The organism is Mesorhizobium sp. M8A.F.Ca.ET.207.01.1.1 (assembly GCF_004794715.1).
Classification (GTDB): Bacteria; Pseudomonadota; Alphaproteobacteria; order Rhizobiales; family Rhizobiaceae; genus Mesorhizobium.
Map to the genome: position 1 here is coordinate 1 of NZ_SRUS01000001.1, position 57,671 is coordinate 57,671.

Annotated in this window: 45 protein-coding genes and 1 tRNA gene (1 of these 46 running past the window's edge); 26 read left to right on the plus strand and 20 right to left on the minus strand. The window is 61.8% G+C overall.

Annotated elements, in window-relative coordinates; all coding sequences use genetic code 11:
* From EN850_RS00005 to EN850_RS00015, 3 genes are all read left to right on the plus strand, one after another.
* The coding region (locus EN850_RS00005; RefSeq protein WP_136090334.1) for an adenylyl-sulfate kinase at positions 1-194 on the plus strand (194 nt) is incomplete at its 5' end.
* Complete coding sequence (cysQ, locus tag EN850_RS00010) at positions 178-1,005, plus strand: 3'(2'),5'-bisphosphate nucleotidase CysQ (protein ID WP_246689116.1); 828 nt, start codon at positions 178-180, stop codon at positions 1,003-1,005. The genes EN850_RS00005 and cysQ, both read left to right, overlap by 17 nt.
* A gap of 59 nt (positions 1,006-1,064) precedes the next feature.
* Positions 1,065-2,327 (plus strand): O-antigen ligase family protein, encoded by a 1,263-nt coding sequence (locus EN850_RS00015; protein WP_136090336.1) that lies wholly within the window; start codon positions 1,065-1,067, stop codon positions 2,325-2,327.
* Positions 2,328-2,384: 57 nt separating this feature from the next.
* On the opposite strand, the gene EN850_RS00020 is transcribed toward EN850_RS00015, so the two are convergent.
* From EN850_RS00020 to EN850_RS00035, 4 genes are all read right to left on the minus strand, one after another.
* On the minus strand, positions 2,385-3,527 hold the full coding sequence (locus EN850_RS00020) for a DegT/DnrJ/EryC1/StrS aminotransferase family protein (RefSeq protein WP_136090337.1): 1,143 nt from the start codon (positions 3,525-3,527) through the stop codon (positions 2,385-2,387).
* 229 nt (positions 3,528-3,756) lie between these two features.
* Positions 3,757-4,680, minus strand: coding sequence for a carbohydrate kinase (locus EN850_RS00025; RefSeq protein WP_136090338.1), 924 nt, complete (start codon positions 4,678-4,680; stop codon positions 3,757-3,759).
* Positions 4,677-5,123, minus strand: a complete 447-nt coding sequence (locus EN850_RS00030) for an RbsD/FucU domain-containing protein (protein ID WP_135884235.1) — start codon at positions 5,121-5,123, stop codon at positions 4,677-4,679. Before EN850_RS00030 ends, EN850_RS00025 begins: the two co-directional genes overlap by 4 nt.
* A complete protein-coding gene (locus tag EN850_RS00035) occupies positions 5,124-6,350 on the minus strand; it encodes an ROK family transcriptional regulator (RefSeq protein ID WP_135884237.1) in 1,227 nt (408 codons plus the stop codon).
* 230 nt (positions 6,351-6,580) lie between these two features.
* Here EN850_RS00035 and EN850_RS00040 point away from each other — a divergent pair, with 230 nt between their 5' ends.
* From EN850_RS00040 to EN850_RS00085, 10 genes are all read left to right on the plus strand, one after another.
* Positions 6,581-7,597 carry a sugar ABC transporter substrate-binding protein gene (locus tag EN850_RS00040; RefSeq protein ID WP_189524605.1) on the plus strand — a complete coding sequence of 339 codons (1,017 nt, stop codon included), beginning with the start codon at positions 6,581-6,583 and terminating at the stop codon, positions 7,595-7,597.
* Positions 7,598-7,756: 159 nt separating this feature from the next.
* Positions 7,757-8,818, plus strand: coding sequence for an ABC transporter permease (locus EN850_RS00045; RefSeq protein WP_127276095.1), 1,062 nt, complete (start codon positions 7,757-7,759; stop codon positions 8,816-8,818).
* On the plus strand, positions 8,815-9,597 hold the full coding sequence (locus EN850_RS00050; protein WP_127276094.1) for an ATP-binding cassette domain-containing protein: 783 nt from the start codon (positions 8,815-8,817) through the stop codon (positions 9,595-9,597). The genes EN850_RS00045 and EN850_RS00050 overlap by 4 nt, the downstream gene beginning before the upstream one ends.
* 134 nt (positions 9,598-9,731) lie before the next feature.
* Positions 9,732-12,194 carry a glycogen/starch/alpha-glucan phosphorylase gene (locus EN850_RS00055; protein ID WP_127871304.1) on the plus strand — a complete coding sequence of 821 codons (2,463 nt, stop codon included), beginning with the start codon at positions 9,732-9,734 and terminating at the stop codon, positions 12,192-12,194.
* 71 nt (positions 12,195-12,265) lie between these two features.
* Positions 12,266-14,479, plus strand: coding sequence for a 1,4-alpha-glucan branching protein GlgB (gene glgB, locus EN850_RS00060; protein WP_136090339.1), 2,214 nt, complete (start codon positions 12,266-12,268; stop codon positions 14,477-14,479).
* Between the two features lie 51 nt (positions 14,480-14,530).
* Positions 14,531-15,796 carry a glucose-1-phosphate adenylyltransferase gene (glgC, locus tag EN850_RS00065; RefSeq protein WP_127871306.1) on the plus strand — a complete coding sequence of 422 codons (1,266 nt, stop codon included), beginning with the start codon at positions 14,531-14,533 and terminating at the stop codon, positions 15,794-15,796.
* A 21-nt stretch (positions 15,797-15,817) separates the two neighbouring features.
* Complete coding sequence (gene glgA, locus EN850_RS00070; protein WP_136090340.1) at positions 15,818-17,263, plus strand: glycogen synthase GlgA; 1,446 nt, start codon at positions 15,818-15,820, stop codon at positions 17,261-17,263.
* 3 nt (positions 17,264-17,266) lie between these two features.
* Entirely contained in the window at positions 17,267-18,895 is a 1,629-nt protein-coding gene (locus tag EN850_RS00075; protein ID WP_136090341.1) for an alpha-D-glucose phosphate-specific phosphoglucomutase, read from the plus strand.
* A 196-nt stretch (positions 18,896-19,091) separates the two neighbouring features.
* Positions 19,092-21,089: a glycogen debranching protein GlgX gene (glgX, locus tag EN850_RS00080; RefSeq protein ID WP_136090342.1), complete on the plus strand. Its 1,998-nt coding sequence runs from the start codon at positions 19,092-19,094 to the stop codon at positions 21,087-21,089.
* Positions 21,089-22,723 carry an alpha-glucosidase family protein gene (locus EN850_RS00085; protein WP_136090343.1) on the plus strand — a complete coding sequence of 545 codons (1,635 nt, stop codon included), beginning with the start codon at positions 21,089-21,091 and terminating at the stop codon, positions 22,721-22,723. Before glgX ends, EN850_RS00085 begins: the two co-directional genes overlap by 1 nt.
* A gap of 28 nt (positions 22,724-22,751) precedes the next feature.
* On the opposite strand, the gene EN850_RS00090 is transcribed toward EN850_RS00085, so the two are convergent.
* Positions 22,752-24,521 (minus strand): TadG family pilus assembly protein, encoded by a 1,770-nt coding sequence (locus EN850_RS00090; RefSeq protein ID WP_136090344.1) that lies wholly within the window; start codon positions 24,519-24,521, stop codon positions 22,752-22,754.
* Positions 24,522-24,968, minus strand: a complete 447-nt coding sequence (locus EN850_RS00095; protein WP_189343786.1) for a TadE/TadG family type IV pilus assembly protein — start codon at positions 24,966-24,968, stop codon at positions 24,522-24,524.
* Positions 24,969-25,251: 283 nt separating this feature from the next.
* Here EN850_RS00095 and EN850_RS00100 point away from each other — a divergent pair, with 283 nt between their 5' ends.
* The 4 genes from EN850_RS00100 to EN850_RS00115 all read left to right on the plus strand — a co-directional run bounded on the left by EN850_RS00100 (position 25,252) and on the right by EN850_RS00115 (position 30,715).
* Positions 25,252-26,844 (plus strand): peptide ABC transporter substrate-binding protein, encoded by a 1,593-nt coding sequence (locus EN850_RS00100; RefSeq protein ID WP_135883429.1) that lies wholly within the window; start codon positions 25,252-25,254, stop codon positions 26,842-26,844.
* A gap of 164 nt (positions 26,845-27,008) precedes the next feature.
* Positions 27,009-27,932: an ABC transporter permease subunit gene (locus tag EN850_RS00105; protein ID WP_127279557.1), complete on the plus strand. Its 924-nt coding sequence runs from the start codon at positions 27,009-27,011 to the stop codon at positions 27,930-27,932.
* Positions 27,925-29,046, plus strand: coding sequence for an ABC transporter permease subunit (locus EN850_RS00110; protein ID WP_127279556.1), 1,122 nt, complete (start codon positions 27,925-27,927; stop codon positions 29,044-29,046). The genes EN850_RS00105 and EN850_RS00110 overlap by 8 nt, the downstream gene beginning before the upstream one ends.
* A gap of 49 nt (positions 29,047-29,095) precedes the next feature.
* Positions 29,096-30,715, plus strand: a complete 1,620-nt coding sequence (locus tag EN850_RS00115) for an ABC transporter ATP-binding protein (protein WP_127871312.1) — start codon at positions 29,096-29,098, stop codon at positions 30,713-30,715.
* A 28-nt stretch (positions 30,716-30,743) separates the two neighbouring features.
* On the opposite strand, the gene EN850_RS00120 is transcribed toward EN850_RS00115, so the two are convergent.
* The 6 genes from EN850_RS00120 to EN850_RS00145 all read right to left on the minus strand — a co-directional run bounded on the left by EN850_RS00120 (position 30,744) and on the right by EN850_RS00145 (position 35,944).
* Entirely contained in the window at positions 30,744-31,088 is a 345-nt protein-coding gene (locus EN850_RS00120; RefSeq protein WP_136090345.1) for a hypothetical protein, read from the minus strand.
* 137 nt (positions 31,089-31,225) lie between these two features.
* On the minus strand, positions 31,226-31,675 hold the full coding sequence (locus tag EN850_RS00125; protein WP_246689117.1) for a hypothetical protein: 450 nt from the start codon (positions 31,673-31,675) through the stop codon (positions 31,226-31,228).
* Positions 31,672-31,902: a hypothetical protein gene (locus EN850_RS00130; RefSeq protein WP_245520717.1), complete on the minus strand. Its 231-nt coding sequence runs from the start codon at positions 31,900-31,902 to the stop codon at positions 31,672-31,674. The genes EN850_RS00125 and EN850_RS00130 overlap by 4 nt, the downstream gene beginning before the upstream one ends.
* Before the next feature lie 569 nt (positions 31,903-32,471).
* Complete coding sequence (locus tag EN850_RS00135; RefSeq protein WP_135922040.1) at positions 32,472-32,762, minus strand: hypothetical protein; 291 nt, start codon at positions 32,760-32,762, stop codon at positions 32,472-32,474.
* Between the two features lie 760 nt (positions 32,763-33,522).
* Complete coding sequence (locus EN850_RS00140) at positions 33,523-34,860, minus strand: site-specific integrase (RefSeq protein ID WP_136090346.1); 1,338 nt, start codon at positions 34,858-34,860, stop codon at positions 33,523-33,525.
* 766 nt (positions 34,861-35,626) lie between these two features.
* Positions 35,627-35,944 carry a hypothetical protein gene (locus EN850_RS00145; RefSeq protein WP_136090347.1) on the minus strand — a complete coding sequence of 106 codons (318 nt, stop codon included), beginning with the start codon at positions 35,942-35,944 and terminating at the stop codon, positions 35,627-35,629.
* 250 nt (positions 35,945-36,194) lie between these two features.
* Here EN850_RS00145 and EN850_RS00150 point away from each other — a divergent pair, with 250 nt between their 5' ends.
* The 3 genes from EN850_RS00150 to brxL all read left to right on the plus strand — a co-directional run bounded on the left by EN850_RS00150 (position 36,195) and on the right by brxL (position 40,911).
* Complete coding sequence (locus EN850_RS00150) at positions 36,195-36,629, plus strand: hypothetical protein (RefSeq protein WP_210237981.1); 435 nt, start codon at positions 36,195-36,197, stop codon at positions 36,627-36,629.
* Positions 36,630-36,793: 164 nt separating this feature from the next.
* Entirely contained in the window at positions 36,794-38,812 is a 2,019-nt protein-coding gene (locus EN850_RS00155) for a PglZ domain-containing protein (RefSeq protein ID WP_210237982.1), read from the plus strand.
* Positions 38,809-40,911 carry a BREX system Lon protease-like protein BrxL gene (brxL, locus tag EN850_RS00160; RefSeq protein ID WP_136090349.1) on the plus strand — a complete coding sequence of 701 codons (2,103 nt, stop codon included), beginning with the start codon at positions 38,809-38,811 and terminating at the stop codon, positions 40,909-40,911. The genes EN850_RS00155 and brxL overlap by 4 nt, the downstream gene beginning before the upstream one ends.
* Here the strand turns inward: brxL and EN850_RS00165 are convergent.
* A complete protein-coding gene (locus EN850_RS00165; RefSeq protein WP_136090350.1) occupies positions 40,867-42,534 on the minus strand; it encodes a hypothetical protein in 1,668 nt (555 codons plus the stop codon). The two genes, brxL and EN850_RS00165, sit on opposite strands and share 45 nt — an antisense overlap.
* Complete coding sequence (locus tag EN850_RS00170; RefSeq protein ID WP_136090351.1) at positions 42,524-44,077, minus strand: hypothetical protein; 1,554 nt, start codon at positions 44,075-44,077, stop codon at positions 42,524-42,526. The genes EN850_RS00165 and EN850_RS00170 overlap by 11 nt, the downstream gene beginning before the upstream one ends.
* 485 nt (positions 44,078-44,562) lie before the next feature.
* Here EN850_RS00170 and EN850_RS00175 point away from each other — a divergent pair, with 485 nt between their 5' ends.
* The 3 genes from EN850_RS00175 to EN850_RS00185 are packed head-to-tail and all read left to right on the plus strand — an operon-like array spanning position 44,563 to position 46,590.
* Entirely contained in the window at positions 44,563-45,132 is a 570-nt protein-coding gene (locus EN850_RS00175) for a hypothetical protein (RefSeq protein WP_136090716.1), read from the plus strand.
* Positions 45,129-45,833, plus strand: coding sequence for a hypothetical protein (locus tag EN850_RS00180; protein WP_136090352.1), 705 nt, complete (start codon positions 45,129-45,131; stop codon positions 45,831-45,833). The genes EN850_RS00175 and EN850_RS00180 overlap by 4 nt, the downstream gene beginning before the upstream one ends.
* Position 45,834: 1 nt before the next feature.
* The gene (locus EN850_RS00185; RefSeq protein ID WP_136090353.1) at positions 45,835-46,590 is read left to right on the plus strand and encodes a protein phosphatase 2C domain-containing protein; all 756 of its coding nucleotides are present in this window, start codon (positions 45,835-45,837) and stop codon (positions 46,588-46,590) included.
* Positions 46,591-46,689: 99 nt separating this feature from the next.
* Here the strand turns inward: EN850_RS00185 and EN850_RS00190 are convergent.
* A tRNA-Pro gene (locus EN850_RS00190) sits at positions 46,690-46,766 on the minus strand.
* A gap of 199 nt (positions 46,767-46,965) precedes the next feature.
* Between EN850_RS00190 and EN850_RS00195 the strand changes: the two genes are divergently transcribed.
* Entirely contained in the window at positions 46,966-48,486 is a 1,521-nt protein-coding gene (locus EN850_RS00195; RefSeq protein WP_127871314.1) for a phosphomannomutase/phosphoglucomutase, read from the plus strand.
* 1 nt (position 48,487) lies between these two features.
* Here the strand turns inward: EN850_RS00195 and EN850_RS00200 are convergent, their stop codons facing one another.
* Positions 48,488-49,381 (minus strand): NmrA/HSCARG family protein, encoded by an 894-nt coding sequence (locus tag EN850_RS00200; protein WP_136090354.1) that lies wholly within the window; start codon positions 49,379-49,381, stop codon positions 48,488-48,490.
* 113 nt (positions 49,382-49,494) lie between these two features.
* Between EN850_RS00200 and EN850_RS00205 the strand changes: the two genes are divergently transcribed.
* The gene (locus EN850_RS00205; RefSeq protein WP_136090355.1) at positions 49,495-50,394 is read left to right on the plus strand and encodes a LysR family transcriptional regulator; all 900 of its coding nucleotides are present in this window, start codon (positions 49,495-49,497) and stop codon (positions 50,392-50,394) included.
* Positions 50,395-50,445: 51 nt separating this feature from the next.
* Complete coding sequence (locus EN850_RS00210; protein WP_136090356.1) at positions 50,446-52,680, plus strand: mannose-1-phosphate guanylyltransferase/mannose-6-phosphate isomerase; 2,235 nt, start codon at positions 50,446-50,448, stop codon at positions 52,678-52,680.
* A 6-nt stretch (positions 52,681-52,686) separates the two neighbouring features.
* On the opposite strand, the gene betB is transcribed toward EN850_RS00210, so the two are convergent.
* The 4 genes from betB to betC form a co-directional block, all read right to left on the minus strand.
* The gene (gene betB / locus EN850_RS00215) at positions 52,687-54,150 is read right to left on the minus strand and encodes a betaine-aldehyde dehydrogenase (protein ID WP_136090357.1); all 1,464 of its coding nucleotides are present in this window, start codon (positions 54,148-54,150) and stop codon (positions 52,687-52,689) included.
* Positions 54,151-54,227: 77 nt separating this feature from the next.
* Positions 54,228-55,880 carry a choline dehydrogenase gene (betA, locus tag EN850_RS00220; RefSeq protein ID WP_135863648.1) on the minus strand — a complete coding sequence of 551 codons (1,653 nt, stop codon included), beginning with the start codon at positions 55,878-55,880 and terminating at the stop codon, positions 54,228-54,230.
* Positions 55,873-56,877, minus strand: a complete 1,005-nt coding sequence (locus EN850_RS00225; RefSeq protein ID WP_189590921.1) for a threonine/serine dehydratase — start codon at positions 56,875-56,877, stop codon at positions 55,873-55,875. Before EN850_RS00225 ends, betA begins: the two co-directional genes overlap by 8 nt.
* Positions 56,874-57,671 carry the 3' portion of a choline-sulfatase gene (gene betC / locus EN850_RS00230; protein WP_127277706.1) on the minus strand. It continues 732 nt past the right edge of the window, so the window shows 798 of its 1,530 coding nt (coding positions 733-1,530); its start codon lies off the right edge, out of view; its stop codon occupies positions 56,874-56,876. The genes EN850_RS00225 and betC overlap by 4 nt, the downstream gene beginning before the upstream one ends.

Genomic DNA, 57,671 nt, shown 5'->3' on the forward strand with positions numbered 1-57,671 from the left:
TCTACGCCCGCGCGCTGAATGGCGAGATCAAGAATTTCACCGGTGTCGATTCTCCTTACGAAGCACCGGAGAAACCGGAGATCCATCTCAAGACGCTCGGCAAGTCGGCCGAAGAGATGGTAGATACACTGGAACACTGGCTGGACGAGCGTGACATTGCCGAAGAGCAATATGACAATGGCGGCGGCATCTGACGACAGGCCGATACTCGAAATCTTCGAGCGGCTGGCGCTGGCGGCCGGGCGCGAGGTCATGCGCGTGTTCCATGCCGGCTGCGCGGTCGACCGCAAATCGGACTCCTCGCCGGTGACCGAGGCGGACCGCGAGAGCGAGAAGATCATTCTTGCCGGCCTGCGCGCGGAATTCCCCGACATTCCCTGCGTGGCCGAGGAAGAAGCGGCTGCCGGTGTCATGCCGGGCGAACTTGGCGAGGCTTTCTTCCTTGTTGATCCGCTTGACGGCACCAAGGAATTCGTCAACCGGCGCACCGACTTCACCGTCAATATCGCGCTTGTCCGCCATGGCGTGCCGGAAGTTGGGGTCGTCTTCGCCCCTTGCGGTGGCCGCTTCTTTTCCGGTCTGCCGGGCAGGGCGGAAGTCCTCGACATCGACGGCGATTACCAGATTATCGCCCGTCGGCCGATTTCGGTGAGAACGGCCGCGTCGCCGCTGGCAGTGGTCGCCAGCCGCTCGCACAACACGCCGGAAACCGAAGCCTATATTCGCGACCTTGGCGCCGCCGAGATCGTCTCGGTCGGTTCGTCGCTGAAATTCTGCCTCCTCGCCAATGGCGAGGCGGATGTCTATCCGCGCTTCGGTCGCACCATGGAATGGGACACCGCGGCGGGTGACGCGGTGCTGCGCGCCGCCGGCGGCACGACGCGCACGCTGGACGGCAAGCCCTTGGCCTATGGCAAGCGCAACCAGGCCGATGACGAGGACTTTGCCAATCCGCATTTCATTGCCAGCGGCAGCGCTGCAACCGGAAGGCGCATCGAACGTTGAGGTGGAAACCTCCCGTAGATGGCCTATCCTGTATGGACGTTCCCTGAGTCGGTAGTTGAATGTCCTTTTTTCAGAAATGCCATGCCGTCACTTTGGGCGGATTTCCGGTATGGACCAGCAGTCGAGATGAACTAGGCCTCAGGATGTTGCTGGGCCTCTACGCCCTCTCTCCCGCCCTTTTCGTCTTCGTCGAAATGTCTCCCACGGCCCTGGCATTTGTCGCGGCACTCATGGGTGCTCTTACCCTTTTGACCAAGGGGGCACGCTTTGGCAGGGCAACGATAGGCCTGGCCGTCACTCTGGCTCTCTTGTCCGGCTTTGTCCTGTCGAGCGCCCTGTGGTCGGTCGACGCGAGCCGCTCTCTCATGGCGGCGAAGGACGTGTTTGGCTACTCGGTCGCCGCTATCTTGCTGTTTGAGTGCATTCTGGCGCTTCCGGACGCTCAACGCGATCGGCTGGCACGGGTCTCGTTATTCGGCATGTTGATTGGCCTGGTGTCGGTGATGGGTTGGGAACTGTATTTTGCGTTTTTGACCAAAGATCCAAGATTTGTGGAAAATGTTTTCACCCTCCACAAGATCACGGTCTACGGAGCTTTTTTTGCCGTCATATTTCTTGCGCAGCCGAGGCTGGTCTGGAAGGGGCTTGCGGCTCTCTTTGCCGTGCTGACATTGCTCTACGGCCAATCGACCGGCGTCAATCTGGCGATTGTCTTCGTGGCGGCGATGTTTGTCATGCCCGCCAAATACCGCCAGCACGCCTTGGTCGGATTCTTCGCCGCCTATTTGTCTCTTGCCCTGATTGCCCCTTTCGTCGTCTCGCCGCTGTTTGCCTACCTCAAAACAACGGGCTGGCTGGCTTTCTATCCGGGAACGTTCGCCGCGCGGCTTGATCTTTGGCAGATGATCTCGCCCCACATTGCGGAGCAGCCGGTTCTCGGCCATGGCGCCAATACGATGAGAAACGCGGTCGGGGTCGTGGTGAATCCCACATATTACGCGCAGGCGGATCTTCCGAGCGCGCACAATATCGTATTCGATTTGTGGTACGAGTTGGGAGCGCTGGGCATCATTGTGTACGGGGTGCTCCTGGGCGCGATCATAAGAATGATCGGCCGTTTGAGCGGCCCCTGCCATTTCATAGCCAGCAGCTATCTGATCATAGCTGTTGTCGAACTGTCGGTCGACCATCGGATCTGGTTGTCATGGGTGCTGGGCACTTTGGTCTTCACAGCGGGCATCTGCATATTGCAGTGCCGTTCCGTGGCCCGGCCGGGAACGGATGACCGGATCACAAGACGCGCAGCGACCTTCTCAAAATAGCGGCGCGAAGCGCACGACCGCCTATGCCGGCGAGGTGTCGCCTCTGGTATCCGGCGCCTATTCGGCCGCGGCCTGCGCCGAGTTCGAGCCGATATAGTTGCGGATCGTTTCGATGATCCGGTTCTGGTCGGACTCGCTGAGATAGGGGTGCATCGGCAGGCACAGGATGCGTTTCGGCAGGTCCTCCGAAACGGCAAGACCGGTCGGCGCGCGCGGGTAGTCGCGATAGGCGATCTGCTCATGCAGCGGCTTGACGTAGTAGATGACGGACGGGATGCCCTTTTCGCTCAGATGCGCCTTAAGGCCATCGCGTTTCGGCGTCTCGATCGCGTATTGCGCCCACGCCGAGCGGCTGCCATCCAGGTTGCGGGCTGCGGTGACGATGTCGCCGAGGCCTTCCGCGTAACGCTGGGCGACCACTTGCCGCGCCACCATTTCTTCCTCGAGGATGGCGAGCTTCTCGATCAGGATCGCCGCCTGAAGCGTATCGAGCCGTGAATTGATGCCGACGCGGACGTTGTCGTACTGCGTCTCGCCCTTGCCGTGGAAGGCGAAGGAACGCAACGCGTCGGCCAGAGCGTCGTCATTGGTGAACATCGCGCCGCCGTCGCCATAGCAGCCGAGCGGCTTGGCCGGATAGAAGCTGGTCGAGCCGACATGGCCGAACCCGCCGCACATCCTGCCTTCGAGCGAGCCACCCATGGACTGGGCGGCATCCTCGATCACCAATAGGCCTTCGCGATTGGCGATGGCCATGATCGCCTCATAGTCGGCGGCAAGACCGAACAGGTCGACGGGGATGATCGCCTTCGGCTTCAGTCGGCCTTCCTTCTTGATGGCCGCGATCGCCGCCTCGAGGCTGGCGATGTCGATGTTGTAGGTCTTCGGATCGACATCGACGAAAACCGGCTCGGCCTTGGCCAGCGCCACCACTTCCGCCGTGGCGGCGAAGGTAAAGCTCGGCACGAACACCGCGTCACCTGGGCCGATGCCGGCGGCGAACAGCGGCAAAAGCAATGCGTCGGTGCCGTTGGCGCAGGCAACCACATGCTTGACGCCGACATAGGCGGCGAGCTTCTTCTCGAATTCGGCGACCTGGGGGCCTAGGATGTAGCGGCCATCTTCGACGACGTGGTCGATCGCGGCTTTCAGCCGGTCGCGGATTCGTTCGCGCTGCGCGCCAAGATCGATGAACTGCATGTCGGCCTCAATACCTGCCACTAACCGGCCCGCTGGTACCAGACTTGGCGCGGCTGAAAAAGCCGGCTGCGGGCCGGGCATATGGTGCAAGTGTCGCAGCCCGTTACCGTGTTTTGCCGGCGCATTGGCCTAAAAAGCCGGGAATCCGGCCTTGGCGGCGCAATTCAGGCCATGTCTATCGCGGTTTTCCGGCGCATGGAAACATAAAGTGATCGCGCTGGACGGCCGATCAGCCGATCTCGTGCCGCCATGGGGGATTTGCGCCGGCCCGTGATACCGTCACCGCCGCCGCCTTGGCGCCGAGCGCCAATGCTTTGCCGATAGCGTCTTGCGACAGGCTGGAAATCGCCGCCTTCGTCAGCAGGCCTTGCTCATGCAGGGAGGCAAGGATGCCGGCATTGAACGTGTCTCCGGCGCCGACGGTGTCCACCACCTTCACTGTCTCCGGCATGACGGTGACACGGTGCTGCTTGCTATAGCCAACGGCGCCTTCGCTGCCATGCGTGACGACGATCAGTTTCGGGCCACGGTCGAGCCAATTGCGCACGACATCCTCGTGCGAACCGGCTTCACCGAACCAGTTGAGGTCTTCGTCCGAAAGTTTGACGATGTCGGCCATCGCCATCATCTCCCGGATGCGCCTGAGGTGCTTGGCCTTGTCGGGGATGAAGTTCGGCCGGATGTTGGGATCGAGCATCATCACGCGGGACTCGTGCTCGCGCCGCATGAATTCCTCATAGGCCGAGCCAGCCGGCTCCGAGATCAGGCTGATGGCGCCGAACAGCATCGCCTCGATCTCGCCGCCGAGTTGCGGCAGGTCCTCGATGGTCAGCATGCGCCCGGCCGTGTTCTCGTCATAGAAGGTGTAGGTCGCCTGGCCGTTGTTCAGCCGCACGAAGGCCAGTGTCGTCGGCCGGGGCGATGTGTGCGCGTAGGTCGAACTGACCTTGCTCGCTCCGAGCGCCTCCCTGAATTGCCCGCCAAACAGGTCCGACGACAGGCCGGAGAAGAAGCCGGCCGGCGCGCCGAGCCGGCCGAGTGCGATCGCCGTGTTGAAAACAGCGCCGCCGACATAGGGAGCGAAGGCCGGCTCACCCTGCGTGGTGGTGCGCGGCAGCATGTCGATGAGGGCTTCGCCACAGCAGAGGATCATGGCTTCCTGGTCTCCGGCGGATAGATCACGCCCTTGCGGATGATGATGTTGGCGTAAAGCCGCGGCTCGCTCGTCGCGACGATGGCATGCGCCGATTTGACCCGTGCATAGAAGTCGGCGCCGGCCAGCGCAACCACCTTGCGGCCTGGTGCGCGCTTGGCGCAGATCGCCTCCATTTCACGATGGACAGGGTCGGCAAGCGACGGATCGCCTTTCACCGAGGCTCGAAACAGCGCCTCCGGAACCGCATCGTCGACCGGAAGCAGCGTCAGTATCGCGTCGAGTACGGGAATGAGGGCATGGCCGTCGGTCCGGACGAGGCGTCTTGCCTGCTCCAGCGCCGGATAGTTCCCGTCGACCAGGGCAATCTCGTCACCATGCCCCATGGCGCGCAACGTTGCCAGAAGCTCCGGACCAAGCAGCGCCGGGATCCCGATCAGCATTCAGGCGCTCCTGGCGATCGTCGTCGAACCGATCAGGAAGCGTTCGGAAAGCGGCAAGCTGGCGCCGCCGAGCGCCCGTGCATGGATGCCCACGCTTCCCTCGCGGACCGCCGGAAGTTTCAGCCCTTCGCCGTCGATGGCGCCGATTGCCGTCACGACCGCCTCGACCAGCTTCTGGCGCACGGCCTTCGGCATCCAGCCGTCGATCACCGCGGCCTCGAAATCGATGACCGAGGATGCTGCGACGATGGCGTAAGCGAGTGCCTGCGAGGCGCTGGCGATCCACTCGTCGAGTTCGGCGCCGATCTCCCCCCAATCCTCGGGTGAGGTCCACAGATACGAGGCCTCGACGCCACGCGCATTGAGTGTTTTTTCGAGCATGGCGATCGAGGCCACGTCGATCAGCTGGGTCGGTTTTCCACCCGGCCCGGGCACGGGCATGGAGCCGAGCGCGCCGGCATTGCCGGTCGGTCCGCCGAACAGCCGGCCGTTGAGCACGATGCCGCCACCGGCAAAGGCGCCGATGTAGAAATAGACGAAGTCCCGCGCCGCGCCCGTCTGGCCAAAGACCAGTTCGGCGCCGCAGGCCGAGGTAGCGTCGTTCTGCAGATAGACCGGAAAATCGCACTGCGTCTGGATGTCGGTCCTGATATCGCGATGGCGCCATTCGTCCATGACCTCGCGCGGCGCGCCGGCGGTGTCGGCCCAGTTCCACAGCTCGAACGGCATGGCGATGCCGAGTCCGGCAATGCGTTTGTCCTGCGCCGGTGTCAGCGCGCCGCGCATCGTCTTCATGCCTGACGTGACGAACTCGACCGTTTCGCGTGGGGCAGGGTAGCGGTAGGAGTGCTGCAGCATTGCGCGCACGTTGCCGAGGAAATCGATCAGCACGAGTTCGGCGCTGCGGCGGCCGATCTTGAGGCCGATGAAGAAGGCGCCTTCGGGGTTGAGCGCCATGGGGATCGAGGGCTGGCCGATCTTGCCGCGCAACGGCGCCTGACGCACGAGCAGGCTTTCTTCCTCCAGTTCGCGCATGATGACCGAGACCGTCTGCGCGGAAAGTCCGGTCATGCGGGCGATGTCGGACTTCGCCAGACTGCCGTGCTGACGCACCAGCGAAAGCACCAGGCGCTCATTGTGATCGCGCATGCCGCTCTGGTTGGTGCCGCGGTGAATAAGGCTCTCATTCGCTTCGGGCGAACCATGCCTCGCAGTGGCGGTCTCCACCCTGTTCCTCCCGTCGTTTCCCCGGCAATGCTTTTGGGTCAGAATGAGTGAAGGACGCAAGGCTGTCAATAATAAATAAGAGTGATTTAATTATTGACAGATGCCTTGGTCTGGTGTTTTTTGATCTGGCATCCGCGCTGGGAGAAGTCGCCTGGATGCCGTGCGGGTGCCGGTTGGCCGGCATTCGAAAATGTTCCACTGGGAGGAAAATCGTGACCAATACAAAATTGTTGAAGTCCACCGTTTTTGCGGCGGCCGCGCTGGGTCTGATGGCGTTCGCTTCGTCCGCATCCGCCGCCGGCGTCGGCGCCTGCCTGATCACCAAGACCGACACCAATCCGTTCTTCGTCAAGATGAAGGAGGGCGCTACCGCCAAGGCCAAGGAACTCGGCGTCGACCTCAAGACCTATGCGGGCAAGATCGACGGTGACAGCGAGAGCCAGGTGGCGGCGATCGAAAGCTGCATCGCCGACGGCGCCAAGGGCATTCTGATCACCGCGTCCGACACCAAGGGCATCGTGCCGACGGTGAAGAAGGCGCGCGATGCGGGCCTGCTGGTGATTGCGCTCGACACGCCTCTCGATCCGATCGACGCCGCCGACGCGACCTTCGCCACCGACAATCTGGAGGCCGGCAAGCTGATCGGCGCCTGGGCCGCCGCGACGCTGGGCGACAAGGCCAAGGACGCCAAGATCGGCTTCCTCGACCTGACCCCCTCGCAGCCGACCGTGGACGTTCTGCGCGATCAGGGATTCATGATGGGCTACGGCATCGACGTGAAGGATCCCAACAAGATCGGCGATGAGAACGATCCGCGTATCGTCGGCCACGATGTGACGAACGGCAATGAAGAGGGCGGCCGCAAGGCGATGGAAAACCTTCTGCAGAAGGACAACACCATCACCGTCATTCACACCATCAACGAGCCGGCCGCGGTCGGTGCCTACCAGGCGCTCAAGGCCGTCGGCCTCGAAAGCCAGGTGCTGATCGTCTCGGTCGACGGCGGCTGCCCCGGCGTGAAGTCGGTCACCGAAGGCGTCATCGGCGCCACCTCGCAGCAATATCCGCTGCAGATGGCCGCGCTCGGCATCGAGGCGATCGCCGCTTTCGCCAAGGATGGTACCAAGCCGAAGCCGACCGAGGGCAAGAACTTCTTCGACACCGGCGTCAACCTCGTCACCGACAAGCCGGCCAAGGGCGTCAAGTCCATCGACACCAAGGAAGGCCTCGCCAAGTGCTGGGGCTGATGCTGGCCTGACCGGTAACAGAACCGGTGCGGCCGGGGGGACTTGATCCCCGGCCGCATCGGGTGGACGATACATCACTGTAAACGCGAACAATCCCGGCGACAGACCGGAAGGCGTGGACGGCGTCAGCGCGTGGCTGAAGCCCTACGGGGAGGAAACATGGCTCAAGCTCAGGAATTCGAGAAGGTTCTCTCGGCCAGCGACACAAGCGTAGCCGCTTTCGACGAGCACAAATCAGCCGTCAAGCGCATCCAGCATTTTCTGCATTCAACGCCGGCGGCGGTGCCGCTGATCGTGCTGCTTCTGTCGATCATCATCTTCGGCATCGCGATCGGAGGGCGGTTCTTCTCGTCCTACACGCTGACGCTGATCCTGCAGCAGATCGCCATCGTCGGCATTCTCGGGGCCGCTCAGACTCTGGTCATCCTGACCGCCGGCATCGACCTGTCGATCGGGGTGATCATGGTGATTTCTGCCGTGATCATGGGCAATTGCGCGGTCAGCTACGGCATGCCGAGCGTGCTCGCCGTGGCGATCGGGCTTGCCGCCGGTGCGGCTTGCGGGCTGCTGAACGGACTGCTGGTCGCCTATATGAAGTTGCCGCCCTTCATCGTGACGCTTGGCACCTGGAACATCGTCATGGCCACGAACTTCATCTATTCGGCCAATGAGACGATCCGCGACACCGACGTCGACACTCAAGCGCCGCTGCTGCATCTGTTCGCCCTGAGCTTCAAGGTCGGCACGGCGGTGCTGACGCTCGGTGTCATTGCCACGGTCGTGCTCGTGATGGTCCTTTGGTACGTGCTCAACCACACCGCATGGGGCCGTCATGTCTACGCCGTCGGCGACGACCAGGAGGCGGCGAAGCTGTCTGGCATCCAGACCAAGAAGGTGCTGGTGACGGTCTACACCCTTGCCGGGCTGATCGCCGCTTTCGCGGCCTGGGTCTCCATCGGCCGCAACGGCTCGATCTCGCCATCAGCCGCCGTCACCGACTACAATCTGCAGGCCATCACCGCGACGGTGATCGGTGGTATTTCTCTCTTCGGCGGCCGCGGCTCCATCCTCGGCACCTTGTTCGGCGCGATGATCGTCGGCGTCGTCTCGATGGGCCTCAACATGCTGGGCGCCGATCCGCAATGGAAAGTGCTCCTCACCGGCGTGCTGATCATCGGCGCCGTCGCCATCGACCAATGGATCAGAAAGGTTTCGGCATGACTCAGGAACCCATCCTCACCGCGCGCGGCCTGGTCAAGCGCTATGGCCGCGTCACCGCTCTCGACAATGCCGATTTCGACCTATACCCCGGCGAAATCCTTGCCGTCATCGGCGACAACGGCGCCGGCAAGTCGTCGCTCATCAAGGCGATTTCCGGCGCGGCCGTGCCGGACGAGGGCGAAATCCGGCTTGAAGGCAAACCCGTCTCCTTCAAGTCGCCGATGGAAGCGCGCGAAGCCGGCATCGAAACCGTCTACCAGAACCTCGCGCTGTCGCCGGCGCTGTCGATCGCCGACAACATGTTCCTCGGCCGCGAGATCCGCAAACCCGGCTTCGTCGGCCAGTGGCTTCGCATGCTGGACCGTCCGGCAATGGAAAAGCGCGCCCGCGACAAGCTTACCGAACTCGGCCTGATGACCATCCAGAACATCAGCCAGGCGGTGGAGACGCTGTCGGGCGGCCAACGCCAGGGCGTAGCGGTGGCCCGCGCCGCCGCCTTCGGCTCGAAGATGGTCATCATGGACGAGCCGACGGCGGCGCTCGGCGTCAAGGAGAGCCGCCGCGTGCTCGAACTGATCCTCGACGTGAAGAAGCGCGGCCTGCCGATCGTGCTCATCTCGCACAACATGCCGCACGTCTTCGAAGTGGCCGACCGCATCCACATCCACCGTCTTGGCCGTCGCCTGTGCGTCATCGACCCCAAGCAATATACGATGTCTGATGCCGTTGCCTTCATGACCGGTGCAAAAGCACCCCCGGAGACGGCATTGGCGGCCTGAACTGCCTGATTGCCGCTGGGTAAGGAGGCGGGGGTGTTCTCTAAATCGATTGAAAACATGCTGCAATGCACTAGGATGGGCTGGGAGAAACGGTGAAAGCCGGTATGATCAGGCCAAACCGAACGAGAGGCGATATGACATCCGCCATGACGATCGAAGCCCCCGCTCTCGACAATCCCGATCCCAAGACGCTCGCCGAAGAAGTCTTGATGTCGCTCAAATACCGGGTCGGCAAGGACACCACCGTCGCGACCCAGTACGACTGGCTGACCGCCTCGATCAAGGTCGTGCGCGACCGCGTCGTCGACCACTGGATGCAGGCGACCAAGGAAGCCTACGACCAGCAGGAAAAGCGCGTCTATTACCTGTCGCTCGAGTTCCTGATCGGGCGTCTGATGCGCGACGCCTTTTCCAATCTCGGCCTGATGGAGAACATGCGTGAGGCGCTGTCCTCGCTCGGCGTCGATCTCGACCTGATCGCCGCGCTCGAGCCGGACGCTGCCCTTGGCAATGGCGGCCTTGGCCGGCTCGCCGCCTGCTTCATGGAAAGCATGGCGACCGTCGACATTCCCGCGCATGGCTACGGCATCCGCTATGCCAACGGCATGTTCCGCCAGGAAATCCATGACGGTTGGCAGGTCGAACTGCCCGAGACCTGGCTGGACCACGGCAACCCCTGGGAGTTCGAGCGGCGCGAGCGCTCCTTCGAAGTCGGCTTCGGCGGTTCGGTCGAATCGATCACCTCCAGGGACGGCCGGCTCGAACGCCATGTCTGGAAACCGAGGGAGCATGTTCTGGCGGTTGCCTATGACACGCCCGTGGCCGGCTGGCGCGCCAAGCGCGTCAACACGTTGCGCCTTTGGTCCGGCATGCCGATCGATCCGATCCTGCTCGACAAGTTCAACGCCGGCGACCACATCGGGGCGCTGGCCGAAAGCAACAAGGCCGATGCGCTGTCGCGCGTGCTCTATCCCGCCGATTCCCACATGGCCGGACAGGAACTCAGACTCAGGCAGGAATATTTCTTCTCCACCGCCTCGCTGCAGGACATCGTCCAGCGGCATCTGAGCCAATATGGCGACCTGAAGTCGCTTCCCGACAAGGCGGCGATCCACCTCAACGACACCCATCCGGCGATCGCCGTGCCGGAGTTGATGCGGCTTCTGATGGACGTCCACGGCATGGATTTCGATCTCGCCTGGGATATCAACAAGCGTACCTTCGGCTACACCAACCACACGCTGCTGCCCGAGGCGCTGGAAAGCTGGCCGGTGCCGCTGTTCGAGCGGCTTTTGCCGCGTCATATGCAGATCGTCTACGCCATCAACGCGCAGGTGCTGCTGGAGGCGCGCGCCACTGATCAATTCTCCGATGAGCAGATCAGCCGTATCTCGCTGATCCAGGAGAATGGCGACCGCCGGGTGCGCATGGGCAATCTGGCCTTTGTCGGTTCGCATTCGATCAACGGCGTGTCGGCGCTGCATACCGAACTGATGAAGGAGACGGTGTTCGCCGACCTGCACCGGCTCTATCCCGACCGCATCAACAACAAGACCAATGGCATCACGCCGCGGCGCTGGCTCATCCAGTGCAATCCGGGCCTTACCGCGCTCGCCCGCGAGGCGATCGGCGATCGCTTCATGGATGACATCGAGGCGATCAAGGGGCTCGATCCGCTCGCCGACGACACCGCCTTCCGCGAAAAATTCGCCGCCGTGAAGCGCCAGAACAAGGTGAGGCTAGCCAACTTGGTCGCCGACCGCCTCGGCATCAAGCTCGACCCTTCGGCGCTCTTCGACATTCAGGTCAAGCGTATCCACGAATACAAGCGTCAGCTCCTCAACATCCTCGAAGCGATCGCGCTCTATGACCAGATCCGCTCGCATCCCGAGCGCGACTGGATGCCACGCGTGAAATTCTTCGGCGGCAAGGCCGCGCCCAGCTACCACAACGCCAAGCTGATCATCAAACTGGCCAACGACGTCGCCAGGGTGATCAACAGTGACCCTTCGGTGCGCGGCCTGCTGAAGGTCGTGTTCGTACCGAACTACAATGTCAGCCTGGCCGAGGTGCTGATGCCGGCCGCCGATCTCTCGGAGCAGATCTCGACCGCCGGCATGGAAGCGTCGGGAACCGGCAACATGAAGTTCGCGCTGAACGGCGCACTGACCATCGGCACGCTCGACGGCGCCAATGTCGAGATCAAGGAGCATGTCGGCGACGACAACATCTTCATCTTTGGCCTCACCACCGAAGAAGTCGCCGAGCGGCGCAACAATGGCTACAATCCCCGCAGCGTCATCGAGGCGTCCCCCGAACTGGCGCAGGCGGTCGCGGCCGTTTCTTCGGGCGTCTTCTCCCCCGATGATCCCAATCGCTACCGCGATCTGATCAACGGCCTCTACGACAGCGACTGGTTCATGGTCGCGGCGGATTTCGACGCCTATGCCGCCTGCCAGCGCGACGTCGATGCCGTCTGGCGCAACAGCCCGGACTGGTACGCCCGCGCCATCCGCAACGTCGCGCGCGTCGGCTGGTTCTCTTCCGATCGCACGATCCGCCAATACGCCAAAGAAATCTGGAACGTGCCCGTCTGATATGATTGCATGAGGCCACGAACGATGGCCGCAAAAACAAACATTTGGTGCCCGGGGAGGGCGACCGCCTGATGAGGAAGCCGCGCGCGACCGCTGCGACAAGCGGGCCGGACGGACTGGCGTCAGCCAGCGATGTCGAGGCGATTGTCGCCGGTACGCACGGTGATCCTTTTGCGGTTCTCGGTGTTCAGGAGGCCGGCAAGAGCCTGTTCGCGCGCTGCTTCGTTCCGCATGCGCAGTCCGTCACCGCCTACACGCTGACCGGCATCGAGGCAGGCGAATTGACCAGGCGCGACGAAGCCGGTTTCTTCGAGGGCAAGCTGTCGATCAGGAAGCGCCAGCCGCTCCGCTACCACGCGCGCAATGCCGGCGGCGACTGGTGGCTGACCGATCCCTATTCGTTCGGTCCGGTGCTCGGACCGATGGACGATTACTATATCGCCGAGGGCTCGCATCTCAGGTTGTTCGACAAGCTCGGCGCCCATGTCATTGAGCACGAAGGCGCCACCGGCGTGCATTTCGCGGTATGGGCCCCAAATGCCAGGCGCGTCTCGGTGGTCGGCGATTTCAATGATTGGGACGGGCGCCGGCATACGATGCGCGACCGTCGCGACACCGGCATCTGGGAGCTGTTCATTCCCGATATCGGCGCCGGCCGGCCCTATAAATATGAAATCATAGGTCCCGACGGCGTGAGATTGCCGCTGAAAGCCGATCCATTCGCCTTCAAGTCGGAGCTGCGCCCGGCAACGGCCTCGGTGACCGCGGTGCCCCCGGCGCATCCATGGGGCGACGAGGCGCATCGCAATTTCTGGCGCAACGCCGACCCCCGGCGCGAAGCCATCTCGATCTACGAAGTCCATGCCGGTTCCTGGCAGCTTCGCGACGACGGCACCTTCCTGTCCTGGGATGAGCTGGCCGACCGGCTGATCCCTTATGTGGTCGAGGCCGGGTTCACCCACATCGAATTCCTGCCGATCTCCGAGCATCCCTATGACCCGTCCTGGGGTTATCAGACCACCGGCCTCTACGCGCCATCGGCCCGCTTCGGCGATCCGGACGGCTTTGCTCGCTTTGTCGATGGCGCCCATCGTGCCGGCATCGGCGTCATCCTAGACTGGGTGCCGGCCCATTTTCCTGTCGACGAGCACGGTCTGGTCCATTTCGACGGCACCGCGCTCTACGAGCATGCCGACCCGCGCAAGGGCTTCCACCCGGACTGGAACACCGCGATCTACAATTTCGGCCGCCGCGAGGTGGTGTCGTTCCTCGTCAACAACGCCTTGTTCTGGGCCGAAAAATACCATGTCGACGGTCTTCGCGTCGACGCGGTGGCCTCGATGCTCTACCTCGACTATTCGCGCAAGCAGGGCGAATGGATTCCCAACGAAAAGGGTGGGCGCGAAAACCTCGAGGCGGTCAGCTTCCTGCAGAAGATGAACAAGGAGCTCTACGGGCACCATCGCGGCGTCATGACCATCGCCGAGGAATCGACTTCATGGCCAAAGGTCTCGGCGCCCGTCCATGAAGGCGGGCTCGGCTTCGGCTTCAAGTGGAACATGGGCTTCATGCACGACACGCTGGAGTATTTTTCCAAGGAGCCGATTTTCCGCAAGCACCACCACAATGAGCTGACCTTCGGCCTGACCTACGCCTTCTCGGAGAATTTCGTATTGCCGCTCTCGCATGACGAGGTCGTGCACGGCAAAGGCACGCTGCTGGGCAAAATGGCTGGCGACGACTGGCAGAAATTCGCGACCTTGCGTGCCTATTACGGCTTCATGTGGGGTTATCCCGGCAAGAAGCTGCTGTTCATGGGCCAGGAATTCGCGCAGCGCCGCGAATGGAGCGAGGCGCGCGCGCTTGATTGGAACCTGCTCGATTTCCGGCCGCATCGCGGCGTCTGGCAGACGGTGCGCGATCTCAACTATCTCTACCGTTCACGTCCGGCCCTGCATGGCCGCGACTGCGAGCCCGAAGGGTTTTCCTGGCTGATCGTCGACGACAGCCAGAATTCGGTTTTCGCCTGGGTGCGCAACGCTCCTGGCGGCAATCCGGTCGCCGTCATCTCCAATTTCACGCCGGTGCCGCGCGACAATTATCGTGTACCTCTGCCGAAGGCCGGCAAGTGGCGCGAGATCATCAACACCGATGCTTCCGAATATGGCGGCTCCGGCATGGGCAATGGCGGCGTGGTCGAGGCGAGGGCGGAGGGCAAGAGCATCTCGGCAACGATGCTTCTGCCGCCGCTGTCGACGATCATGCTTGAACTCGCCGACGACTGAACTCGTTAAGGCTGGTCAACGCATAAAGACGAGTAACTTGGGAGGGTATAAATGGCAGACTTGAAAAGAACCCAGCCGCTGGCCCGCGACGCCATGGCCTATGTGCTGGCCGGCGGACGCGGCAGCCGCCTCAAGGAGCTGACCGATCGGCGCGCCAAGCCGGCGGTCTATTTCGGCGGCAAGACGCGCATCATCGACTTCGCGCTCTCCAATGCACTGAACTCCGGCATCCGCCGCCTCGGCGTCGCCACCCAGTACAAGGCGCATTCGCTGATCCGCCACCTGCAACGCGGCTGGAACTTCCTGCGGCCCGAACGAAACGAGAGCTTCGACATCCTGCCGGCGAGCCAGCGCGTGTCGGAAACGCAATGGTATGAAGGCACGGCTGATGCCGTCTACCAGAACATCGACATCATCGAGGCTTATGGCCCGGAATACATGGTGATCCTGGCCGGCGACCACATCTACAAGATGGATTACGAGCTGATGCTGCGCCAGCATGTCGATGCCGGCGCCGATGTCACGGTCGGCTGCCTCGAAGTGCCGCGCATGGAAGCGACAGGCTTCGGCGTCATGCATGTCGATGCCAAGGACAACATCATCGCCTTCGTCGAAAAGCCCGCTGATCCGCCCGGCATTCCGGGTAACCCGGAATTCGCCTTGGCCTCGATGGGCATCTACGTCTTCAAGACCAAGTTCCTGATGGAACAGCTGCGCCGCGATGCCGCCGAGCCGGGCTCCAGCCGCGACTTCGGCAAGGACATCATCCCCTATATCGTCACGCACGGTAAGGCGATCGCGCACCGCTTCACCAAGTCCTGCGTGCGTTCGACCGCCGAGAACGAGGCCTACTGGCGCGATGTCGGCACGGTCGATGCCTATTGGGAAGCCAACATCGACTTGACCGACGTGACGCCGGAACTCGACCTCTACGACCGCGACTGGCCGATCTGGACTTATGCCGAGCTGAAGCCGCCGGCAAAATTCGTCCACGACGAGGATGGCAGGCGCGGTTCTGCCGTGTCGTCACTGGTGTCGGGCGATTGCATCGTCTCGGGCGCTTCGCTGAAGAAGAGCCTGATCTTCACCGGCGCGCGCATCAATTCCTATTCGGCACTCGAAGAAGTCGTCATGCTGCCCGACGTTCATGTCGGCCGGAACGCAAAGTTGAAGCGCGTCGTGATCGACCACGGTGTAAGGATACCGGAAGGGCTGGTGGTCGGCGAGGATCCCGCGCTCGACGCCAAGCGTTTTCGGGTTTCGGAAAAGGGCATCTGCCTGGTCACCCAGGACATGATCGACAAGCTGAAGCTTTAGGCCGGATCGGAATGTAGGCGCATGCATGTTCTGTCGGTCACGCCCGAAATCTTCCCGCTGATCAAGACCGGCGGGCTTGCCGACGTAACCGGGGCGCTGCCGATCGCGCTCGCGGCCAAGGGCGTGACCATGCGCACGCTCATTCCGGGTTTTCCGGTGGTGATGGGCGCCTTCAAGAAAAAGAAGGCCGTCTACCAATACCCCTTGTTGCAAGGCGGCAAGGCCGCGATCCATGCCGTCGAGGTCGCCGGGCTCGATTTGTTCGTGCTCGACGCGCCGCATCTGTTCGACCGCCCCGGCGGCCCCTATGGCAACGCCTCGGGCGCGGATTGGCCGGACAATTGGCGGCGCTTCGCGGCGCTGAGCCAGGCCGGCGCCGATATCGCCGGCGGCGCCATTTCGGGCTACCTGCCTGACATCGTGCATGCCCATGACTGGCAGTCGGCGATGACGCTGGCGTATATGCGCTACGGCAAGGCGGTTGGCACACCATCAATGATGACCGTCCACAATCTCGCCTTCCAGGGTCAGTTCGGCGCCGGCATCTTCGGCGAACTCGGTCTGCCGGCCGCGGCGATGGCGCTTGACGGTGTCGAATATTATGGCGGCGTCGGCTTCCTCAAGGCGGGTCTGCAGGCGGCCTGGGCAATCACCACGGTGAGCCCGACCTATGCGCAGGAGATCCGTTCACCGGAATTCGGCATGGGCCTCGATGGTCTCATCAACATGCGTTCAAGCGATCTCCATGGCATCGTCAATGGCATCGACACCGCCATCTGGGATCCAGCAACCGATAGACATCTGGTGTCGACCTATACGGCCGAAACGTTGAAGGCCCGCGCGCCCAACAGGGCGGCCGTCGAGGACCGTTTCGGTCTCGACCGCGACGGCAGCCCGATTGTCTGTGTCGTCAGCCGGCTGACCTGGCAGAAGGGCATGGACATATTGGCGACGGTGATCGACGGCATCGTTGCGACAGGCGCCAGGCTGGCCATCCTCGGCGCGGGCGACGCCGGCCTCGAAGGCGCGCTGCTGGCGGCCGCCGCACGCCACCGTGGCCGCATCGGTGTGGTCGTCGGCTATGACGAGGGGCTGTCGCACATCATGCAGGGCGGCTGCGACGCCATCGTCATCCCTTCGCGCTTCGAACCCTGCGGGCTGACGCAGCTTTACGGCCTGCGCTATGGCTGCGTGCCGGTCGTTGCCCGCACCGGCGGCCTCGCCGACACCATCATCGACGCCAACGAAGCGGCGATTGCAGCCGGCGTGGCGACCGGCTTCCAGTTTGCCCCCAACAATGGTGGCGCGCTGCTGCACGCCATTCGCCGTCTGGCCGACGCCCACGCCAGTTCAGCAACCTTCGAGACCATCCAGCGCCAGGGCATGAAGACCGATGTGTCGTGGGATCGAAGCGCCGAAAAATACGTCGAACTCTATCGCCTGCTGCTTTCGAAAAGGGTTGCCTGAAGCATGATACGCACCGTCTCCACCAAGCCCTATTCCGACCAGAAGCCCGGCACGTCGGGACTGCGCAAGAAGGTGCCAGTGTTCCAGCAGGAGCACTATGCCGAGAACTTCATCCAGTCGATCTTCGACGCGCTCGACGCATTTGCCGGCAAGACCCTGGTCATCGGCGGCGATGGCCGCTTCTACAACCGCGAGGTCATCCAGAAGGCCATTGCCATGGCCGCCGGCAACGGCTTCGGCAAGGTGATGGTAGGGCAGGGCGGCATATTGTCGACGCCGGCGGCCTCGCATGTCATCCGCAAATACAAGACCTTCGGCGGCATCATCCTGTCGGCCAGCCATAATCCCGGCGGCCCGCATGAGGATTTTGGCATCAAGTACAATGCCGGCAATGGCGGCCCGGCGCCGGAAAAGCTGACCGACGCCATCTTTGCCAAGACCAAGGCGATTTCGAGCTTCAAGATCGCCGACATCGATCCAATCGACATCGATACGGTCGGCACCGTCAAGGCCGGCGGCATGACCGTCGAGATCATCGATCCGGTCACCGACTATGCCGAACTGATGGAGAGCCTGTTCGATTTCGACGCGTTGCGCAAACTGTTCAAGTCGGGCTTTCGCATGCGCTTCGACGCCATGCATGCGGTGACCGGACCCTACGCCAAGGAAATCCTCGAACACCGGCTCGGCGCACCGAACGGCACCTGCCGCAATTTCAAGCCGCTGCCCGATTTCGGCGGCCATCACCCCGATCCCAACCTTGTCCATGCCAAGCACCTCTATGACGAGATGATGGGGCCGGACGCGCCGGATTTCGGCGCCGCTTCCGACGGCGACGGCGACCGCAATTTGATCATCGGCAAGGGCATTTTCGTCACCCCGTCGGATTCGGTCGCCATGCTTGCCGCCAATGCCCGCCTGGCGCCCGGCTACAAGGACGGGCTGAAGGGCATCGCCCGCTCGATGCCGACCAGCGGTGCCGCCGACCGCGTCGCCCACAAGCTCGGCATCGGCATCTACGAGACGCCGACCGGCTGGAAGTTCTTCGGCAATCTGCTCGACGCCGGCATGGCGACGATCTGCGGTGAGGAAAGTGCCGGCACCGGCTCCAACCATGTCCGCGAAAAGGACGGTCTGTGGGCGGTGCTCCTGTGGCTCAACATCCTCGCCGCGCGCGGCGAAAGCTGCCAGCAGATCGTCACCGAGCACTGGGCGGCCTATGGGCGCAATTACTATTCGCGGCATGACTATGAAGAGGTGGAGAGCGACCGCGCCAATGCGCTGGTCGACGAACTCAGGGCCAAGCTCGGCTCGCTGCCCGGCACCAGCGTGCGCGGCCTGAAGATCGCCAATGCCGACGATTTTGCCTATCACGACCCGGTCGACCGCTCGACCAGCGAGCACCAGGGCATAAGGGTGCTGTTTGAAGGCGGCTCACGCGTCGTCTTCCGCCTCTCCGGCACCGGCACCTCGGGCGCGACCCTGCGCGTCTATATCGAGCGCTACGAGCCGGACAAGTCGAGGCACGATCTCGACACGCAGGAGGCGCTCGCCGATCTCATCGCCGCCGCCGACGACATTGCCGGGATCAAGAGCCACACCGGCCGCGACAAACCCAGCGTGATTACTTGAGGGTGGGGAGGCGCGACTCCCCCTTCTCCCCTTGTGGGAGAAGGTGTCGCCGAAGGCGACGGATGAGGGGTGCTCCAGCTTGGCGCAAACCGGCGCCCGGGACACCGATGCCTCATTCCTTCCAACACCCCTCATCCGTCTCGGCGGTGCGCGCCGATCCACCTTCTCCCACAAGGGGAGAAGGGAAGGCGCTCGCGTGAACAATCTCGGCGCCGCCATCACCAGCGAAGGCATCCGCTTCGCCGCCTGGTCGTCGTCGGCGCGGCGGCTCTGGGTGTCGATCTTCGATGAAACCGGCGACCACGAAATCGAGCGGCTTGAACTCCAGCCCGAAGGCGAGGGTTTTTACGCCCTGTTCGTCGCGGGTCTCGCCGCCGGCACCCGCTACGGCTTTCGTGCCGATGGCGACTATGCACCCGAGCGTGGGCTGTGGTTCGACCCCGACAAGCTGCTGACCGATCCTTATGCCGCCGAAATCGACCGGCCCTATGCCTATCACTGGCGGCTCGCCGCGCGGCGCAATGAGGGTGCCGACACCGCGTCGCTGATGCCCAAGACCGTGGCCAAGGCCTTGCCCGCGGCCCCACCGATCCTGCCGCCGCTGTTTCGTCCGGGCGGCCTGATCTACGAACTGAATGTCCGCGCCTTCACCAAGCTCCACCCGGATGTGCCGCAAGAACAGCGTGGTACGATCGCCGCACTTGCCCATCCGGCCATCATCGAGCATCTGCAAAGGCTCGGCGTCTCCGCCGTCGAATTGATGCCGGTGACGGCGTCGATCGACGAGCGGCATCTGCCGCCGCTGGGCTTGAGCAACGCCTGGGGCTACAATCCTGTCACCTTCATGGCGCTCGACCCACGCCTCGCGCCCGGCGGACTGACGGAATTACAAGACACGGTCGCAGCGCTGCGCCGGGTTGGCATCGGCACCATTCTCGACCTCGTCTTCAACCATACCGGCGAAAGCGACAGGCTGGGGCCAACGCTCTCGCTGCGCGGCCTCGACAACCAGGCCTACTATCGGCATCGGCCGGATGGCGGGCTGGTCAATGACACCGGCACCGGCAACACCATCGCTTGCGACCATCCGGTGGTGCGGGAAATGGTGCTCGACACGCTCCGTCATTTCGTGCGCCGGGCTGGCGTCGACGGCTTCCGGTTCGATCTGGCTCCGGTGCTGGGCCGGGTCGATGGTCTGTTCGATCCGGAAGCACCACTGCTCCGGGCCATTGCCGATGATCCGGTACTTTGCGACCGCGTGCTGATCGCCGAGCCTTGGGATATCGGGGCAAACGGCTATCAACTGGGCAATTTTCGGCCACCGTTCCTCGAGTGGAACGATCGCTACCGCGACGATGTCAGACGCTTCTGGCGCGGCGATGCCGGCATGGTCGGCACTCTCGCCACGCGCCTTGCCGGTTCGTCGGACGTGTTCGACAGGGCAGGGGAGCCGGCAAGCCGCAGCGTAAACTTCATCGCCGCCCATGACGGCATGACGCTGGCCGACATCGTCGCCTACGAGCGCAAACACAACGCCGACAATGGCGAGCAGAACCGCGACGGCCATAACGACAACCTGTCCTGGAACAATGGCGTCGAGGGAGACACGAACGAGGCAGCGATCATCAAGGCGCGCTTCGACGACCAACGCGCACTGCTCGCCACGCTGTTCGCCTCGCGCGGCACCATCATGCTGACGGCAGGCGACGAATTCGGCAGAACGCAGCAAGGCAACAACAACGCCTATGCGCAGGACAACGCCATTACCTGGCTTGACTGGACAGGCCGCGATCAGGCGCTGGAGCGTTACGCATCGGCGCTTGCAGCGCTTCGCCAGGCGGTGCCGGCACTGTCGGACACACGTTTCCTGGCCGGAGAACCGGTCGAGGCTTCAGGCGTTCCCGACGTCGCCTGGCTGACCGAGACGGGTGAGCCGCTCGCAGAGACCGACTGGAACGACTCCAGCCGGCATCGCCTTGTCATGCTGCTTGGCGGCGAGGATGGCAGGCTTGCCGTCATGATCAATGGTGACCGCCGCCAATGCGGCTTCACCTTGCCGGCGCGCGATGGCTTCCAGTGGCGCCCGGCAATCGAGACACAGGCGATCGACCTCCTGCGCCCGCTGCCGGGCCGCAGCGTCAATTTCATGATCGAGGGCCGGACCGGAAACGGTGGCGCCGGGAAGGGTTCGTAATGGCCGACGACAATGCCAGGCAGGGAGCCGAGTGGTGGCGAGGCTGCGTCATCTATCAGATCTATCCGCGCTCTTTCCAGGACACGACCGGCGATGGCAGCGGCGATCTCAAAGGTATTACGGCGAGGCTCGCCCATATCGCCTCCCTCGGCGTCGACGCTGTTTGGCTGTCGCCCTTCTTCAAGTCGCCCATGGCCGACATGGGCTATGACGTATCGGACTACTGCGACGTCGACCCGATGTTCGGCACGTTGGCGGATTTCGACGCGCTGGTCGCCGAAGCGCATCGGCTCGGCCTGAAAATCATCATCGACCAGGTGCTGTCGCATTCATCCGACAAGCATGAATGGTTCATCGAAAGTCGCGCCAGCCGCGACACCGCCAAGGCCGACTGGTACGTCTGGGCCGACGCCAGGCCCGACGGCGGCGCGCCCAACAATTGGCTGTCGGTCTTCGGGGGGCCATCCTGGGAGTGGGACGCGACCCGTCGCCAATATTACATGCACAATTTCCTCGCCTCGCAGCCGGATCTCAACTTCCACAATCCGGAAGTCCAGGACGCGTTGCTGGACACGGTGCGGTTCTGGCTGGAGCGCGGTGTCGACGGCTTCCGGCTCGACACGGTCAATTACTATGTCCACGACCGCTGGCTGCGCAGCAATCCGCCCTTGGCTTCGAGCGTTGCCGGCACCAACACAGAAACCAACACCTACCTCTATCAGGAGCATCTGTTCGACAAGACGCAGCCGGAGAACCTGGCGTTCCTCAGGCGTTTCCGCGCACTGCTCGACGAATTTGGCGACCGCGCCGCTGTCGGCGAGATCGGCGATGAAGGCCGCTCGCTGCAGACGCTCGCAGCCTACACCTCCGGCGGCGACAAGCTTCAGATGAGCTACACGTTCGATTTGCTCGGCTCGCAATTTTCGGCGGCGCATGTGCGTGGCTGCGTCGAGGCGTTTGAGAATGCGGTTGCCGACGGCTGGGTCTGCTGGGCATTCTCCAACCATGACGTGGTGCGCCATGTCAGCCGCTGGACGCGGCCGGATGGCGATCCCGATCTGGTGGCCAAATTCTCGATCATGCTGCTCGCCTGCCTGCGCGGCTCGATCTGCCTCTATCAGGGTGAAGAACTCGGCCTTGAGGAAGCGGAGCTTGCCTATGAGGATTTGCGCGATCCCGTCGGCATCCGTTTCTGGCCCGGCGTGAAGGGCAGGGACGGCTGCCGCACGCCGATGGCCTGGGAGGTCGAGGCCGACAATGCGGGCTTTTCCACCGCAAAACCATGGCTGCCTGTGCCGGCAAGCCATCGGGCCCGTGCGGCGGATGTGCAGAATGGCGAGGAGCAATCGGTGCTGTCGGTCTACCGCTCCACGCTTGCCCTGCGCAGACAGCACCCGGCAATGGTCGGTGGTTCGATCCGTTTTCTCGACGCTGAGGCAGACATGCTCGCCTTCATCCGCGAGGTAGAGGGGGAGAGGCTGCTCTGTGTCTTCAATTTCGCCGGGGAACCGGCGACTTGGCCCTTGCTGCCTGATGTCGGAACTGTCACGGCTGTCCTGGGCGGCACCGCGGCTGTCGAGGAAAACGCGCTCTCGCTGCCGGCTCTCGGTTGCTTCCTCGGTCGGCTCGACTGATCGGCGCTTCGGTTGTGGCCAAGCGGTCCTACTGAACCAGCACCGCGCGTCCGCAGGTCGCACCGGTGACGCGCACGTCGGCCTGGCCGACACCGACCCCCAGGGCTGACAGCACATTGTAGAGCAAGTCGTCGACGGGCGCCGTTACGGTGTTGAGCAGGGCCACCACTGCTGGTTTGACCGTTCCAAGCAGGGCGGTCAGATCGATGCCCAAACCAAGCGCATTGACCGAAAGCGACAGGTTGTTGACCAGCGACGTGGTGAGCGACTGCGAGATGTTTCGCGTCGAAACGGTCTTGATCGTCTTGTTGGCGATGTCGGTTGCGTTGAAGGTCAAGGTCTGCGGGCTGTTGTTGGTGATCGCGGTCGCGGCCGAACCCATCACCTGAATCAGCGGGATGTTGATCAGCAGGAGCTTCAGACTCACATCGGCGATCTCGGCGTCGGTGAAGGTCTGCGGCTGGCTGAAATCGGCGAAGCCGGACGGGTTGTTGCCGTTGGCCAGGTTCAAACGCGCAATGCCGGGGTGCGCGGCGATGGAGACATTGATGCTGGACGGCCCTGTCGGACAGCTTATGTCGGTCAGCTTGGCCTCGGCATAGGCGACTTCCACATTGAGCGGCAGATTGACGGCAAGCAGGCTGATGCCGCCGGCCAGGCTCGGCGTGCCGACACCGACGGAGGCCGTCAGCTTGATGCGCGTCTGGGCGGTCCGCACGACGGTGCCGATGCCATCGATGGCCAGCCAGGGCGAGGATTGCATCGGCTCCCCAATGGCGATGCTGAGCTTGGTGGAGAGCAGCCCCGGGATGGTCGCGCCGAGATCGACCGCGGCCTGGTTGGTGCCGTTGGCGAGTACGGCCGCCGCCGTCAGCATCCCCATTGCGCTTGCGTCTACGCCAAGGCCGGACGGCTGTTGCCCGAGGCCCAGGCTGCCGATGGAACCAAGGTTGACAAGACTGCTGAGTGGGATCTTGACGGTGCTGGTCGACTTGGAGGCGATGGTCTGCAAGGCGACCTTGGCGGTATTGCCGAGACCGGGAACATTGGCCATGGCAGTAGCGATCTGGCCGACGGTCGCCTTCGAGGCCAAAACGTCGGAATAGGTGCCGGCCGTGATGTTCAGTTGTGTGCCGAGCGCACTGACGAAGGAAAGCACGCTTACATCGGCCGAGATCAGTCCGTTGTAATCCATGACGCTGAGCGAGATGTTGCCGCCGAGAAGTCCGCTCAAAAGTGCGTTGAGGATGCCGCCATTGACGCTGAGCAATCTCGACCCGACCGAGAATGTCGCCTGCGGCGTCATGCTGGCGGTGGCTTGGGTGCCGATGACGGGAGTGGGGATCAGCGAGCTTGCGAAGTAGCGCTTGGGGATCTTCGCCAAAGTCACCCGGACGGCATTGTAAGGCGTCACGCCCGCCTGGAAGCGCTGGCTGACATTAGCGGTCGATGAGGCATATCGGCCTTGCGTAACCGTCACCACCGTCTTCCCGGCGGCCGCCGGGATGGTCTGGCCCGAAGCTTGAACGACGACACCCGGCATGCCGTTGTCGGTGAGCGTGGTGACGACGGCTGTGTTGACGTTGTTGATGTTCGAGGCAGCGGTGATCGCTGCCAGGTCGACCATCGCCTGGGCTTCCCGGCGCTCGGTGTAGATGGAGGCCTCGTCTATCGCCACCGCGGCCAGGGCCAGCGCGACCGGCGCGCTCAATGCGGTCATGACGGCGAAGTTCGCCTTCCTGTCCCCCATCATCGACCGTGCAAGCCGGCCGATGCCCTTGCCCGCCCGCTGCAACATTCAGATACCCCCGACCCTGATCGTTGACTGACGCCTGATGGTCGTCCCTGGCATGGCTATGCCCGGGAACAGATTCCAGATCGGCAGGTTGCGGGCATCGTACGAGATGGACACCACGAACTGGCTTCCGTCGGCAACGCTGTCATTGGCCTGGTAGGTCAGTTTGCTGGCGTCCACGAAGGGGTAACCGCCGGCGTTGTTGGCGAGGTAGCTGGCCACGAGCGTCTGGCGCTCGGTCTGGTTCACCCCGGCGATAGCCGTCCGGGCGGCGTCGGCTGCAATTTGCTGTATCGAATTGGCGGCGCCAAAATAGATGCCGTACCCAACCATCCCGAGCAAGAGAAGCATGAAGAGCGGCGACAGCAGGGCGAACTCGACCGCTGAAGTGCCCGAATTGTCTGTTCGGAACTGGCGCCTTCGGACCTTGCAAATGAGGTTGTCAACCATGGCTGCAGCATGCCCAAGTTCGCATGCAGAAAGCGAAAACTCTGGACGCAACCAAAGGATGTGCTCGATTGAAAAAGACTCTCTAATTTAGTCATTGCTTCTGCAATCATGAGGCTTGACTTAAGGTCAATCAGTACTCGGTTGAAAAGAGCTGACCTCCTGTCTAGTCTCCTGCCACCAGCCGCCGGAGGGAACCGGCGGCGCGCTCAAAGGAATCAGACATCGGTTCCGGGGCGTCAACACGTTAAGGCGCGCCCATGGCAGCGCCGACAGGGAGAACTTCATGCTGAAAAACATGCTGAGGGCGACGGTGTTCGCCACGACCATGACCTTGGCTGCCGGCACTTTCTTGACGCCAGCCTTCGCCGAGACCGTCTATAACAGGGGCACCGCCGCTGAATCGGAGTCGGTCGACCCACACAAGACCTCAACGGTCTATGAAGCCAACGTGCTGCGTGACCTGTTCCAGGGACTGGTCATGCAGGATGAGAAGGCCAACCTCATTCCGGGCGCCGCCGAAAGCTGGACGGTATCGGATGACGGCACGGTCTATACCTTCAAGCTGCGCAAGGACGGCATGTGGTCGGATGGCAGCCCGGTGACGGCGGACGACTTCGTCTATGCCTTCCACCGGCTGGAGGATCCGGCGACCGGCGCGGAATACGCCTCGATGCTGTATCCGGTGAAGGGCGCGGAGGACGTCAACACCAAGAAGGGCAAGCCGGAAGACATGGGCGTCAAGGCGATCGACGCCAACACCCTGGAAGTGTCCTTGAAGGCGCCGACGCCGTACTTCCTGGAGATGCTGACCCATCAGGCGACCTATCCGGTCAGCAAGGCCTCGATTGAAAAGCTCGGCGCCGACTGGATCAAGCCCGGCAAACTGGTTTCGAACGGCGCCTATACGCTCGCCGAATGGGTTCCCAACGACCACATGAAACTGGTCAAGAATCCGAAATTCTGGGACGCCGCGACCGTCAAGTTCGACGTAGTCAACTACATCCCGACCGAGGATCGTTCGTCGGCGATGAAGCGCTTCGAGGCCGGCGAACTCGACAGCTATGACGATCTGCCGACCGAACAGCTGGCCGACCTCAAGACCAAGTTCGGCGACCAGATCCATGTCGGACCGTATCTCGGCACCTACTACTATGCGATCAAGACCGACAAGGCGCCGTGGAACAATCCGGAGCTGCGCAACGCCATCTCGATGGCGATCGACCGTGACTTCATCGCTGAAAAGGTCTGGCAGAACTCGATGCTGCCCGGCTATTCGATGGTGCCTCCCGGCATCGAGGGCTATACGCCCGCAATGGCCAAATACGCCGACATGCCGCAGATCGACCGCGAGGACGCCGCCAAGAAGATCCTCGAGAAGCTTGGCTACACGCCCGAGCATCCGCTGAAGATGGAGATCCGCTACAACACCTCGGAAAACCACAAGAACACCGCAGTGGCGATCCAGGAGCAGCTGAAGCCGCTTGGCGTGGACGTCACGTTGCTCAACACCGACACCAAGACCCACTACTCCTTCCTCGAGCAGAAGGGCGACTATGACGTGGCGCGTGCCGCCTGGATCGCCGACTACAAGGATCCGGAAACCTTCCTCGGCATCACGCGCAAGGCCAGCGGCAATAACTATTCGAACTACAACAGCCCGCAATACGAAGCGGCGATGGACAAGGCCGCGGCCGCCGGCGGCAAGCCCGAAGAGCGCATGAAGGATCTCTCCGCGGCCGAGCGCATCCTCATCGACGATGTCGGCCAGATCCCGCTTCTCTACTACAGCTACCACGATATCGTTTCCTCGAAGCTGCATGGCTTCGTCGACAATGTGATGGACGTGCATCCGTCGCGCTTCGTCAGCAAGGACTGATCCCTGGCCAAGCCGCCGCGCAACCCAATGCGCGGCGGCGCTGGTTTGCCATCGCATCGGCTCGGGAAGCGGAATCGATTTTCGGAAAGTTCGGTGCGAAGATTTGAAGGCTGGAGCGCAATCGTCCGAGTGGACGGGCCTGCTCTGGATCAAGCGGGGCACCGATGCTGCGATACGTATTCCGGCGGCTTTTGACCGCCATCCCGACGCTGTTCGTCATCGTGACGATGGCGTTCTTCCTGATGCGCGTCGCGCCAGGCGGTCCATTCAACCAAGAACGGGGTCTGAGCCCCGAGATCAAGGCCAATCTTGAAGCCCAGTTCGGCCTCAACGATCCGCTTTGGCTGCAATATGTCCACTATCTCGGCAATCTGCTGCGCGGCAATTTCGGCCCGAGCTACAACATGCCGGATTTCACCGTCACCGAACTGTTTGCCAAGGGCCTGCCCATTTCCGTCCAGCTCGGTGCCTCGGCGCTGATCCTGGCGCTGTTGCTCGGCAGCGTGCTCGGCACCATTGCCGCGCTCAACCAGAACAAGCTTGGCGACTATACGGTGATCGCCCTGGCGACCGCGGGCAGCACCATCCCCACCTTCGTCATCGCGCCGGTGATCCAGCTCCTGTTCGGGCTGACCTGGAGGCTGTTGCCGATCGGCGGCTGGGGCGACGGCGCCTTCATCAACAAAGTCGGCCCGGTGCTGACGCTTGCCTTGCCGCAGATCGCCATCGTTGCCCGCCTGATGCGCGGCTCGATGATCGAATCGCTGCGATCCCATCATATCCGAACGGCGCGCGCGCTCGGCCTCTCCGACTGGTCGGTGGTGGTCAAGCACGCGCTGCGCGGCGCCATCCTGCCGATCGTCTCCTTCACCGGTCCGGCTGCGGCGGCACTGCTGACCGGCTCGGTCATCGTCGAGACGATCTTCTCCATTCCCGGAGTAGGCCGCTATTTCGTCGATGCCGCGCTCAACCGCGATTACACACTGGTGATGGGAACGGTGGTGGTGATCGCCATTTTCACCATCGTCTTCAACCTGATCGTCGACGTCATGTACGCGGTCGTCGACCCGAGGGTGCGCTATGACTGACATCACGGCCACGGCTCCCGCCATCGTTGGTCGCTCGCTTTGGGGCGATGCCTGGGCGCGCCTCAAGGCCAATCGCGCCGCCATGTTCAGCCTCTACTACCTCATTCTGATCGGTGTCGTCAGCGTCTTTGGCCCCTGGTTCGTGCCGCATCAATACACGACCATCTACGCCGACTATGTGCGCATGCCGCCAAGCCTGTCGGCCTACCCGAAACCCGATATGATCGAGACGGCGCTTGCCGAAGCGATCAAACGCATGCGGGTCGACATCAAGGAGTGGCACCAGGAAGGGAGCCAGGTCTTCGTCACGGTCAAGTCGACCAAGCCGATCGACGACCGCAACATCCGCTACCTCGACCGTTCCGATGCCTTCGACGACACCAAGATAGAGAGCAAGTCCCCCGACGGCCTCGAAGTGACGATGAGCGCATCGGTCAAGCAGCAGTATTTCCTGTTCGGAACCGACAACACTGGCCGTGATCTGTTGTCGCGCACGCTGATGGCCGGGCGCATCTCGCTTGCCATCGGCCTGCTCGCCGGCATCGTTGCGGTGGTGATCGGTGTGATCTATGGCGCCGCCGCCGGCTTTTCCGGCGGCAAGGTCGACGAGGTGATGATGCGCATCGTCGACGTGCTCTATTCCTTGCCGTTCATCTTCTTCGTCATCATGCTGGTGGTGTTCTTCGGCCGCAACTTCGTGCTGATGTTCCTGGCGGTCGGTGCCGTGCTGTGGCTCGACATGGCGCGCATCGTGCGCGGGCAGGCGCTGTCGATCCGCCGGCAGGAATATGTCCAGGCGGCGGAAGCCATGGGCATCGGCCAGCGCGGCATCCTGGTGCGCCATGTCATCCCCAACCTGCTTGGCCCCGTGGTGATCTACATGACCCTGCTGGTGCCGCAGGTCATCATCCTGGAGAGCTTCCTGTCGTTCCTCGGCCTCGGCATCCAGGAGCCGATGACCAGCTGGGGCGTGCTGATCTCCGTCGGCGCCAAGAACATCGGCACCGCCAACTGGCTGCTCCTGTTTCCCGCCTTCTTCCTCGTCTCGACGCTGTTCGCCCTGAATTTCGTCGGCGACGGCCTGCGCGACGCGCTCGACCCAAGAGATCGATAAAGATTGGGATCGCTAAAAATGCGGATAGATAGAAATGGGGATCGCTGACATGGCCACTCCCGAAACGATCCTCAGCGTCAAGGACCTGCGCGTGCGCTTCCGCACGCTCGACGGTGCCGTCGAAGCAGTCAAGGGCATCAACATCCACGTCAATGCCGGCGAAACGGTTGCCGTGGTCGGCGAGTCCGGCTCCGGCAAGAGCCAGACGATGATGGCGGCGATGAGCCTGCTGGCCTCCAACGGCGAAGCGTCGGGCCATGTCGATTATCGCGGCCGCAATTTGCTCACATTGAGCAAGTCCGAGCTGAACAAGGTCCGCGGCCGCAAGATCAGCATGATCTTCCAGGAACCGATGACCTCGCTAGATCCGCTTTATTCGATCGGCAACCAGCTGATGGAGCCGATCCGCAGGCATCGCGGCCTGAGCGCCGCCGAAGCGCGTGAAGAGGCGCTCAAGCTGCTGCGGCTCGTCCATATTCCCGATCCGGAACGGCGGATGAAATCCTATCCGCACGAGATGTCCGGCGGCCAGCGCCAGCGCGTGATGATCGCCATGGCGCTCGCCAACGACCCCGACATCCTGATCGCCGACGAACCGACGACGGCCCTCGACGTGACCATCCAGGCACAGATCCTGATGCTTCTGGCCGAGCTGCAGCGCAAGCTCGGCATGGCGATCGTCTTCATCACCCACGACCTCGGCATCGTGCGGCGCTTCGCCGACCGGGTCTATGTCATGCGCCAGGGAGAGGTCGTCGAGGAAGGCGCGGCGGAAGCGATCTTCGCCAACCCGCAGCATGCCTACACCAAGATGCTGCTGGCTGCCGAGCCGACGGGAACCAAGGCACCTCCGCCCGCCAACGCGCCCGTGGTGCTCGAAGGCAGGAACGTCGAAGTCACATTCAGGATCGGCGGCGGGTTCCTGGCCGGCGAACCCCTGATGCTGCGGGCTGTCGATCACATCTCGATCCGGTTGCAACGTAACCAGACCATCGGCATCGTCGGCGAATCCGGATCGGGCAAATCGACGCTCGGCCGCGCCTTGCTGCGGCTGTTGCCGAGCGATGGGCTCATCCGGTTCGGCGATCGCGACATTTCCACGGCCGACCGGCAGCAGATGCGGCCGCTGCGGCGCCAGATGCAGCTCGTCTTCCAGGATCCCTTCGGCTCGCTGTCGCCACGCATGACCGTCGGCCAGGTCATCACCGAAGGGCTGCTGGTGCATGAACCGAACCTTTCGGGAAAGCAGCGCGACCAGCGCGCGGTCGAGGCGCTGCGCGAAGTCGGCCTCGATCCCAACGCCCGCAACCGCTACCCGCACGAATTTTCCGGCGGACAACGGCAACGCATCGCCATTGCCCGCGCCATGATCCTGAAGCCCAAGATGGTCGTGTTGGACGAGCCGACCTCGGCGCTCGACCGCTCGGTGCAGAAACAGATCGTGGAACTGCTGCGCAAACTCCAGGCCGACCACGAACTGTCCTACCTGTTCATCAGCCACGATCTCGCGGTGGTGCGCGCCATGGCCGACTACATCATCGTCATGAAGCAGGGCAAGATCGTCGAGGAGGGACCGACCGAGGCGATCTTCAGCAACCCGCAAGCGCCTTATACGCAGACGCTGATGAACGCCGCGATCGACGTCACGCGGTTCCGGTTGAGCGCGTGATAAGCCGCTGCAGGTGAGGTCCGTTCGCTCAGTCGGCCGAGCCGTCGCACTTGCGCGCGCGCACCGCGACAGCGGCATCCTGCTGTTGCTTCAACCGGTCGATCCTGGCCGTTTCACGATTGGCGACCGCCGTCTTCACGCGCGATCCGCCAAGCAGCCAGCGCGGCACGCTGGTGTTGGCGACCTTGCCGCGGGTGATCGCGGTTTGCGAGATGTCGCTCGCGCTGCTTCCCACGGCGCTGTTAAGCTCCGCGCAGCTCATGCTCTCGTATTTGGCCGGATCGGCCCTTCCGCCGATCGTCCCGCATCCGCCAACCAGGAGCATGGCAGCCAGAAGAACCGGTGCTGACCCTGTTGTTGAGATCAAATTCATATTCGCGTCCGGTTCGCCGTGTGCCGGCCCCCTCATATTCGTCGGTCAAACTAGCGCGGATGCCCTTTTCGTCAAAGTTTGACCGGCCGGCCGGCTCTGCGCTGGTTACCGGCCCGTCTCACTGTCGTCGAAAATTCTTACGCTGCTTCGGCGGCCAATCCGGTCATGGGGACACAACCGCCGCCGAGCACCATTTGGGCAATGTCGGCCGCGTTGTCATCGACATGGGCTGTCACCAGCACGATCCCTTCGCCGACACTGCGGCGCTCCGGCCTTCTGGCGGTCGCGACCAAGGGTCCGAGCAAGCCGCCGAGGGCGCAGCCGCAGAGCGTGCCTGTCAGGGCCATCGCCGACAGGCCGGTTGCGAAAGGATTGATGCCGTAAGCAGCAAAAGCGCCCAGGCACGCCAACAGCCCGGCGGCAGCGCCAAGCATGACTGCCGGAGATTTCAGGACACCGATTTCGTCGTGGTAGGGCCCGATAATGGCGATCTGTACGCGCGGAACCCCGGCCGCCAAAAGGTTGCCGGCGATCCGGGCCGCTTCGGGATGGGATTCAAAAAGCCTGCTGATTGTTGGCATGGTCATTCAGGACGTGTCGTGTCCGTCAGCGCGTCGGTAACGAAGGATGCGGCGATCAAGTCGTCGCCATCGATCCGGCCTTGACCGTCCTCCATTACCGCCGCGACCTTTTGGAAGGTCTTGATTTCGCCCTCGCTGATCCGCGCGCTGCGCATCCTGCTCCGGAGGTCTGCCACGCGCAGCTGCAAGATATCGGATCTTGCGTCTTCACGATTCGAGATTGTGCTGGTCATTTATTCCGTCTCGTTTTTTGATGGTCCTCGCGCCCAATCAACCGAACTTGGAGCGCGGGCAAACGTTCCCGGTTAGGGCTTCGGTCTGGTAAGGCGCGGGACTTAAGTCTTGCACCAGGACGCAATGGTCTTGCCGGGCGCGGAGCCCGGCACGGCCGCTGTTTGCCGCCGTTTGTCCGCTAGCAGATTGTGGGAGGAAGAAGAGTGTTGACCAGGCGCGTTGGTTGCTCGCACCGATCTTCGCGATGGCCATCACTTTCATGGTGGCTGCAATAGTCCTCGGCTAACCTCCTCGCACATCGGCGCAGTCCAGTCCCTTCCTGCGCTGACAGGGTTCGCTCGCTCTTCCAAGTGGCGAGCGAACCCTGGATTTGGCACAAACCCTGGCTGGACTGGCCAGCGTCGGGAAAATTGCCTGACCCGAGCCGAGCTTCCATAACTTACCAGCGGTGATGAGGTATTCAGGACTGGCACGGTCCACTGCGCCTGGATTTTCAGCCGCGCATAGCGTGCCAGGGAAAGTCATCTGGTGGCCAGGCTTGATCGAGAGCCGGGCCACCAGTCGGTAATCAGTAACCGCCGTTTTCGATCACCACCGGGTGGTGGTGACGGTGGGTGGAGATGGAGCCGGTGACGACAACGGCATCCCGATCCTGCCGATAATGATGCCGGCGACCATGGTCGTAGAACGCAATCGTTCCGTGGTGACGGTGATGAAGCCGCTGACCTTCCTCGTTGATGATCCTGACGTGGTTGTGATGTCGATGATGGGTCGTGACGACAACGTCCGCCTCGGCGGCCGAAGCCAAAGCGGGCAATCCCATCGAAAACGCCAAAGCGCACATGATCATTGTTTTCACTGCAATTTCTCCATTGCCTTGATTAGCCCTTCGTTGGATACAACTGCCGCTGACCCCTTTGGTTCCGGGTTTCCTGGGACAGGCGGGGACGTGCGGCAGGTCGAAGGGCGGCTATGGCGTCGCTGGCCAGGGATGCAAAAAACCGCAACATTTAGCCACCGCCCCCTAGCCATCCTCATGCCACGGCTAGTCGCGGCATCGCGTTCTCTACGGTTTCACTCAGGCTGCGGAACATTAGGAGGGTCTAACTGTTCTATCTCCGCGGCAGGCATCACAATTGAGGTCTGCTGAAGATCAGTCGGCAAAGGCTGATCGGCCCGTGTCCTCCGCCAGAGGCGCGGGCTCACCAGGCAACAGGAGAGAGTCTATGAACAATATCATTTGGCTCGTTGGAGCGGTGGTCATCGTCATTGCGATATTGAGCTTCTTCGGCCTCCGTTAGGCGCCGCGCGCCATGCCCTGTCGGAGTGTGATCCGTGGCAGCGACGCCGCGAACACTCTCCGCAGATTGACCGGCACGATGCAGGAACCTCGTTGCTCATGCGTCATGCGAGGAAAGGGATTTCGTGTCCGTTCCCCGCGCTGAGGGAAAAGGCATCAGCCTGGACGCAGGCCTATCAGGTGAATCGCCGATTGCGCCAAAGTCGGGATGCGCTAATACATTGTTTTTCTGGTCGGAGTGGCAGGATTTGAACCTGCGACCCCCTCGTCCCGAACGACGGGGTCTGCCAGCAAAAGCCCGGATTTCCGCCATTCCTCATTACGGTCGGCGACCTTTGTTCACCTTTGTTTCTAGCATATCTGTGGGGTTTCTGTGGGGACCTGGGGGCGCGTTCGTCGTCTGTGCCTCCGGCATGCGGACCACATTTTTTGGAAGATCCCTGTAGCGCGACTTGGAGACAATCGCCTCGGCCGCCTCCGCTTGGAAGTCTGGATGATGGTGGCCGTACGTCTGGATCAGCATCTCGACGGTCATGCCGAGGAAGCCAGCGGCTGCCCAAGGGTCGGAGCCTTGTTGCATTAGCCATGTTGCAGCGGTGTGGCGGAAGATGTGCGGAGTGACGTCGGAACGGAATATGCGTCTGACGCTTCCATCCGGGGCTTCAACATCGTCGTACCAGCCCAATCCGGCTGCCTCGACTACTGAGCGGAACGCCTTCTTGATTGACTGGACGGGCTTCCCGTTCCACTCAACGACGTACTCGTGGGCGATCATTCGACCGACGTTTGAGCTCTTGCCGCGACCCTTGGTCTTGATCTCCAGTGGAGTGTCGGCCCACCGCCGTACATGGGCAAGCAGACGATCGGGCAGACGCACCGGCGGCTGGCGCTTCTTGGTCTCGAGGCGACCAGCCGCGCGACGATAAAAAACGCCGCGCTCCAGGTCCAAATGGCCCGCCCCTTCGGTAGGTCGGACGGCAGCACCACAGATCGCCGCCGAGCGCGTGCCGGTGTAGAGCGCGACAAGGATAAAGCGCGCGACGTGGCGCCCTGTGCGACGGTCGCTAGCCCGACCTTTCCACGACTGACGCATGCGCCACGCAGCGCGGATCAAAGCCGCCGCTTCGTTTCGTGTCAGCCAGCGATCTCTGGGCACGGACTTAGGTGGCAGCACGATGGCCGGCGCCGAGGTTATGTAGCCTTCTCGATGATAGTTGTTCAGCGCTGCCCGCAAGTCCTCCAGCTGCCGCCTAGCGGCTGCACCGCCGCCGTGCGCTTTAGCATAGTCGCGACAGATCTTGCCGTCGATGTCGCCGATCATCATGTTGCCAAACCAGTTCAGCACAGAGACCATACGGCCAGCGGTTTCCTTAGGCTTGGCGTGATTTGGCGCGACGTCAGTTAGGTAGACACTAATGGCGTCGGCTATTGCGACCGTAACGGGATCACGACTGCGCTCGCGGACCGGCTCGTACTTTTCGGTGATAAAGCTGGCGAGGCGTTTCTCAGCTTGTTCGCGGTTGCCAGTGCCGCCGCAAGCGCTGACGAAGGTGTTGCCGTCACGGATGAACCAGCCGGCCCGGCTCCGCAAGGATCCGTCCTGCTTCCTGCTTTCGTCCCGCCAGACGAGGCGTGCCCCTTTCGAAGTCCTCGACATCTTTCCCTCATCTCGGTGATCGCGGCCAAGGTGACATACTCCTTCCCCGCGATCATCTCTGTTACTAGGCGGCCAGCATCCCGCTCCTTGCGCAGCCCTGGTGCCCCCATCGTACCGTCGGGGAAAGCGATGCGAGCGGCTATGTCCAGCCGGAGCGGTGCGGTTTGGTCAGGGTGATTGCTTTTGTCAAAAATGCGGTTGGTCACAGATCAGAAGACACGCTGTTATGTGGAGGCCATTGATGGCGGAGCCAGCCTGATCTAGTTCGTCGGACAATGCGGTTCTATTGCCCTTGGGCGTGGTACTATAGGGGAAGCGGCTTTTCTTGCCTGCGGACGTCGGGCGGCGAGTGCTATTACCCGAAAAAGCAAAAATTTTTGCGGGCCGAGGGTAGGTCCATTCCCGCCATCGGTCAGTCCCAGAGGCGGAAAAAGCGTATACTCCTTCCCCACTGGACCTAATTGCGCGCGGTTGATCGAAAGATCCGCGGCCGAGCCGGTTCCAAAACTTTCCGGCCGACGGCCGGGCTGCAGAAAGAAAGTGCCTGCCAAAAATCCAGCTGGCCGTGCCATCGCTCCTCGCGACCTGAGCTGGACAGCTTGGCCGAGAAGGTGTCGCCCGCGAGATGCCGGTGGATCGTTGGGGGTGCGACTGCCGATCCGGCAGATCCGAAGAACGTCGCGCGAGCCGTGGGCAAACGTGCCACCGAAGAAGACCATTGGACAAACATTGGCTGCGTGAAGAAGGAGGAAGTGGCGGCAAAGGATCATTCAGGATCCTCAGGATCAAACTTTGCCATGCGTTCAACGGCCGCGCCAAGCGTTGCCGCCTTCCGCCGGCCTCGCTCTTGGATCATCTCTCGGAGCCGATCAGGCGAGATGGTCGGCACGAAGTCCGCCGAGGTTATTTCGCCATCCTGATAAGTGAACTTAAGCGCCATTGCGCCGACCAGATTGACGTTTTGGGCAAGGATGGACGCGAGCTCGTTGAGGCTGGCGGCGTGGGCGTACAGGAGCGCGATGGCTACAGGCGATCTCCGGATGATTGCATTGCTGACCAGGAGCTCGAAGCCCTTCCACCACATCAGTTCCCCAATGCCTCGCCATGGGACCGAGCCAGCGGACTGAGCCGCGTTCACGTACCTGGCCAGAAAGTCCTCGTCATAAACGATGTCGTGGTCGCCACGCGCCCAGTTGATCTCCGCGTTTCGACGCAGCCCCCCAGCGTATGACTGGTTTGCGCTTAGCAGTCGTCGAGCCGACTACTGGCGAATTCCAGAAGGGACATCCGAGCGATCAAATGGAGGCACCAATATCCAAACTTCCAATCTGGCTATGGGCAGCCGCGATACCACCACGCTGCGCGACAAGGGCACTGCCCGCTCACGCGATGACGAAAAGGCATTCGAGGCGCTCCAGACCCTCGAGCTGGAACTGATCGAGCTGCGCGACACCTTGCTGCAGCTCGCCCCGACCTATCACCCGAACCACGACGACGGCGTCCAGATCACCGCCGCCCCGCTCTGGCAGCTCTTCCGCCACAAGCCCTGGCAGAAGATCCTGAAGGACACCTGGGGGAGGCTGGAAAAAGGCGACTACGACTGGGCGCATCTGGCCATGGCTTATTGGCCCGATCGCGTGCGCGAGAAGTGCAAGACCGACAAGTCGCTGGCCATCGCCCACGACCTGGAAAATTCTACGTCGAACCCGAGCCCAAGGCCCCGAAGACCCGCGGCCGTAAGAAAGGGGGTGACGCATGAGCATATCTGAGCCTTTGCCTAAGGGCGCGGCCCGATCATGCCACCGAGATCCGCAAGGCCTTTGCTTCCTCCCTTGCAGGACCAGCCTTTGCGGTCATCGACGCCATTGGCGGCGGAGCAAATTGGCCGCAGTTGCGAGCGGCGCTGGACGTTGAATCCGGTCGGGAAATCCTGGTGGCCCTGCTGGCTCCGAACGAGAAGCAGGCTACCGCGCTCAAAACAGACCAGGGCTGGTCCGACGAAGCGCGCGAGTTTTTGCGCGCAACCTTATCCATGACCGTCAAGACCCGTGGCAAAACCTGGAGCGCTCTCGCAGACGAGCTTTGGCGCTTCGTTCTTTTCAGCGAGTTTGTGTTTGATTTGCCGGTTGCGCTGCCGGAGGCCGTCAAGGGTGTGCCTCATGCGCCTGTGGAGGCTCAACCCGTAATCGATGACGTGTGTGAGCGCCTGCGCCACGATCCGCGATGGCGTTCTATCTATATCGAGCGCGCCGAGACCATCGAGGCCGAGCTCGACCTCCCCAAGCTTTGTGCCGCGATCGAGGATTTGGGAGAACGCGATACATTTCCATTTGAAGAGCGCACCTATCTGAAGATTGCGATCAAAGGCGTCACCTCTGGAAACACCGATGCCACGCGACGGGTGCTTGCGCGTCAAAAGAACTCAGTGTGGCTAGGCAAGGGAGAAAGCCAAGCGCAATGGGAGCTGGTTCGTTCGGGCCTCAATCTGGTCGAGGCGTGCGATGACTATGAACGGCAGCTTCCCGAGCACTCCCGGAGCCAGTCAGAACTCATTGATTTTTACGTGGCAACGCTGCGCGAAGTGGACCGCTTGCAACGCGAGTTCGAGCAAGCCGTCGGAGAGTTCATTGATCCCCATGGCATGATGCATGAGGTCGTTCGGCAGGCGCGTTTGCGCTACCGCCGCATGGCCGAGAAAATCCAAACGATATTCGTAAAGCACCTAGAAACGGCCGGCTGGCCACCGGCCGGTCGATTGGCGAATGCAGATGTTTTCGACCGTCTGGTGGGTGATAGGCTCAAAGATACGGGCCGCCGTGTGGCGTACATCCTCGTTGACGCGTTGCGATACGAGCTGGGCGTCGCCCTCGAGAAAATGTTGGCCGAAGATGGGCCAGTTGAACTGCAGGCTGCCTATGCGCAGCTGCCGACCATCACGCCGGTGGGTATGGCGAGCTTGCTGCCAGGGGCAAGAGGGCAGTTGACACTATCCATTGAGAACGAGTCCCTCGTTCCTAAATTTGGAGGCGTACCCGTAACCAACGTTGGCCATCGAATGGATGTGCTGCGCAAGCGATTGGGTGACCGCTTTGGTGAAATGCTCCTTAGTGAGTTCGTTCGTGGCAAGCCCAAGATCGGGCCAACTGTCGATCTCTTGGTGCTGCGCTCCACAGAGATCGACAGTCAGCTGGAAAATAACCCGGAAACTACGCTCGGGCTCATTCCAGCTACGCTAAAGCTCGTCCGGGTCGCATTGCACAAACTGCGCGGGCTGGGCTTCAAGGAAGCGGTGATCGTGACCGACCACGGGTTCTTTCTGAATGCGCACGCGGATGCCGGTGACGTGTGCGTCAAACCACAGGGCAAGTGGCCAGTCAATGCCCACGACCGAATGCTGCTCGGCGCTGGCATTGCCGATGCACATAGTCTCGTGATCTCTGCAGACAAGTTAGGGATTCGCACTGACGCTGCCCAGGTTGCGATTCCGCGCAGCATGGCGCCTTACCGTGCCGGACATCTTTATTTTCACGGAGGCGCCTCGCTTGCGGAGGCGATTGTGCCGGTGATTGTGGCTCGTCTCTTTGCCGCCGAGCAGCCGTCGCTGGCAAAGTCGACGGTGCAGCTGAGTTATCGGAACGGCGGGACGCGTATCACCACGCGCATTCCCGTAATCGAAGTGTCGCTCGCATCGGATGACATTTTCTCCCAAGGCGTGAGCGTAGAGATCCTCCTGGAGGCGCAAAGCTCCAAAGGGCAGGTCGTTGGCGAGCCGCGGCCGAGCGCAGAGGTCAATCCAGCCACCCGCACGATTACCCTGCTGCCTGGCCAGCGCAAACAAATCGCCTTGGGTATGGATCGCGAATTCGAGGGCAAGTTCACGGTCAAGGCGCTCAACCCGACAACATTGGCAAGCTACAGCACACTGACGCTAGAAACGGACTACACAGTATGAGTGAACTCGATCATCTCGACACGAAGCTGATCGCGACCTTCGACGGAAGGGTGGTGCGCAAAGACCTCCTGCATCGCATCAAAAAGGGCACCAATGTTCCGACCTTCGTGCTTGAGTTTTTGTTGGCCCGCTTTTGCGCGAGTGACGACCAAGCTGAGATCGATGCGGGCATGGAAGCGGTACTGGCTACCCTGCAAGACAACTACGTTCGTCCGGACGAGGCAAACGCCGCACAGTCAAAAGTGGCGACCAAAGGCAGCCATCGCTTCATCGACAAGGTCCATGTTCGCTATGTTGAAAAAGAAAAGCGGCACTGGGCCTCACTCGAAAACTTTAATTCCCAGCGTATCGCCATCGGCGAGAAATTCTACCGAGACAATGACCGCCTCCTTGAAGGGGGTATCTGGGCAGAAGTCACTCTCACGCACAACGATATCGAGGAAGACAATTACGCGTTCTATATCGAAGATTTGCGCCCCATCCAATTGTCGCGCTTTGATTTCAGCCGCTATACAGCCGGTCGCGGAGAATTTACGCGGGACGAGTGGCTAGATGCGATCATGCGCTCGGTCGGTTTAGAGCCGTCGAAGCTTTCTCACCGGACCAAGCTGCACTACGTGGCGCGTTTGGCGCCCCTTGTTGAGCCGAATTATAACTATATCGAGCTCGGCCCCCGCGGCACCGGCAAGTCCTACTTTTTCAGCGAATTTTCGCCCTACGCCACGCTGATTTCTGGAGGCCAAGCCACCAAGGCGACCCTTTTCTACAACAACGCGCGGCGCAAAGTTGGTCTGGTCGGCTATTGGGATACGGTGGCATTTGACGAGGTTGGTGGCATCAAAGTCCGTGATCCTGACACGATCCAGATCATGAAGGACTTCATGGCGAATGGGCGCTTTTCCAGGGGAGCCGAGGTCATCGCCGACGCAAGTTTGAGCTTTGTTGGCAATATCGACCTGTCTGTGCAGCAGGTCGTGAATTCGACAGAGTACGACCTGTTTCAGCCTCTTCCTCCCGAACTCGACCTAGCGGTTATGGACCGTTTTGCCGCATACATCCCAGGCTGGGAGATGCCAAAGAACAGTAGTGCGTTCCTCACGAACCGCTATGGGTTCATTACGGATTTTCTTGCTGAGGCGTTTCACTATCAGTTCAAGCATACCAACAGATACGAGGAGGTGAGCCGTCGCGCTCGCCTTGGAAAGGCCGTCGAGGGACGAGACGAAAAAGGCATCAAGAAAACAGTGTGCGCGTTCTTAAAGGTGCTGCATCCTAACGGTCCCCCCAGCGACCAGGAGTTTGATGAGTACGTCACCTATGCGATCGAATGTCGCCGGCGGGTGAAGGAGCAGATGAACAAGCGCAAGCCTGACGACGAGTTCGCGCGCATCGATCTGTCATTCATTAATTCCGCAGGCGACGATGTCGTCGTGTTTTGCCCTGAGTCCAAAGACGCAATTGCCACGCAACAGCCGGCAAGGCGTCGTCTACGCCGAAATGAAAACGAGGTCGCGCCGAGCGAAAGCGGAGAGCCGCAAGTGCAGCCCTCTTCGAAAGTGAATGCGCCGCCTGTTGCCGAACCGGTCGTGAGTCCGCCAACGCCCAGCATAGCAGCTGCCGAGTCTAGCGCCCTTAAGGAGCAACATTTTACCATTTTGTATGGGGATACCGGGCACAGCTACGAGTCGATCATGGGCGACTATCTCCGTGGTGCCAAAGCGGTCGTCATCGAAGATCCCTATATTCGTATGCCCCACCAGATTCATAATTTTGTCCGCTTTTGTGAAACGGTTCTGAGGTTCAGCGTTGCCAAGAGCATCACGCTTATTACGGGTTATGACGATAAGACCCAGTTTGCCGACATTGCCGAAAAGCTTGAGGAGCTGAAGCAAAGTCTGCTTGAGATGGACGTGGTATTAGCAATCGAATTGAACTCAAAAATGCATGACCGCGAAATTCGTATCGACAATGGATGGACCATAAAGATCGGCCGTGGCTTGGATTTCTATCAAAAGCCATCTGGCTGGTTCGAGGTCGGTTCGCACGACCTAAGTTTACGAAAATGTCTTGAGACGAAGGTTGATATCTTCCACGCTTGATCTGCGTGCGAAGGTGAAGCGCAGCGTGACATTGCCATGAAGAGGAAAGTCTATTGCGTCTTGCCTCTGGAGGCGTTCAAGACGAAAGCTGCGCGATAGCCAGATGTTCAGCGCGGTAGATAAGGTGGGGCTTAGCTGTTGGGTGGGGGCGGGGGTGTTCTCTTCGTCAAATATGATTTTATCAATGCACTGAATGAGCAGAGCGATGTCAGGACTATCGCTGTCCAGGCTGAGCAGAGCATCCTTGAAGCGCCGCTGCGTTCCGCTCCGCGCCTGCTCCTCTATCATGCCAGCATGATGGAGGATAAGTTTCAACACGACGCCGCCTGCAATGATTCCGTGGAGCGTGGTGGCCTTCTCGATGTCACGCGCCGCAAAATCTAGAACCGCAAAACCGTCTTCCACGGTGAGCCCGCCCGCCAGGCAGATTTCGCTCCCATCAGCAGCGTTCAACGTGAACGCCAGATTATCAAAGGCTTTCAGCAGGCTTAGGTCGAAGAGAACACGGGTGTCTTCGGCCAGCGCAACGCCGCTGCGAATGCCTGCGGAAGATGTGTCCTCTTCCTGTGCCTGGTTGATCTGGATGGCGTCCCAGTCCTCCGTGGTAAGGGCCGGTAGGTTGTGAATGTCCCCGCATCCGAGTGCATTTGCCGTCAGCAGAGCATCATCACCAACGCGGGCGAGTACCAGTTCGACATTGCCGCTGACCCTGTCGGCGAGCCATGCGGGTCGACTGGGGTTGGCGCTGCCCGATGCAAAGACGGAGGCACCGCCGGTCTGCTCTGCCAGCACGAATTTGGCGTGAAGATACCGGCTTTCCGAGTTCTCATCACAGCCAAGCCCGTCGGCCTGGACGAAGGATACGCCTTCAAGATCATCAGCGCGAACGGGCATCTGCACGGTTCCGGGATCGACGGCTACAGTCATCCTTCCCGGTTGCAACTCCTCCTTCACGCGATGGAGGAAGTTCAGCTTTTGATCGAAGAAAGCCCCGCCGATCGAAATTTGGGCGGTTTCTCCCCCCAGCAGCGCGGTGAATTGTTGCCATAGGGATTCCCCTCCCGGACGAGCGGCAAGAAGCCTCAATCTCGTATCAGGAAGCGCCACCGCATTCATCCAAGGGGCAAACTCCTTCACGCGTCGAGTCATGGCCCGGACATGGTCGGGGATGCCATCCGTGAACGCGTCCAGCCAGTATTCGATTTCCGTCCAGACTGCTTGAGCAAGCGCTATCCCGGACTCGTCATCGTTCCCTTGGATGCGCACAAGATTTGTCATCTCGCGATTGAACCCGAAGCCGGCAAGGGTCATATTGTGACTGCCGATTAGGATCGCCCCCTTGGTCTTGCCCGTCAGAAAAACCAGCTTTGGATGAAATGCGCCCGGAACCCTCACCGGAAGAAGGCTATATTGACGGCCGGCAAATCGGGGCGGATGGATCATCAAAGAGGCCGTATATTGCTGAGCATCCATTAGAAGGACGTTGTGCCGTACGCCGGCATTGACCAACCGGCGCAGCACTACCTCTTCATAGAAGGGCAAATACGCGTTGTAGGTCGTGGTCAGCGAAGCTTCGTAGCCGCCCTTCTTCAGTTCCTCCATCAGCGAGATTTTAGGGAGCATCCGTATGCTCCAACTGCGCGCGCCCCAGCATGCTGGGCTGCCAGCCCGAGGTGGTTCTCTCAAGCGCGCCGATGTCCTTGAGCACCCGAACAGCCTGATTGAAACGAGGACGTGTGTGAACAGCCGGCGGGATTGCTATGACCTCCATGCCGCGATCAGACGGGCGTATTCTAAATGTAGATTGCGACTGGCCGCGAAGTTTTCTTAAGGCCACACGCAGGTGCATCTCCAGGCCCCAGTTGATCAAGAGCCACCGCAGCACATCGTGAATTGTCGTGGCGGCCCAGCTGCCCGTGGCATTGCGGGCAAACGACTCAAGATTGATCGGGTAATAACGGAAGTAGTCCGCCTCAAACACCAGGTCGGCGTATTGACGATCGGTCGAATGGGCTCTGCTTGCAAGTGCAATCAGCGTTCGCAGAGCAGCCAAGACGATCTCTTTGCGGTTCTGCGCCGACTTGCTAGCCCGTGAGAGTGACATGATGCGCTCAGTCAGCTGCACCTCGTGCATCGGCTCGTTCCAACGCGTAAGGTCGGGCAGCCACGTCTTGCTGTCAGCAACACACCCCGAAAATGTCTTCTGCGGCCCCAGAGCCTCCAACGCTTCCAGAGATTCCGATTGCAGCATGAACCAGTCTGCGATGTCTGCGCTTGCATCGAAACGAATAGACGTTGCTTCGTAAGAATCAAGCAAGGCGTAGAATAACCCCTGCACCGCAATCGAGAGCAGCTCGTTGCGGGCGTAGATCGCCCATTTCTCGTGGGTACTGGATAGCGCCGGGGAGATTATCCACGGCTCTCCTCCCGGCAGGCTGCTCGCATAAGTACAAGCACGAAACGCTGTCTCAGAAAGCTGTTCGCCGTGGGCACAAAGAAGATCGGCAAGCTGCAATATCAATTGAAGCGACATTCGGCGCGGCAGCGCCTCGCTGTCGTGGAAACGATCTCTAACAAAGAACAGCTCGCCGAGGATTTCCTGCTCACCCGGACTATTGCAAAGCTGGCAGGGGCAAAAGCCATGTAGGGCATCCAGCTCTGACGCCGTAACCAAGTCGGCATCGACAGCTTTCATGAAAAGCGGTCGATTGACGCTGGCATCCATTCGCTCAGCGATGACGGCGCCCACTTGCCTAGTGTAGCGAACACCAGCGGACGCATCGCCGTCGATAATCAAAAGCTCTCTTAAAACTCCAAGATAATACTGTCCAAGCCCGCCCAGAGCACTCGCAAAATATCGCTTCTTCGCCCCCGACCGCAGTGAAAAGTCGGACAGACGGATTGTGCCGTCGGCCCCCAGCGACCGGGCGACGCTTGCCAGGGTATCACTGCCCACCATTGCAGCAGCATGATCGTCAGCATCGCCGCCGCTCACAGCAGCATGGCGTTGCGCGAGAAGACAGAACAGACAATCAGCCCGGCGAAACCGCTCGATGAAGGCATCATTGAATTCGCGGTGACCAGCCTTGTCGAGAGCCCATATAAGCCAAGGGTAAAACGAATAGTATCGCGCTCTGTCCGTAACGTTGGTGATGCCAGGCAGCATCCGCCCATATATATTTATGCACGGTGCCTGCACAGCTAGATGGTCCAGCCCGCCAACCTGTAGTGGCGGCTTAACCCACGCTGTCTCTATCTGCATAAATCAATGCCCCCCGCAGTTATTTTCATATTCGCTCTGATATTCAGAATCAGCTTATAACAACCGGACTACAATCCAGTAACGGTCGCGGCTTAACAAGGCAGAACCCTCCCCAAGGTAGGCGACGCTCGACGAGGTACGACCGACCCTGCCTTGGTCTTTGCAGCTCGACTGATGATCTTGAGAGGGGCGTGCTAGTGGAAAATTATATAGCGATTGCAATGAGATAGGAGCGTCCAGTTTCATCAATTGCAGTCAAAATATATGGGCATAACCTAGAATTGGGAAAGGCCGTCTGCGGCAGGCTATGGCATTCCCGTTGACAGGATATATCCGATTGTGATGCAATGTCCTCGGTCCTAGGACAGAGGACGGGATGCATGAATGGGATGAAAAGTCAGGATATCGTCGTTCTTCTGAAGCTCATAAGCCTTCAGGAGCAAGACGGACAGGGTGGATCCGGGCAGCCTCAATGGGGCTTTCATGGTGAGGACCCATACTCGGTTCGCAGTCTGGAATCACTTGTGGGGATCAGCAAGACGGAGATCAACGCGTCGATCAAACGAAGCCTCTCATCCGGACTTGCCATTAAGGATCGCGAGACCGGTCGCGCAAACCCCAATCGCCGCAATCTCCATAATTTTATCGTCCACGGCCTTAAGTTTGTCTTTCCCGTAAAGCCCGGTGCAATGACACGGGGTATTCCGACGGCGTTCGCCGCGCCTATGCTGAAAAACATGTTGGTCAGCGGGGGGGAGTACATCTACATATGGCCGTTTGCCGAAGGGCGTGACATCGGGCAATCGGTCGAGCCACTGTTTAGGAGCGTCCCCGAAGCCGTTCAGAAAGATGATCGGCTGTATGAATATCTTGCCCTCGTTGATGCGATCCGGCTTGGAAACCAGAGAGAGGCAGGCCTTGCCGGCGAACGCCTTTCTGAAAGGCTTCTCAAGAAATGACAACCGTCAGAGGCCAGTTGCTCCAGATGTTGCAAACTGTTGCCGAGGCGCTGGGAGGCGAGCTTCGTGAGCGGCTGGTATTTGTCGGTGGATGCACCACCGCGCTCTTCATTACCGACGAAATCACACTGGAGGATGTGAGGGCTACGGACGATGTTGACCTCATTGTCGACCTGGCGGGATATCCGGCATGGGCGCAACTGCAGGAACAGTTGAGACAAAAGGGATTTGCTGAGTCGCAGGAGGACACGGTCATCTGCCGGATGCGGCTCGGCGACCTCAAAGTCGATTTTATGCCTGACGATGCGGCTATTCTCGGTTTCAGTAACCGCTGGTATGCAAGAGGGATCGAGACAGCAGTCACTTGCTCGCTGACCGATCAGCTGAATATCAAGCGTCTGACACCGGAATTGTTTGTGGCCACAAAGCTGGAGGCTTATCTCGGCCGCGGCCACGGCGATCTCTTCACGAGCCGCGACCTGGAGGACATCCTTCTCATTGTCGATGGCCGGCAGGAAATCGTTGCAGAAATCCTGGGGGCCGATGACGACATCCGGCAATTCATTGCTGAGCAGTTCAGAGCTTTGCTCGAAGAGCGCGACTTTGACTATTTTCTTGATGGCAACGTTCGAGGACCGGAAGGGCGCGCCGACATCGTCCGGGGGCGATTCATCACCATTAGCCAGGGCGCTGGTGGCTAAGATGGGGATTGACGTCAATTGGATCAGCCAGGCCGGCAAGAGGACCGAGGACAATCGGGATTGGGGAGGTGTCGGGATACGCGCGGACAACGCGTTGTGTGTCGTTCTGGATGGTTCGACCACCGGCCCTAACAGTGGAGAACTTGCCCGGCAGATTACACGGGAGCTGATCGATTGGTATGTCGCCTCTGATGAGGAGGTGACAGCGGAAACGCTTGCCGGGCGTCTGCGACAGATTCATGAAACCTTGTCCAAGACGCACCCCCGAGATTCTGCCAGCTATATGATCGTGCATATCCAGAGCCCTAACGCGGTCCTCGTCCTGCACGCGGGCGACTGTTTGCTGGGACGATGCGACGAGAAAATTGGCATCGAGTGGCTGAGCCGGCCAAACACGCTCGCCAACGTCACCGGCGAAACGGCCATCGCAGCTATTGTCGGCTCTCCGGCACGGCATCGGTTGACGCGCAGTTTTCGCGCCAAGGAGTTCATGCTCCCCGACGAGATCGCGACGAAAGTCGACGGGGAACTCGTGGTAGCCACCGACGGCTTCTGGGCAGAGCTGAGTTCCAGCGATCAAGTCCGCTTCATGGAAGGCCAAGACATTCCTATGACAGTTGGCGGTGACGATCGAAGTGTCCTCCGAATTCGGCTGCTCGATGGGACACAGGATAGCGACGTGCGATGTGTCCAAGAGACACCACACAATCTCTATGTGAAAAGAACCTCGCAGGCGGCAGGCTACCAGGCACGATAATAGAGGTGCGGAAGCTCAAAGCAGCAGAATGCTTTTCAATTCCTGTGGGGATATCTGTGGGGTAGGCAATCTTCGGGATGCCCAAGTCATTGTTTTTTCTGGTCGGAGTGGCAGGATTTGAACCTGCGACCCCCTCGTCCCGAACGAGGTGCGCTACCAGGCTGCGCTACACTCCGTGACCAGACCGCGGGCTTATAGCCGCCACACTTCGTTCCTGCAAGCGGCAATGGCAGCACTTCTGTCGCATTTCGTGCGCTTTCGTCGGGGCTTGCCGGAAAGCTTGGATTTCCATCCGGGATAAACGCGGCTTAAAGCCTTGTGTGCTAAGCCGCTGCCTCGATAGATCGTGTTTCTGTCTCCTGGAGCCCTGCTGTCTTGCCCCCAAAAATCGTTGGCGAAGCCTGGCCCAACAGCTTCGAATTCGAAACCGCGGCGCTGATCAAGGCATCCGGATTTCGTGAATATGATGCGCGCTGGTGGTTCGGTCATCCCGGTTCGACGGTGCCGCCGGAACTCAATCTGATCGGCGTCCAGGCGCTTGGCATGGGGCTCGGCACGCTGATCCGCCGTCTCGGCGCCGGACCCGACATCGTCACCGGGCATGATTTCCGGTCATATTCGCTTGGCATCAAGCTAGCGCTGGTTTCCGGGCTGATGGCGGCCGGCGCAAGGGTGAAGGACATCGGCCTGGCGCTGTCGCCTATGGCCTATTTCGCGCAGTTCGCACTGGAGACGCAGTCCGTCGCCATGGTCACCGCCTCGCACAACGAGAACGGCTGGACCGGCGTCAAGATGGGAGCCGCGCGGCCGCTGACCTTCGGGCCTGAGGAGATGACCGCGCTGAAGGCGATGGTGCTCGCCGGCGATTTCGACCTTACAGGCGGCGGCTCCTATGATTTCGTCCGCGATTTTCGCGCCACCTATCTCGACGACCTGGTCGGGGACAAGCGCATCACACGCAAGCTCAAAGTGGTCGCTGCTTGCGGCAATGGCACTGCCGGCGCCTTTGCCCCGGAAGCCTTGCGGCGCATCGGTTGCGAGGTGATTCCGCTCGATGCCGAACTCGACCATACCTTCCCGCGCTACAATCCCAACCCGGAGGACATGCGGATGCTGCATGCCATCAGGGACAAGGTGCTGGAGACAGGGGCCGATGTCGGTCTGGGCTTCGATGGCGACGGCGACCGCTGCGGTGTCGTCGACAATGAAGGCAACGAAATCTTCGCCGACAAGGTCGGCGTCATGCTCGCGCGGGATATTTCGCGGCTCCATCCGGGTTCGACCTTCGTCGTCGACGTCAAGTCGACCGGACTGTTCAACACCGACGCGGTGCTGCGCGCCAATGGCGCCGTTACCGACTACTGGAAGACCGGCCATTCCTACATTAAACGCCGCGTTGCCGAACTCGGCGCTGTCGCCGGCTTCGAAAAGTCAGGCCATTTCTTCTTCAACCCGCCGATCGGCCGCGGCTATGACGACGGGTTGGTCACGGCAATCGCCATCTGTCAGATGCTGGACCGCAACCCGGCCAGCTCGATGGCCGATCTCTACCGTGCGCTGCCGCTGACCTTCGGAACCCCGACCATGTCGCCGCACTGCGCGGACGATGTGAAATACGGCGTCGTCGAACGGGTGGTCTCCGATTTTCAGGCGATGCAGCGGGACGGTACCAGTTTCGCGGGCCAGAAGATCATGGACCTCGTCACCGTCAATGGCGTCCGCGTCGTCGCCGAGGACGGCACCTGGGGTCTGGTGCGCGCCTCGTCGAACAAGCCGGAACTGGTCGTGGTCGTCGAAAGCCCGGTCTCGTCCGAGCGTCGCCGGCAGATGTTCGATGCCGTCGACGCCGTGCTGCGCCGCAGTCCGGAAGTCGGCGCTTATAACCAGACTTTCTAGGTCAGCGCCCCGCTGCGGGCGCTGCGGCCGTCAGCACGCTCCAGTCAAAATCGCGCGCCCAGTCGGCAAAGCCGTGCCAGCGCACCTCCGGGAATTCCCTGTGCAAGACGGCGATATCGACGTCGTAGCCGACGCGGTCGAACCATTCGAACATCAGCGCCGCGTCCTCGCTCTGCTGGCGGGCAACTGCGATCGGGATTTCCTGGTAGCGGATCGGGTGGCCGATGGCGCCGGACAGGATTTTAGCCTGCTCTTCGCCTGACAATTCGTCGCCGGCGAAATCGAAGCGCTTGCCGAACACTTCTTCCCGCCGCTCGACCAGAGCGGCCACGAAGGCGCCGATATCCACCAGGGAGACGAGTTGGAGGACGCGCTTGGGCGGCATCGCGAAGGCATGGATGCCTTGGTTGAGCGCACCGATCGACCATGGCGCAACGGCATTCTCCATGAAGGCCACCGGCGCGCTGATCGTATGGGGAATGCCGAGCTGCTCGATATGTCGCTCGACCAGATATTTGCTTTCGAAATGCGGGATGCCGGTGTTCTTGTCGGCGTCGGCAACGGAGGAATAGATCAAGTGTCCGACGCCGGCGGTCTTCGCCGCATCCGCGGCTAGGATCCCCAGACGGGTCTCTTCCTCGAGACCGGCCTCATAGCTGTTGCCCATCAGGAACATGGTGTCGACGCCTTTTGCGGCGCTCACGACCGAGTCCGCATCGGCGAGATCGCCGGCCACCACCTCGGCGCCCGCCGACGCCAGTTGCCGCGCGCCCTCGCTGCCCGGCTTGCGCGTCAGTCCCTTGACGTGATGGCCCCTGGACAACAGCGCACGCGCTACCGCGCCGCCTTGCTGGCCCGTGGCGCCGGTCACAAGAATGTTTCGTTTGTTGGTCATTTCGTCTGCTCCTTTTTCTCTGTCCGGCTTGTTTGCCTGGAGCAAAATTAGGCTCTGTCGGATTGATGCATAACTGCCTATAGTTGGAAAACTTTGTCTCACTGGTGAGTACAATGATCGATCTCAACGATGTCATCGTGTTTGCTCGCGTCGTCGAGGCCGGCAGCTTCACCGCCGCCGGGCGTCTGCTTGCCATGCCCAAGACGTCGGTCAGCCGCCGTGTCGCCGCGCTCGAACGCGAGGTCGGCGTGCGCCTGTTGCAGCGCACGACACGCAGCCTCAACCTGACGGATGCCGGGCGTCTGTATTATGAGCAAAGCAGCCAGGGGCTGCGCACGATCGAGGAGGCGAATCTGCGTCTGGCGGAGGCGAGGGCGGAACCGTCGGGCACCATCCGCATTTCGGCCCCGGTAGGTTTTGGCGGCTATTTCCTCATCCGCGCCGTGGTCGACTTTCTGGCGCTGTATCCGAAGACCAATGTCGAGCTTCGGCTCACCGACGACAAGCTCAACCTGGTCGAGGACGGTATCGACCTCGCCTTCCGCACCGGCACCCTCCAGGATTCGACGCTGATCGCCCGCAAGCTCGGTGCCGCGCGCAGGTTGCTCTGCGCCAGCCCCGACTATCTCGCACGATATGGAATGCCGGAAGGCCCGGCGGATCTCGCGCGCCATCGATGCGTCATCGCGGGCCCATCGGCCTCGGGCGCCCATTGGGTGCTGGATGGACCACAAGGCCAGGAGACGGTCGTGGTCACCGGGCGCTTCGCCGCCAATGAAATGCAGGCGGTGCTTGCTGCCGCGCTCGCCGGCTTCGGTGTCGCCCAATTGCCCCAGGCGATGGCCGAAGGGCTGATCGATCAGGGGCGCCTGCAGCGCGTCCTCGAGGATTACACGACACCGGCCGGCGGACTGCATGTGCTCTATCCGAGCAGCCGCCACCTTTCGCCCCTGGTGAAGGCCTTTATCGAACTGGCGGCCGAGCGGATTTCCAATCGGGCAAATACCGCTTAAAGGGCGTCTGTGCTACCCAATCGACCTCCAATTCCCGAGCGCGAGACCTGAATGACCGAGCGGATCGTCAGTTTTGTCATGAGCGGCGGCGTTGGCTCTCGGCTATGGCCGCTGTCACGCGAGGACAATCCCAAGCAGTTCCACGATCTGTCGGGCGATGGCTCCATGCTGGCCAAGACCTTGCGCCGCCTGACGGCGAGACCGGCTGGCGAGACGCCGATCTTCCTGATCGCCTCGGAACGTCACGCCGATCGTGTCCATGCCGACTTGGCCGGTCTCGATCTTGCCGGGGGCGGCCCGCTGTTCGAGCCCGCGGGACGCAACACCGCCGCCGCCGTAGCACTGGCGACGCTGCGCACTCTGTCGGAATTCGGCGACAGCCTGGTGCTGGTGGTGCCTTCCGACCATGAAATAGCGACGGCGGGGCAATTCTGGCAAAGTATCGAAGCGGGATCGCAGGCGGCGCGCGCCGGCCGCCTGGTGGTGTTCGGCATCAAGCCGACCCAGCCGGAAACCGGTTACGGCTATATCGAGGTATCGGCCGAGAAGGGCGGGGTGTTCGACGTTTCGCGCTTCGTCGAGAAGCCCGGCCTCGCGACGGCCAATGATTATCTCAAGGCGGGAAATTTCTACTGGAACACCGGCATCTTCCTGTTTCGGGCGGGTGCCATGCGCGACGCCTTCGAGGCATTCCAGCCCGATATCTGGCGCACTACCGAAGCGGCCTACAAGGCGGCGACATCGGACCTGTCCGGCCTCTATATGCCGCTGGAGCTCTACGCGGCCATCCCGTCGAACTCGATCGACTATGCCATCATGGAGCGGGCAAAAGACATCGCCATGGTGCCGGCCGGTTTCCGCTGGAACGATCTCGGCTCCTGGCAATCGCTCCTCGACGTCGGTCCCGCTGACGAGCGAGGCAACGTCGTCGTCGGTGATGTCGTCGCCATCGATTGTGAGAATTCCTATATCCGCAGCGACGGCCGCCTGCTGTCGGCGATCGGCATGAAGGACGTTGCCATCGTCTCGACGGCGGATGCCACTTTCGTTGCCCCGGTGAGCCACAGCCAGCACGTCAAGAAGATCGTCGAACAACTCGAAAAATCGGGACGGCTGGAAACCAGATTCACGCCAGCGCACGACCGCGTCATCGAAAGCGGCGCCTGGCGGCGGCGCGTGCATCACTGGCTGTTCCAGGAGACCTTGCCGCTATGGTCGACATCAGGCGTCGACGAGCGCCATGGCGGCTTCCACGAGGCGCTGGGTTTCGACACCAGGCCGCTCGTCAAGCCCAAGCGCATGCGCACCCAGGCCAGGCAGGTCTATGCTTTCGCCGTTGCCAAGGAACGTGGCTGGACCGGCCCGGCCGACCGGCTGATCGCGCATGGCATCGATTTCATGGCAGGGCAGGGCCGCACCGAACGGGGCGGTTGGGTGCGCACGCTGAATGTCGATGGCTCCGTCGCCGACCCGGTCGAGGACGCCTACGATCATTCCTGCATTCTGCTGGCACTGGCGCACGCGCATATGTCGGGCAATCCCGATGCCTTGCGGCTCGGCGAGGAGACCTTCGCCTTCCTCGATGCGCATCTGGAGGACAGCCGCATGACGGGGTTCCTCGAGACATCGGATGGGGCCGGCGAGCGGCGCTCCAATCCGCACATGCATCTGCTCGAAGCTTTCCTGGCCTGGCACCAGGCGACCGGAGAGCGCGCGCATCTGCGACGCGCGGCCCGCATCATCGACCTCTTCCGCAGCCATTTCTTCGACCCCGAGAGCTGGACGCTCGGCGAGTTTTTCGATTCCGAATGGAAACCGGTCTTGGGAGAGAAGGGAACCTGGACCGAACCCGGCCATCACTTCGAATGGGCATCGCTGCTGGTCGATTTTGCCGATCGAAGCGGCCAGGCCGAGCTGAGCGCCTATGCCCGAAAACTCTATGCCTCGGCGATCGCCAACGGCCTTAACCGCGCCACCGGCCTTGCCTATGGGGCAGTCTCGCGGCAGGGCCTGCCGCTCGACCTGATGTCGCGCAGTTGGCCGCAGGCCGAAGCGCTCAAGGCGGCGATCGCGCTGGATGGCTCGGGCGGCCCTGATCTCAAGCCGGAGATCGAGGCGCGCGTCGGCCGGCTGTTCCGCTGGCACATCGACCCGGCGCCGCTCGGCCTCTGGATCGACCGCATCGACGAACGCGGCCGCTCGCTGGCGTCAGACGTGCCGGCGAGCATCTTCTACCATCTGGTCTGTGCGCTGACCCAGTATCTGGATGGGACGGTGGAGAAGTAGGCGGGATCAGTACGGGCTTGCCACGTCCCCGGTCTCGACATAGATCGACTTCAGCTGCGAATAGAGCGCCAGTGCCGCCAGCGAATTCTCGCGGCCGATGCCCGATTGCTTGACCCCGCCGAAGGGGATTTCCACAGGGGTCAGATTGTAGGCGTTGATCCAGCAGGTTCCGGCCTGCAACTCGGCAATGACGCGGTGGGCACGCGGCAGGTCGCGTGTGAACACGCCCGCGGCAAGGCCGAACTCGGTGTCGTTGGCGCGGTCTATAACCTCGTCCTCACCGTCGAATTTCAGCACGCTCATGACCGGGCCGAAAATCTCCTCGCGGGCGATGCGCATGGTGTCGGTGACGCCGGTGAAGACCGTAGGCTCGACGAAGAAGCCGCCCTGGAAGCCCTGCAGCGACGGCACGTTGCCGCCGCAAGCGAGCGTGGCGCCATCCTGCTTGCCAGCCGCGATATAGCCGACGACCTTGTCTTGCTGCGCCTTGTTGACCAACGGACCCATCTGCGTATCCGGATCGAGCGGATCGCCGATGCGGATTTTCTTGGTTCGCTCGACCAGCCGCTCGACAAAGCGGTCGTGAATGCCGCTCTGCACGAAGACGCGCGTGCCGTTGGAACAGATCTGGCCGCTCGAATAGAAATTGCCGAGCATGGCGCCGCCAATGGCGTTTTCGAGATCGGCATCGTCGAAGACGATCAGCGGCGACTTGCCGCCGAGTTCCATCGTCGCGTGCTTCATCCCTGAGCCGGCCAGCGACAGGACCTTGCGCCCGGTCGGCACCGAGCCGGTCACCGAAACCTTGGCGACGACATCATGGCCGACCAGCCCGGCGCCGACATCGCCATAGCCTTGCACGACGTTGAACAGCCCATCGGGCAGGCCGGCTTCCGAGTAGATCTCGGCCAGCGCCAGCGCCGAAAGCGGCGTGTTTTCCGATGGCTTGAACACCATGGCATTGCCCATGGCAAGCGCCGGCGCCGATTTCCAGCCGGCGATCTGGATCGGATAGTTCCATGCGCCGATGCCGACGCAGACGCCAAGCGCCTCGCGGCGCGTGTAGGCGAAGGGTCCGCCGAGGTCGACCGCTTCGCCATTGAAGACGGCGACCGCGCCGGCGAAATATTCAAGGCAATCGGCTGCTGAAGGCGCGTCCGCCACCAGCGTCTCCTGGATCGCCTTGCCGGTGTCCAGCGTCTCGATGCGGGCAAGGTCGGCGTTGCGGGCGCGCAAAATGTCGGCGGCACGGCGCAGAATGCGGCCGCGCTCGACCGGCTTGAGCCGCGCCCAGGCCGGCTGTGCGGCGCGTGCGGCCTCGATAGCGAGTTCCAGCACGTTCGGCGTCGCCGAACGCAGCATGGCGATGGTCTCGCCCGTGGCAGGATAGATCACCGGCAGCGGCGCGCCGCCTTCGTCCTCGATATAGCGTCCGTTGACATAGTGCGAAGCCGTGGGCTGGGCGCGCATGGGATCTCCAAATCGTCTGCGCCCAAGTGGGCGGCTCAATCTATCGAGGCGGCTCGATCCGTTGCCCGGATCATGGCCTATCTGTCAGACGCCTGCCAGCGCGGATTGATCCATGGCTCCTGGTTGGACGGCGCGAGCGGTGTACGGCCAAGGATGTGATCGGACGCCTTCTCGCCGGTCATGATCGATGGTGCGTTGAGGTTGCCGTTGGTCACGCGCGGGAAGATCGAGGAGTCGGCGACCCGTAATCCGTCGACGCCGATGACCCGGCATTCCGGATCGACGACGCTCGATTGATCATCGACCCGGCCCATTCGACAGGTGCCGCAAGGGTGGTAGGCGCTTTCGGCATGGTCGCGAATGAACATATCGAGATCGTCATCCGACTGCACATGGCTGCCCGGCGAGAGTTCCTGTCCGCGGTAGGCATCGAAGGCCGACTGGCCGAAGATTTCGCGGGTCAGGCGGATGCAGTGACGGAACTCCGCCCAGTCGTCCGGATGCGACATGTAGTTGAAGCGGATGACCGGCTTCGCTTTCGGATCCGGCGAGCGCAACGTCACCGAGCCGCGCGACTTCGAGCGCATCGGCCCGACATGCGCCTGGAAGCCATGCGACTTCGCCGCCGCCTTGCCGTCATAACGCACCGCCGCCGGGATGAAGTGGTACTGGATGTCGGGATAGTCGACGCCTGCCTGCGAGCGCACGAAGGCGGCCGCCTCGAAATGATTGGTGGCGCCCAGGCCCGATTTGAAGAACAGCCATTGCGCCCCGATCATCGCCTTGGAGAACGGGTTCAGCACTGAATTCAGGGTGATCGGCTTGGTCGATTCCTGCTGGATGTAGAGCTCCAGATGGTCCTGCAGGTTGCCGCCCACACCGGGCCGGTCGGCCACGACGGCAATGCCGTTTTCGCGCAAATGCCCGGCCGGGCCGATACCGGACAGCATCAGGATCTTTGGCGAGTTGATCGACGATGCCGCGACGATCACTTCGCGTCGCGCCTTAACGACCTGAATCTGTTTGTGAGCTTCGATCTCGACGCCGATGGCGCGTTGATTCTCGATGATCACCCGGCGCGCGAAGCCCTTGACCAGACTCACGTTTTTGCGCCGAAGCGCCGGCTTCAGATAGGCTGATGCCGCCGACCACCGGCGGCCGCCCAGAATGGTCTGCTCCATCGGCCCGAAGCCTTCCTGCTTGGCGCCATTGTAGTCGTCGGTCAGTTCAAACCCTGCCTGCCGGCCCGCTTCGACGAAGGCGCCATAGAGCGGATTGCGCCGCGAGCCGCGCTGCACATGCAGCGGGCCGCCGTGCCCGCGCCAGCCATCCTCGCCACCGTCGGAATCTTCCATGCGCTTGAAATAGGGGAGCACGTCAGCAAAACCCCAGCCGGCCGCTCCCTGTTCGGCCCAATGGTCGAAGTCACGGGCGTGGCCGCGCACATAGACCATGCCGTTGATCGAAGACGAGCCGCCGATCACCTTGCCGCGCGGCGTCGCCAGCACGCGGCCGCCCAGATGCGGCTCCGGCTCACTGGCGAACCCCCAGTCGTAGAGGTTCATGTTGAGCGGGATCGACAGCGCCGACGGCATCTGGATCAGAGGTCCGAGATCGGTGCCGCCGAATTCGATGACGATGACCGAATGCTTGCCGTCCTCAGACAGGCGATAGGCCATGGCCGAGCCGGCGGAGCCGGAGCCGATGATGACGAAATCCGCTTCAAGCATCGTTCATATGCGCCATAAAATCGGCGAGCGAGACATTGCCGCCGGTTGCCACCACGAGGACGGTCTTTCCCGCCACATCCACCTTGCCACCGAGCAGTGCCGCCAGCGACGCCGCGCCCGAAGGCTCCAGCACCAGCTTCATCCGCTCGAAGGCGATCTTCATTGCCCGCCGCACCGACTGGTCCTCGACGGTGATGCCGCGAACACCCGCTGCCTTGACTGCTGCGAAGGGGGCGTCGCCGGGCCGGCGCGACATCAGCCCGTCGCAGATCGACTTCGGGCCAATCGGCATGGTCTCGATCGAGCCATGCGCCAGTGACGAGCCCATGCCGTTGAACCCTTCGGGCTCGACGCCGATGATCTCGGTCGCCGGCGACAGATAGTGGAAGGCGAGCGAAACGCCGCCGATCAGCCCACCGCCGCCGACCGAGCAGAACAAAAGATCAGCGCTGGCGTCCTTGGCCGACAGCTGGTCGAGCGCCTCGAGGCCGGCGCCCGCCTGGCCGGCGACGATCTCGGGATCGTCGAACGGATGCAGCAGAGCCAGACCTTCGGTCTCCGCGATCTCGCGCGCTTTTGCGGCCGCGACCTCTTCACGCGCCCGATCGCCATGATCGGTCAGCACGACGCGGGCGCCATAGCCTGATGTCGCATCACGCTTGGCGGCCGGGGCGTCGATCGGCATGACGATGGTGACCGGGATGCCGAGCGCCTGTCCGGCGGCCGCCAGCCCTTGCGCGAAATTGCCGGAGGAATAGGCGACGACGCCCTTCCTTGCTTCGTCGGGCGAAAGCCGCTTCAGCCGCCAATAGGCGCCGCGAACCTTGAAGGATCCGGCCCACTGCAGCGATTCCGGCTTGATGAAGACCCGGGCCGCACCGGTTTCCTTGGCGAGTGCCGTCGATTCCAGCAGCGGCGTGACCTGTGTCGCCTGGGAGGTGACGGCATAGGCCTGCATGAGATGATCGAGGGTGGGAACGAGAAGATCTGTCATCATTCGCCTCGCGGATACCTTTTGCTCTCTTCGAGATTGTCGAGGTTCATGTGATTGCGCATGTACCGCTCTGACGCCTTCTGCAGTGGCTGGAAATCCCAGGGGTAATAGGCGCCATTGCGCAGCGCCGGATAGACCACCCAGCGGCGCGCCTGGCTCTCGCGCACGGCGGCGTCGAAGCCGGCCATGTCCCAACGCGCCCTGACCTTGTCCATGAACTCGGCCACCAACGCCACATTGGCGGGATCATCGGCAAGATTGTCCCGCTCCAGCGGATCGGCTTCGAGATCGAACAATTGCGGCGGATCGAGTTCGCAATGGACGAATTTGTAGCGGCCCTCGCGGATTGCCACCAAGGGCGCATAGGAGCCTTCCGCGGCGTACTCGATCAACACCGGTGCCGTGCGCTGCCCGCCCTTGGTGAGCGGCAGCAGCGACTGGCCGTCGGTCCACGGCGCGATCGACCCGATGTCGATGCCGGCGAGGTCGCAAAGCGTTGGCGCCACGTCGAGATTGGAGACCGGCGCGTCGATCAGCCCGGCCGGCACGCCCTTGCCGGCGATCATCAGCGGCACCCGCGCCGAGCCTTCGAAGAAGCTCATCTTGAACCACAGGCCTCGCTCGCCCAGCATGTCGCCGTGATCGGAGCAGAACAGGATGATCGTGTCGTCGAGCATGCGCGTTCGGGTGAGAACGTCGAGGAGCTCGCCGAGCTTGTCGTCGACATAGGAGATGTTGGCGAAATAGCCGCGCCGCGAACGACGCACCTGCTCCGGTGTGATCTCGAAAGAGGGATA

Excerpts from the sequence above, each read along its gene's own strand:
- cysQ (WP_246689116.1), top strand. The coding sequence starts at position 178 with ATGGCGGCGGCATCTGACGACAGGCCGATACTCGAAATCTTCGAGCGG.
- EN850_RS00015 (WP_136090336.1), top strand. The coding sequence starts at position 1,065 with ATGTCCTTTTTTCAGAAATGCCATGCCGTCACTTTGGGCGGATTTCCG.
- EN850_RS00020 (WP_136090337.1), bottom strand. The coding sequence starts at position 3,527 with ATGCAGTTCATCGATCTTGGCGCGCAGCGCGAACGAATCCGCGACCGG.
- EN850_RS00025 (WP_136090338.1), bottom strand. The coding sequence starts at position 4,680 with ATGATCCTCTGCTGTGGCGAAGCCCTCATCGACATGCTGCCGCGCACC.
- EN850_RS00030 (WP_135884235.1), bottom strand. The coding sequence starts at position 5,123 with ATGCTGATCGGGATCCCGGCGCTGCTTGGTCCGGAGCTTCTGGCAACG.
- EN850_RS00045 (WP_127276095.1), top strand. The coding sequence starts at position 7,757 with ATGGCTCAAGCTCAGGAATTCGAGAAGGTTCTCTCGGCCAGCGACACA.
- EN850_RS00050 (WP_127276094.1), top strand. The coding sequence starts at position 8,815 with ATGACTCAGGAACCCATCCTCACCGCGCGCGGCCTGGTCAAGCGCTAT.
- EN850_RS00055 (WP_127871304.1), top strand. The coding sequence starts at position 9,732 with ATGACATCCGCCATGACGATCGAAGCCCCCGCTCTCGACAATCCCGAT.
- glgB (WP_136090339.1), top strand. The coding sequence starts at position 12,266 with ATGAGGAAGCCGCGCGCGACCGCTGCGACAAGCGGGCCGGACGGACTG.
- glgC (WP_127871306.1), top strand. The coding sequence starts at position 14,531 with ATGGCAGACTTGAAAAGAACCCAGCCGCTGGCCCGCGACGCCATGGCC.
- glgA (WP_136090340.1), top strand. The coding sequence starts at position 15,818 with ATGCATGTTCTGTCGGTCACGCCCGAAATCTTCCCGCTGATCAAGACC.
- EN850_RS00075 (WP_136090341.1), top strand. The coding sequence starts at position 17,267 with ATGATACGCACCGTCTCCACCAAGCCCTATTCCGACCAGAAGCCCGGC.
- EN850_RS00085 (WP_136090343.1), top strand. The coding sequence starts at position 21,089 with ATGGCCGACGACAATGCCAGGCAGGGAGCCGAGTGGTGGCGAGGCTGC.
- EN850_RS00090 (WP_136090344.1), bottom strand. The coding sequence starts at position 24,521 with ATGTTGCAGCGGGCGGGCAAGGGCATCGGCCGGCTTGCACGGTCGATG.
- EN850_RS00095 (WP_189343786.1), bottom strand. The coding sequence starts at position 24,968 with ATGGTTGACAACCTCATTTGCAAGGTCCGAAGGCGCCAGTTCCGAACA.
- EN850_RS00100 (WP_135883429.1), top strand. The coding sequence starts at position 25,252 with ATGCTGAAAAACATGCTGAGGGCGACGGTGTTCGCCACGACCATGACC.
- EN850_RS00105 (WP_127279557.1), top strand. The coding sequence starts at position 27,009 with ATGCTGCGATACGTATTCCGGCGGCTTTTGACCGCCATCCCGACGCTG.
- EN850_RS00110 (WP_127279556.1), top strand. The coding sequence starts at position 27,925 with ATGACTGACATCACGGCCACGGCTCCCGCCATCGTTGGTCGCTCGCTT.
- EN850_RS00115 (WP_127871312.1), top strand. The coding sequence starts at position 29,096 with ATGGCCACTCCCGAAACGATCCTCAGCGTCAAGGACCTGCGCGTGCGC.
- EN850_RS00120 (WP_136090345.1), bottom strand. The coding sequence starts at position 31,088 with ATGAATTTGATCTCAACAACAGGGTCAGCACCGGTTCTTCTGGCTGCC.
- EN850_RS00125 (WP_246689117.1), bottom strand. The coding sequence starts at position 31,675 with ATGACCATGCCAACAATCAGCAGGCTTTTTGAATCCCATCCCGAAGCG.
- EN850_RS00130 (WP_245520717.1), bottom strand. The coding sequence starts at position 31,902 with ATGACCAGCACAATCTCGAATCGTGAAGACGCAAGATCCGATATCTTG.
- EN850_RS00140 (WP_136090346.1), bottom strand. The coding sequence starts at position 34,860 with ATGTCGAGGACTTCGAAAGGGGCACGCCTCGTCTGGCGGGACGAAAGC.
- EN850_RS00145 (WP_136090347.1), bottom strand. The coding sequence starts at position 35,944 with ATGTGGTGGAAGGGCTTCGAGCTCCTGGTCAGCAATGCAATCATCCGG.
- EN850_RS00150 (WP_210237981.1), top strand. The coding sequence starts at position 36,195 with ATGGGCAGCCGCGATACCACCACGCTGCGCGACAAGGGCACTGCCCGC.
- brxL (WP_136090349.1), top strand. The coding sequence starts at position 38,809 with ATGAGTGAACTCGATCATCTCGACACGAAGCTGATCGCGACCTTCGAC.
- EN850_RS00165 (WP_136090350.1), bottom strand. The coding sequence starts at position 42,534 with ATGCTCCCTAAAATCTCGCTGATGGAGGAACTGAAGAAGGGCGGCTAC.
- EN850_RS00170 (WP_136090351.1), bottom strand. The coding sequence starts at position 44,077 with ATGCTGCCTGGCATCACCAACGTTACGGACAGAGCGCGATACTATTCG.
- EN850_RS00175 (WP_136090716.1), top strand. The coding sequence starts at position 44,563 with ATGAAAAGTCAGGATATCGTCGTTCTTCTGAAGCTCATAAGCCTTCAG.
- EN850_RS00180 (WP_136090352.1), top strand. The coding sequence starts at position 45,129 with ATGACAACCGTCAGAGGCCAGTTGCTCCAGATGTTGCAAACTGTTGCC.
- EN850_RS00185 (WP_136090353.1), top strand. The coding sequence starts at position 45,835 with ATGGGGATTGACGTCAATTGGATCAGCCAGGCCGGCAAGAGGACCGAG.
- EN850_RS00200 (WP_136090354.1), bottom strand. The coding sequence starts at position 49,381 with ATGACCAACAAACGAAACATTCTTGTGACCGGCGCCACGGGCCAGCAA.
- EN850_RS00205 (WP_136090355.1), top strand. The coding sequence starts at position 49,495 with ATGATCGATCTCAACGATGTCATCGTGTTTGCTCGCGTCGTCGAGGCC.
- EN850_RS00210 (WP_136090356.1), top strand. The coding sequence starts at position 50,446 with ATGACCGAGCGGATCGTCAGTTTTGTCATGAGCGGCGGCGTTGGCTCT.
- betB (WP_136090357.1), bottom strand. The coding sequence starts at position 54,150 with ATGCGCGCCCAGCCCACGGCTTCGCACTATGTCAACGGACGCTATATC.
- betA (WP_135863648.1), bottom strand. The coding sequence starts at position 55,880 with ATGCTTGAAGCGGATTTCGTCATCATCGGCTCCGGCTCCGCCGGCTCG.
- EN850_RS00225 (WP_189590921.1), bottom strand. The coding sequence starts at position 56,877 with ATGATGACAGATCTTCTCGTTCCCACCCTCGATCATCTCATGCAGGCC.